Source organism: Sphingomonas astragali (assembly GCF_051400615.1).
Taxonomy (GTDB): Bacteria; Pseudomonadota; Alphaproteobacteria; order Sphingomonadales; family Sphingomonadaceae; genus Sphingomonas.
On the sequence record NZ_JBLFFH010000002.1, the window covers coordinates 677650 to 732949 of the forward strand.

Sequence of the window (55300 nt, forward strand, 5' to 3'; positions counted from 1 at the left end):
TGAAGTCGGTGCGCCGCTGCTGACGGAGCGCCATCTCGCGCTCGACCACCATCTGCGTGGCGATGCCGGCATGGTCGGTGCCGACCACCCACAGCGCGTCCTTGCCGTTGAGGCGCGCGTGGCGGACGAGGATGTCCTGCAGCGTGTTGTCGAGCGCATGGCCGATGTGGAGGCTGCCGGTGACGTTGGGCGGCGGGTTGACGATCGTCCAGGGCTCGGCGCCGGGGCGTTCCGGGCGGAACAGCCCGTTGCTCTCCCAATGCTGGTACCAGCGGGATTCGATCTCGACGGGGTCGAAGGTCTTCGGCAGCTCGGTCATGCCGGCGTCCATAGCCGCCCCGCGCGTCGATACAACCGGGCGGCGCTCAATAGCCGCGGTCGAGGTCGACGACGTTGCGCATCGGCCGGCCGGCGAGGAAGGCGTCGAGGTTGTCGAGGAACAGCTCGGCGGCGCGGACGAACATCCTGGTCTGGCTGCGGCCGGCGAGATGCATGGTCAGGATCACGTTGGGCGCGGACCACAAAGGGTGGTGCGACGGCAGCGGCTCGGGCGTGACCGTATCGAGGAAGGCGCCGGCGATGCGGCGCTTCTCCAGCGCCTCGATCAGCGCGTCCTGGTCGACCATGTCGCCGCGGGCGATGTTGATCAGCCAGGCGGAGGGCTTCATCGCGCGGAGATCGTCGGTGCCGAGCAGCGCCTGGGTCTCGTCCGTCGAAGGCGCGGCGAGGATCACCCAGTCGAACTCGCCGAGGCGCGGCTTCCACTGATCGGGGGTGAGGGTGCCGTCACGGCCCGAGCGGGTGACGCCGGTGATGCCGACGCCGAATGCGGCGAGCCGCTCGCCGATCAGCCGGCCGATCGCGCCATAGCCGACGATCAGCGCGGCGGTCTCGTGGAGCTCGGCCTTGCCGGGTGCGTCGGTCGACCATTCGCGCCGGTCGGCCATGCGCACCACCTCGTCGAAGCGCTTGGCGGCGGCGAGCACGCCCATCACGGCATATTCGGCCACCGCGACCGCGTTGATGCCGACGCCGTTGGTGAGGATGGTGCCGTCCGCGTCGAGCCTGGCGAGATCGAACGGGTCGACGCCGGCGTAGAGGGTGTTGACCCATTTGAGCCGGCGGCCGGCCGCGATCGCCTCGGCGGTATGGACGGAGCGCTGCATGTCGACCCAGGCGATGTCGGCGTCGGCGATCATCGTGCGCGCATCGTCGCGGGTGACGAACCAGGCGACATCGAGACCGGCCGGCAGGCGCGGCTCGAGCAGCGGACGGGCGAGCGCGGGGAGGACGGCTTTCATGTCGGTGGCCTACCAAATCCTCCCCGGCACGGGGAGGGGCTTAGAAGCTCAGCTTCCAGTCCCACTCCAGCGGGTCGCCGTCCATCACCTCGACACCTGCCGCCGCCAGCTCATCACGAATCGCATCAGACCGGGCGAAGTCCTTGGCAGCACGCGCTTCCTTGCGCTCGGCGAGCCGGACCTCGATCGTCGCCTCGTCGATCACGGCATTGACGGGACGCACGCGCAGCTCGGTGCGGTGAAGGGTGGCGAGCCTGAGGCCGAGCACGCGGTCGATCTTGCGCACGGCGGTGAAGCGATCGCCGGCATGACCCTTGCCGGCCACCACGCTCTCGAGCAGCACCAGCGCGCGAGCGGTGTTGAGATCGTCGCTCATCGCTTCCTCGACCTCGCGCACCTCGGCGACATCCAGCGATCCGCGCGGCTCGGCATCGAACCGCGCTGCCAGCCTCTCGGTCCCCTGCACCAGCCGCTTCAGCCGCGTCAGCGCCGCGAACAGATTGTGCCAGGTGAACTCCAGTTCGCTGCGATAATGCGCCTGGAGGCACATCAGGCGATAGGCGAGCGGATGCACGCCCGCATCGACGAGCGTCTGCAAGGTCAGGAAGCCGCCCGCCGACTTCGACATCTTGCCGCCGCGGTCCACGAGGAAATTGTTGTGCATCCAGATGTTTGCACCAGGATGCGGGCACACGCAATGAGCCTGGTTCTGCGCGATCTCGTTGGGGTGGTGGATCTCGCGGTGGTCGATGCCGCCGGTGTGGATGTCGAACGGGTGGCCGAGATGCTTGAGGCTCATCACCGAGCATTCGAGGTGCCAGCCCGGCGCGCCCCGTCCCCACGGAGAATCCCATTCCATCTGGCGGCGCTCGTCCGGCGCCGAGGTGCGCCAGATCGCGAAGTCCTGCGGATGGCGCTTGCCTTCGACCGGATCGATGCGGCTTTCGCCCTCGTCGGCGCCGGCGCGGGCGAGGCTACCATAGTCAGGTACGGTAGTGACATCGAAATAGAGACCGGATTCAATCTGATAGCAGCTCTTCTCGATCTTTCGTGCGAAGTCGATCATCTCCGGGATGTGATCGGTCGCGACCGACCACAGCATCGGCGGGGTGATGTTGAGCCGGGCGATATCGCGCTTGAACGCCTCGGTATAATGCGCGGCGATCTCCCAGATCGACTTGGCCTGGGCGGCGGCCGCCTTCTCCATCTTGTCCTCGCCGGCGTCGGCATCGGAGGTCAGGTGGCCGACGTCGGTGATGTTGATGACGTGGCGGAGGTCATAGCCTTTCCAGCGCAGCGTGCGGCCGAGCGTGTCGGCGAAGATGTACGCGCGCATGTTGCCGATGTGCTGGTAGTTGTAGACCGTGGGCCCGCACGAATAGACGCGCGCCTCGCCGGGGCGGATCGGGCGGAACTCTTCGAGCGAGCGGGTGAGGCTGTTGTAGAGCCTGAGCGGTGCGCCGGTCATGGGGGCGCCTTAGCGCGGCTTCGCAGCCTGAGGCTAGAGCGCGATTCCCTCGGCGCTTTCCTCCTCTTCGATCGCGGCGCGGACCATCGCGCTCCACACTTCGGCGGCGTCGCCGCGCGCGGCATTGCCGGCGGCGACCATCGTGCGGGTCGGCTCGCGCAGGGTGCGCAGGATCGCGCGGGCGCGGTCGACCTCCAGCCGCCAGGCGTCGTCCACCGCGTCGGACACCGGCCGCTCCGAGCCCTGCGGCCCCTCGGCATTGGGGCTGAGCGCCGCGGCGGCGATCACGCGGGCGATGCGCACGGCGGGCGGCGTCTCGGCGATATCGGTCATCGTCACTCTCCTCCCGGCGCCGAACGCGCCGGCGCCCGCGCCGTTCCGGCTCAGCCGCGGCGGCGCCAGCGGCCGAGCAGCGAGCGCTCGCGCAGGATCGCGTGCGCGGCATTGTGCCCCGGCCCGCCGGTGACGCCGCCGCCGGGATGCGTGCCGGCGCCGCACATCCACAGGCCCGGAATGGGCGCGCGGTAGCTGCCGTGGCCCAGCACCGGCCGCGCCGCCCACAGCTGGTCGAGCGACATGCGGCCATGGAAGATGTCCCCGCCGGCGAGGCCGAACTTCCGCTCCAGATCGAGCGGCGAATGGATCTGGCGGGCGATCACCGATGCCTTGAAGCCGGGAGCGTAGCCTTCCACCACATCGAGGATCGCATCGGCCGCCGCCTCGCGTTCGTCGTCCCAGCTCCGGCCGTCGGGGAGCGACGGCGAGAAGCCCTGGCAGAACAGGCTCGCGACATGCGCGCCGGGGGGCGCGAGGCCGTCGTCGAGCGTCGAGGGGATCAGCATCTCCACCACCGGACGACGCGTCCAGCCCCCGGCCCGCGCCCCCTCGAAAGCGGCGTCCATATAGTCGAGCGAGGGTGCGAGGATGATGCCGGCGCCGAGATGGGGCCCGGGCTGCGGCCGGGCGGTGAAGCGCGGCAGCCCGGAGAGCGCGACGTTCATGCGGAAGCTGCCCGAGCCCACCTGATAGGCGGCGATGCGGGCGCGGAAGTCGGCGGGCAGGTCGACGGGATCGACGAGCGTCTCGTAGAGCGGCTTCGGCCCGATATTGGCGACCACGACCGGCGCCGCGATCAGCTCGCCGCTCGCGAGCTGCACGCCGGCCGCCCTGCCCCGTTCGGTCATCACGCGCGCGACCGGCGCCTCGGTGCGGATGGCAACGCCCGCGTCCCGGCACGCCGCCGCCATCGCCTGAGTGATCGCGCCCATGCCGCCGATCGCATGGCCCCAGGCGCCCTTCTCCCCATTCACCTCCCCGAAGACGTGGTGGAGCAGCACATAGGCCGAACCGGGCGTGCTCGGTCCGGCATGGTTGCCGACCACCGAATCGAAGCCGAACACCGCCTTCACCGGATCGCTCTCGAACCAACGATCGAGGAATTCGCGCGCGCTTCGCGTGAAGAGCTCGAGGAGGTCCCGCCGGCCCGCGAGGTCGAGCCGCCCGAGCCGCCGCCCCTGCCGCGCCGCATCGAGCAGCGTCGCGAGCCCTTCGCCGGCATTGGGCGGGATGCGCAGCGCGAGGTCGCGCAGCACGTCGGCAATCCGGTCGAGCGCTGCCTGATAGGCCGGCAGCGCCTCGGCATCGGCGGTGGAGAATTTCGCCACTTCCGCCCGAGTCGACATCATGCCGCCGCCCATCGCCAGCGACCGTCCGTCCGGCAACGGCAGGAAATTGGCGAGGGGGCGCAGGACCACGCGATAGCCGTGATCGTGGAGCCGCATGTCGCGGATCACCCGGGGCTGGAGCAGGCTGACGGTGTAGCTCGCGGCCGAATTGCGGAAACCGGGCGCGAACTCCTCGGTCACCGCGGCGCCGCCGACGACGGCGCGCGCCTCCAGCACGCAGACCTTCAGCCCCGCGCGCGCGAGGTAGAAGGCGCAGACCAGCCCGTTGTGCCCGCCGCCGATGACGATCGCGTCGTAGCGCCGCGTCATCGATGGTCCCGGTTCACGCCGGCGTCAGCTCGACCAGCCCTTCGCGCTCCAGCTCCTCCAGCACCGCCACCACGTCGGGACGCGCCGCATCCGGCGCCACCTCGAACTCCTCGCTCAGCGTCTCGCACAGGCTGCTGACGCTCCTCGGCATCTCGATCAGCGCCCAAATGCGCGTCGCCGTGGGATTGAAGCCGTAGCAATAGCCCTTCTCGACGTGCAGCCCCAGCAGCTCGCCGTCGACCTCCGCCTCGATCAGCCCCGCGCGCCGCGCCGCGATCATCTCGTTCATGGCCCGCTCCTCGCCGGTTGCGGCGGGGATCATCTCGCGGCGGCGCGGGGCGGGTCAATCCGTTGCGTCCGGGCAAGCGCGGGAGTTGCATCCGAGTTCGAGCTTTCCAGCGCGTCGCGGTCCGCCTCGCCTTCCCGGGCCGATAGCCGTATCGCGCCGATCCGCACGAGCAGGATGATCGTCACCGGCCAGAACAGCGTGGCGGCGATGTCCTTCAGCGTCTCCGACGGCATCCAGGAGCCGACACTGAGCCGATCCATGACCTCGTTGGCGCCTTCCAGCAGCATCAGCGGGACCAGCGCGCGCCAATCCGTCAGCGGCCGGCGCGTCACGATCAGCGTGACGAGCCAGATCGCCAGCCCGATGTAGGTATGGGCGAACTTGTCGCTGCCACCGCAGAGCTCGGTGATATGCGCGATGATCCGAGCGTACGCGTTTACCAGTTCCATGCGCCTCCCCCTGCCCGCCTCGGGCGCGGAAAGCCAGCCCGAGGCGACAAACCGTGCCCGTCGCGGAGCCGTTTCCTCGCGGAAAATGGAGGCCCGAGCCGGAGTGCTCTAATTAGGCAAATACAAGCACTTAGGTTGTCTAACTCACCCGAAAACAGTTACGGAAATCTGCGGCGCCCCGCCACATATGTCTAACCTGCTTTCCGCGCGCTTCGCCGTTTATAGGGGTCGATCAGCGGAAGGAGACTCTTTCGCAGGCGCATCCTTGTTTTGCTCATATTCGTCCTCAGATGCTGGTGATGTACTGCTCGATTAAGTCCATTGCCGGATCTCCGTCGGTAAGGATCGTCTGGAGGATTGAGCGATGGCCGATCGGACTGTCAGCTCGCCACCGACGCTTGAGGTACTCGCCGTAGTTGGGCGGTCGCGCGACGAACTGGAGGGCCCTGTGGAATCGAAGCAGGCGCCTAACGCGCGGCCAGGGAACGTCGTGACGTTCATGCACGCGCCATGCGCCGAGCCATCCAGCAGGGACACCTAGCAGCAGTTCGAATTCACTATCCTCCAGATGCCATGCTGCCTGCAGCAAATCGATACATGTCTCTAACATTGGCTCCACAGGTAACTCCATCCATTTCCCGATGTTGAAGAGAGTGCGGGTACCATAGTCAACGGTATCTGCGAGCAGGCAATGGATAAATAAATATCGGTTTTTTATCCTTTGGGAATAAGCCTTCGCGAGATAAATTATCCTCAGTTAGATGGTGCTGAGGTTAAATTGATATGATCGAGATTCTGAATATTCCACCGCGTGAAATCAAGGGCACGAATGCCAACGGCAATTATCACTTCTTCGAGCAGGTGGCTGTCCTCCGCAGCGTCGATCGTGACGGCGTCGAGGAGGTTACCAAGTTCAAGGTGATCTCGAATCCCGGTGAGACGTACGAGCCTGGTGCGGGCTACGCGATCGATGCGTCGGCCGCCTACGTGATGCGCGACGAAAAGGGGCGCGAGGTGCTGCGGCTGCGGCGCAACGTGAAGCTCGTTCGTGTGGGCGCTGCCACGCAGCGCACGTCTCTCAAGGCCGCGTAGTTCCTGGGCCGGTTCGAACAAGCCGGCCTCTCGTCGCCCGCTCAGGGTTGCCCCCCTGTTCCTATGAACTGAAGCCCTGAGCGGGCTTGTCCTTCCGCGAGGCGGGTTCGGGCTATGTACCAGTTTTTCTGCAAGGTCGCTGACACCCCTTGTCCGCTTAATCAGCAGGCGTCGATCAATGACGTCGTTTTCGCTGTTAATCCTGAGAATATCACGCTCGCGTTCGCGTGCGGCTTTATGCTTGTGATGCTTCCCGGGATGATCGCTTTCGCCGCCAGCACTCTGCTCGGCATGATCGATGGGCATCGCCGCTAATGCAGATCTCCGCTTCTAATCCGGGCGTTGGCGACGTGTTCGGCCAGGTAGTCGTGCAGATCGGCGTCGGACCGTTCCTGATCGGACTGGTGGCCGTCTGCGCGGTGCTGGCGTACAACATATTCGCCGCTCGCGCCGCGACGACGCTGCTCCACAGGATCCAGGCTGGAGCTGAGCCGGTGACCGCATCGCGCTCTGGTCGGATGTTCTACCTCGATGCGCGCGGGCGCCGCGTTTATCGGCCCGACCTCTCCGATACTGAGGCTGTAAAGGCCTGGTACGCGAAGATCGCGGACAATCGCGAAGCGTACGCTGAACACCGCTCGGGCAGCGCTTCCCGGGATCACCACGCGCCTGGCCGCGACGAGCGCCGTCGCAATCGAGAAGCCTACGAGGCGCGACGCAACGCGTCTTATCGTGAGGCTTTCCCTGACACCTACAGCGACGTCCATCGGGATCACGATGACTGAGCTTCAACGAATTTTCGGGCGTGGGGCCCGGGAAGGCAGCCGGCGCCGGGCCGGTGTGAACTGGAGGTATTGAGATGGAGCCGTCCGCGCTGACCACTCTTTTCTCGAACATCTCGGGTGCTGTCTCCAGCGCCGAGTTCCTCGTCGGTCTGGGCGCCGTGTGCGCCGTGATCGCAGTGATCAAGTTCAGCAACCGCGCCTCGGGCACGCTGCTCAACAAGATCGGCCGGGGCTAACCCGGTGGGGGCGGGGCAACCCGCCCCCCTTTTCTCTCGAACAACTTAGGCAGGTTTGATGCTGTGGGATTTCGGAGTTTTCTTGGGCGGCATTCTGGCCGGCGCGCTTTGCGCACAGCTGCTCTTTCGGCCGCAGCGTTGATCCTGTGCGCGCCGGCTGACGCGCAGACCAAGGGCGGCAGCACCGCGCTCGTTCCCTATACCAATTCCTACAACGGCCGTACGGCCCAAGTGACGGGCGCAATCATCGAATTGAAGGCCGTTAAGGTTGCCGAAAGTCGTGGCCTAACCGGTGCAGCGAGAGAGGCTTTCATCGCAAGCTCGCTCACCGCCGGTGGAATTGGTCTCGCCGAAGCCTCTAGGTCAAACGCACGTGTACAGAACGCGGCATTCGGCGCGGCCGCTGGTGGGCTCACTGGAGCGATCGCTTGGGGTGGTGGCTGTGTAGCCGTGGCGGTTGCAACCACGGCCGGTTTTGCAAGTCCGCTTTGCGCGATTCCAGCGCTTATCGGAGGGATTGCTTCAGGCGTCGCAGTCGGCGGCGTCATGGGTCTGTTCGCGGGTGGTGATGACACCAGGGTGACAAACCCAGGAAATCTGACGAGTGACGCCAATGTCACCGGCAACAGTGTTCCTAAAACTACGTATCAGACTGAGTATGGGACCGCGCATATCGCGACGTGGACTCCGACCGGTGATGGCGGTGAGCTTGTTTATCAACCGGGCTTTTCTCGATCGAATTTCGTCGTCAATCGGTGTGCAATCGTTAAAGAAGTCAGCGTCTATAAAGAGGCCTGTGCCCTCAATGCTCTCTCAAATCTTTCAACGCCATCTCATACTCTTTTAGATTTTGGCGTAGTTGGTTTTCGTGACTTTTACGTCGATTTTGCTGGCGGTAATCCCAGGAAGGTGCCGCAGTGCTCGTCGACCGCGCCGCAGTGCTATAGGATTTATGCTCCGAATGGCTGGACGGTCAACAATGGTCAGGGCACTGTGCTGGCTGTTTCCGCCGTCTCTTATCCAGCTGCGACGCAGGTGCCGATGCGCATCTACCAGCCTGTGTCACAGGTCGGCTATCCGTTGGGCGCGCTCGCAGACAATCCGGCACTTGCTGGCAAGCTCGAGGTGGGGCTGTCGAACGAGTCCCTCGCCGCGCTGGGCAACGAGATCGCGCGCCATATGCCGAAGGGCCAAGGCGGGTACGAGTACGATCCGACCGATCCGATCACGGCTCAAGACGTCGCCGATGCGCTGGCGAAGTCACCCGGTCTCAAGCTCACGCTCGGGGATTTGCTGCGGCCGATCAATCCGCCAGGTCAGGGGGTCCAGCTTGGATCGAGCACCAAGGACGTCACGACCAACCCGGCTTACGTGAACCCCGTCTACAATACGGGCTCCAATCCCAATCCCGGCACCGGTCAGCAGACCGGCACTAGCCCGGATAACCCGACCTACACCAAGGAGGTCGCCCCCACGGCTTCGGAAAAAGACGGCGCCGTAGCCGCCATCATGGCGCCGCTGCAGGGCCTGCTGGACAGCATTCCGAAGCCTGAGTGGATTCTCCGCGACGTGCAGTGTCCGGCATTGTCGATCGATATGCGCGGACCGAACATGCAGATGATCGGCCTCGATTTCAGAGTTGATACCGATTTTCACTGCGTTCTCGCTGAGCAATTTCGGGCGGCAATTCAGGCGTTCATTTTGTTTGCAGCTGGTCTCGCCGCGTGGCGGCGAGCGATCTCGGCCTAACGTGGGCGCACCGCAGCAAGCTTGCGAGGATGCGAACACGTTAGGACGGATCGATTAGAGGAAGATATCGATGGGTGGCATTATTTACTGGACGATCAGGGCGACTGTTATTGTTGCATGGATCGCATTCCTTGTTGCGCTGATCCCGAGTACTGGTTTTGTCGATTATCTCAATCAGCTGCCGGACTTTGTTGTCTATTGGCTCGGCTATTTCCTTTTCGTCACTTATCACACCATCGTCATGACGGGCGATCTCGCGCGTTTTGTCATTCGTAGGTTCAACCCGTAATGCAGACCTTCACCGGATATTTCGGCGTCCAAGGCTCCGGAAAGAGCTTCGAGATCGTCAAGAACGTGATCGTTCCGGCTTTGCGCGACACCAATCGGCGCGTTGTTGCCAACATTGACGGTCTCAATGCTGACGCGATCTCCGAATTCCTCGGCAAAGACGTTCGCGATCGTATCGTGCTCTATGACGATGAGGACATTGTCAAACCTGGCTTCATTCCGACCGCGAGGGAGGTGGATGACGCTTTTTCGGAAGCGACCGTGCAGCCGGGCGACCTGCTGATCGTCGACGAGGCGGCCCGCTATTTCGGAACGACCAAGAAGCCGCCCGAGCACGTCATCGACTTCATCCGCATGGCGCGGCACTACACCGACGATAACGGTATGCCGTGCAATATCGTCATCGCCGCTCAGGCACTGACGATGATCCACAAGGATCTGCGGTCGATGCTGTCGACTGTCACCAAGTGTCGCAAGCACATCGATGTCGGCAAGCCGGATCGATATGTGGTGCATGTATACGCGGGTGACCGGCCTATCCGTGACGCGCTCTCGAGTGTGCATCAGGAAAAGTACGATCCGGAGATCTTCCCGCTCTACAAGAGCCATGCCGGTGGCGCAGGTCAGGAAGTGATGGTCGATGATCGCGTCAACTTCATGAAGGGCGGCCAGTTCAAGCGGTTGAAGATGGGAATCGCGATCTCAGCGATTATCGCGCTCACGTGCTGCTTTATGGCGTGGCGCTGGTTTTCGCGCATTCAGGAGGAGGCCAAGGCTCCTGGCAAGGCTCAGTTCGCTGCTACCGCGTCGAGTGGAGTCGGCCAACCCCCTGTGACTAAGTCGAGTTCGAGTACCAAGCGTCGGATCCTCGGCACTGTGCTTGGCCGCGACGGCCGCGAATATCTCATGCTCGATACGCCGGAAGGCGTGGTTGTACGCCTCGCCGATTCAGCAATTCATACGGAAATGGGTGTTTTTCTCGATGCGGATGGTATCTCTTACAGCTCTCTTGCTCCTGTCGAGCCCGATGCCGGCGGTAAGCGCGCCGGTGCAAGCATCCTCGGGAATTGATGTTCGCGCGGCCCGGCTGGCCGATGTCATCGACACATATTACCGGGTGATGTCGAACTCTCCCTATGTGATCTGTCCGAGCGTTACAGGCGCGCTTGGCAAGGTTTCTGTCCGCGCGCCGTCCAGCATGACGCGCCAGGCGCTGCAGACGTTGCTTCGGGTCAATGGCTTCTCGCTCCGCCGCGAGAAGGGTATCGACGTGGTCTGCGATCTCGAGCAGCCGAAGGTTGCCAGTGTTACGCCTGGCACGATCGAGCCCTATGGTCCGCCTGAGGGTTTTGTGCCGCAGGGCAACCCGCTTTCTCCTCCTGCGTCTGGGGTTTCGCCACTGATTGTGGAGGGCCCCACGCCAGCTTCCTCGGCGCCCACCGAGGCCGCGCCGGCGGATCGTGCTCGTCTGGTTTATCGTGTTCGCCACAGGGCTTCAGAGGAGCTCCTTGCGGTGCTACAGTCGGCCGGGATTGGCACGTTCACTTCGGTGGGCGTCGGGACTGCTCGAGTTGATGGTGCGTCCAGCTCAACTCTCGGCGGCCAATCTGGCGATCTCATCCTTTGGACTGGAAACAAGGACGATCGCGATGCCGCGCGTGAGATTCTAGAGCAGGTCGATCAGCCGCTCGCTCGCGCATATGTCGAGATCGCAGCCGTTGCTGTCGGTGATGTCCAGACCAGCTCGCGTTCGCTGTCAATCGTCGGCGACGCACTCGGCATCGGTGCTTCGCTCGGATCCGCCGGTGGCGGTTTGTCGATTGATGTTGGAGGGCTTAGCGTAAATTTTGACGCGCTCGAAACCTCGCGCCAGCTCAGGGTTGTTAAGCGCTGGTCCGGGTATATCACCAGCGGGCGTGACATCGAGTCTAAGAATGGTGGTTCGGTGCCCGTGATCTCGGCTCTCACCGAGAGCTCGACCGGTCGTGTGACTCAGGCGGTTAGCTATCAGCCGACCGGTCTTACGATGCGCGTGCGTCCGACTGTGCTCGATAATGTTGTGCGTCTCGCCGTCGATCTGCAGGACCAATCAGTTGCCGGCGGAACCTCGACCGCACCCGTTTTCGAAACGCGTTCGCTGACCGGTGAGATGGAGGTCTGTTTCGGCTGCGTGAGCGTAATCTCGAATCTCGACGATCAGGCGACTGATAGGACGAAGGATACGTTCTTGGGTTTCATTCCGCTCGGCTCGAGCAAGCACCGTCATAGGATCAAGTTGATCTACATTGCTTACGTGCGTGCGAAGCATGAGGCGCCGCATTCGCCGAGCTGGGGTCACGTACGTTACGCCGTGTACCCGAGGCTCTGATTGCGCCCGACAGTTGCAGGTCTGCAACTCGCACGCCTCGCCTTCCAGAGGTCTGGAGTTGCGGACGAGCAGGCTATAGACTGGCGGGAGCGTAGTCGGACTATGAACAGCGTGACGACAAAGGTGCTGTCGACCGTCAACGCCCCATATGGGGTGAACCTTTCAGCGCACCAGCTTGCCGCGAAAATCGCTGATCCGGAGAGCGCGAGTTCATTTGACGCATCTGTCTTCGCCTTCTTCTCCGAGGTGAAACCGGCGCTGCAGATCGAATTCATCGAAGCGATGGGAGTCAACGAGAGTAAGGCCCGCTGTGTCGCTAGGCAGTTCGCGGCCAAGTCAGGTTTGGCGCTACCGCTCGCTGATTAAACCGCCATCCCTAGGCGGGGCGCGGAGCTGGGCTGCAACGCTATGCTGCGTGACCGTTTAGCGCGGGCTTCATCGAATTCCGCTTGCCATCGCGTCGCTCGAAATTGACAAGTGATGTTCTTGGGGGAGGATAGCGATGCAACTTGAACGCGCGCGCATCAAGAATTTCCGGTCACTTCGTGATGTCGAAGTTACGTTCGGTGCACATACCGCGCTCATCGGCGGCAACGGCGCAGGCAAATCGTCGATCCTGAAAGCCATCGAGAAGTTCTACTCCACCTCAAAGAGTTGTGACATCGATGACTTCTTCGGGCGTGATCAAGGACAACCAATCGAAATCGAGCTGACATTTCATCAGCTCAGTGAACAGGAAGCCGCAGCGTTCGAGGATCGAGTGCGAGATGGGAAGCTGGTCGTTACCCGCATTTTCGATGGAAGCTCTTCAAGCGGCCGCTATCATGGCGTCGTTCCACAAATTCCCGACTTCGTCGCGATTCGCACGCATACCACTGCAACGCCGAAGCGCGCAGCTTACAACGCTCTGCGCGAGAACAATCCTGCATATGCCGGACTCCCGGCTGCCGCTAGCCAAGCGGCCGTGGATCAAGCGTTGTTGGATTGGGAAGCAAATCATCCCGATCAACTGGTATTGCTCCCCGACGATGGTCAGTTTTTCGGTTTCCAAAATAACAGTCGCGGCAAGCTCCAGCGGCACACCAGCTTTGTATTCATCCCTGCGGTACGAGAAGCCTCGGCGGATGCAGCGGACGGCAAAACGAGCGTTATCGGCAAGCTGCTCGAACTATTGGTGCGCAGTCAGATTCTCCAACGGCCTGATGTTCAGGCATTCAAGGCGCAGATGACCGAGGCCTATCAGGCGCTGGTTTCCGCCGAAAACATGCCCGAACTCGGCGCGCTTGCTGGGACGCTCACGGCCGATCTGCGTAGTCTATACCAAGATGCCGAAGTTTCGTTGAACTGGCGCGAAATCGGCGAGATGCCGGTTCCGCTGCCGATGGCGGACGTGTTTCTCAAGGATGATGGTTTCGGCGGTCCGGTGGACAGGCAAGGTCATGGCCTCCAGCGCGCGTTTATCTTCACGCTTCTCCAACATCTCGCGCGAACGGCGGTCCCGGAAAATGACCAGCTAACGGGTGAGGGGGGCGCTGAAAACGGCGATGTTCCGCCAGTTGCCGCCCCAGTTGCGGCGCAGGCCCCGACCCTGATCCTGGCGATTGAAGAACCCGAGCTTTACCAGCATCCCACCAAACAGCGGCACTTTGCCGAGGTGTTGAGGGGCCTGAGCGGTGGCACACTCCCCGGCGTCCAAGGTCATACGCAGATTATCTTCGGCTCGCACTCACCAATGTTTATTTCGATGGGCAAAGCCGATGAGATCAGGCTGACGCGGCGTTCTGCTTGCGCAGATAGCGAGTTCAAGCAGTGCACCGTGCAGGCGCTCGACCTCTCGAGCGTTGCTCAGAAGCTGAGAACTGGGTGGGACAAGCCGCCGGACCAGTACACCGCACAGACGCTCATTCCGCGGCTGCACATCCTCGGCGCTGAACTTTCCGAAGGTTTCTTTGCTAGCGGCGTGATCCTGGTTGAGGGCCGGAGCGACAAAGCCGCAATAACTGCGACAGCACGAATGATGGGCGTGAGCTTCGAGGCGGCCGGGATCGCGATCCTATCGGCCGAAGGAAAAGCGAACCTTGATCGTCCTTACGTGATCTATCGCGAGCTGGGCATTCCAACGTTTATGGTCTGGGATTGTGATCAGCAACTGGCGGAAGAGAAGCGATCGCCGGCGACTGATCTCGCCCTTAGTAAGCTTGCTAAACCAGATCAGCATTTCGACGCCGCGCCCGCAGCCGACCTTATCGCCGATTGCTATGCTCATTTTGAGAAAACGCTGGAGCTCAGGCTTAAGGAAGATCTTACGCCGGCTATTCATACCGCGTGTCTTGCTGCCGCCTGCGAACCCTTCGGAGTCCATCCAAGTAAAGACAGCCAGAAAATTCCCGACGTGATGTATGAAACGCTGTTGCGTGCCAAGGAGCAGGGGCACGAGAGCGAAACGCTCAAGAATCTTGTCCGTGCAATGTGGCGCTTCTTCCGTGATGAGGAAATCGCTGACCTTCCCCACGCGCAAGCTCCGATACCGGCCGCGTGAGTTGCAGGTCTGCAACGGGCTCGTGGGCACCCTGCCCACCCACAGGTATCTTTCTGAATCCAAACGTTAAAACGACGGTTTTCCATTCACGTTAGAGTGCCGTTGCAGATCTGCAACTCGCACGAAATCACCTTCAGATGCGATCAATTGACCTGGAACAAGATGGGAACATAAGGCATAATGCATGTCGTCGATTCGCGACGCCGATCGCAAACCCTTGAAGGAATGTGCGGGCCGTGTAATCGACGCGTTGCGATTATCGGATCGTCGCCTTGGTTCGATCGAAAGGGAGGGATCGTGCGAAGCGTCGAATTGTTCACGGGTTGCGGCGGCCTTGGGCTCGGCCTCTCCTGCTCGGGTTTTGACCATGACCTCCTCGTCGAGTGGGACGAGGACGCGGTTGAGACTGTGCTTCACAACAAGTCGCTCGGCATCAAGCATATCGAGCACTGGCCGATCGTCCGCAGCGATGTGCGCGAGATCGATTGGAAGCGGTACGCTGGCGCCGAGCTCGTTGCCGGCGGCCCTCCCTGTCAACCATTCAGCATCGGCGGCAAGCACAAGGGCGACGACGATCACCGTGACATGTGGCCGCAGGCGATCCGCGCCGTGCGGGAGATTCAACCTTCGGGATTCCTGTTCGAGAACGTTCGCGGCTTGGCTCGCCCCAAGTTTCAGCCCTATCTCGATTCCATCGTTCAACGTCTCCGTCGCCCGGGTGGCGCTCGCTATGTTGTTCGCGTTTTCCAAGTGAACGCGGCCGATTTTGGCGCTCCGCAGAAGCGTCATCGTGTCGTAATCGCTGGCGTTCGATCCGACATTGCGTCCGAGCTGCCCGCGCTCGAGCAGACGCATTCGCGCGATCGTCTCCTCTGGGAGCAGTTCGTCACTGGGGACTATTGGCGCGAGCATGGTCTCGAGCGCAGCCTCGACTCCTACGATGCGATCGACGCCGGGGCTGTGCGTCGGCTGCGGAAGCTCGACGTCGAGCCGACCGGCAAGAGGTGGGTCACGGTTCGTGACGCGCTGAAGGGGCTTGGCGAGCCCAATGGCAAGAAGAACCACGTCTTCCAGCCCGGTGCGCGCGTCTACAAGGGACACACGGGGAGTCCGCTGGATCAGCCGGCAAAAGCGCTGAAGGCTGGCGATCATGGCGTCCCTGGGGGCGAAAACATGATGGTGATGTCAGACGGCAGCGTTCGCTACTTCACGATCCGCGAAGCCGCTCGTCTGCAGGGCCTGCCGGACGATTACACATTTCCGAGGAGCTGGACCGAAAGCATGCGGCAGCTCGGCAACGCCGTTCCGGTGCAGCTTTCCCAAGCCGTTGGCGGGTGGATGGCAGCCATTCTGTCGACGGATGGGGGGAGAGTTTCTATAGCGGCTTAATGCCGGGGGAAGCTCACGAGTCGCACACTGCGGCTGCCAACATCATCGACGTCGCTCCTAGGGGCTACGTTGAATATGAAATCGACATCGAGCGCGTGCTGCGTACCGATTTGCCTGGCGTGCTCGATCAGATGGCGATCGCGCCGCTAACTGAAGAAGCGGTGATGGCGATCCCACCGGGAGCCAAGGGCGCCTATGTGTTGTTCGAGAACGGGCACCCGGTATACGCTGGCAAGACCGATACTCGGCATGGCTTTCGCGATCGTCTGACGCGACACGCCGGCACGATCCAGCATCGCCACAACCTTGATCCGGCGACCATCGGTTTCAAAGCGATCCGGATCCTCGTTTTCAGCAACTTCGATGTGGAAGCGATCCTGATCGGCGCCCTTCGCAAGGCCGACGCCACAGCGCTTCGCTGGAATGACACTGGTTTCGGATCGAACGACCCGGGGCACCGCCGCGAAACCCAGGAGCCAGCGGATTTCGACAAACAGCGGCCGGTGGATATCGATCGGCCGCTTGGCGTGACGCCAGGCAATTACGCGCCGCTTGAGCTGCTCATCGCATTGAAAGACGGGCTGCCCTATACCTTTCGCTATCAAACGGATGCCGTTGCGCCCGCTCCGGGGAAGAAGAGGACGTCGGCTCACTATCGGACTGGTCATGCTGATCAGCGGGACGCAGCGCCGGTAACGGTAAATGAAGGCGACAGCCTTCGTGCGATTTTGAAGAAGATTCTTGCGGTCCTACCCGCCGGTTGGCGTGTTACGGTCTTCCCCGATCGGGTGATTTTGTATGCCGAGCCGACCGAATACGAATTCGCCATCGAGGCCTTCGAAAAATAGGGGCCGTCGCGAGCCGCTCACCCGCTCGGAGGTCATGTCTCGGGTCCGAGGCAAAGACACGAAGCCGGAAATGCGCGTTAGGCTCGCTCTGTATTCGGCTGGACTTCGATACCGGCTCCAAGCGCGTGAACTGGCCGGTCGGCCCGACATCGTGTTTCGATCGGCCCGCTTGGCGATCTTCGTTCATGGATGCTTCTGGCACCGCCATCCTGGCTGCGGGCATGCGCGAATGCCAAAGTCCCGATTGGACTTCTGGGAAGCGAAGCTCGCCGGCAACGTTGAGCGCGATCACCGCCATGAAGAACAGCTTCGTTCTGCCGGGTGGAACGTGCTGACCATATGGGAGTGCGAGACTCGCGATCCGGCTCGAATGAGCGAGATTGTATCGGAGGTGAAGCGCCTAGTTCGAGCTCGTCTGGGCCTGAACGGAACCGTCGGCAGCTGATCACAGACCGGCGAAAACTTCCTCCATCTGCTGCTTTTGTAACTCAGCAGTAGCAACGGCGCTGGCTCGAGCTACGTGAGCCTGGCGATGCATCGCTGCTGCCGCGCCAAGACTCGCCAGCGCGATCAGTACCGTAGCGCCGGCGATAATCCTCATTGCGATAATTGAATTTGAAGCGCTGACCCACATCATTTCGACTTCCGCTTCTCAGAGTCTTGCTTCGATCTGACGGGCAAAACTTCAACCTCGACGGAAGGCGTCGGCTTCAACGGGAGCTGTTTCGGATCACCGAAATGTTGGATGCGGCGCTTGGGCCGCTCTCGCTTGGTGATCTCATTTTCCACGGCCACGCGGACGAAGTCCGTCCGGTCCTCGCCCTCGCTCAGCACGGCTGCGATGCGCTCGAAGGTACCTTCGGCGAATCTCGCCTGCATGTCTTCAGCCCAACGCTTTTTCCTGCCCACGCGTAGGGGCGTAGCGCATATGACTTTCGAGTCGCAAGGCGGATTATTTCTCATATGACCTATTGCCTCTTTTCTCATACGTGATATTTTTATATCGCATATGAGATAAAGGGGGAAGAGATGTCCGCCAAATTGCGCTTTTCCGACGTTATCGAGCCGTTTGCGCAGCACCGCGACGTTGTGTGCCTGTACTACGTAAGGGGTGCGAAGTCCGTAATCGTCACCGGCATCAGCCCCACTCATTCGGGCGCCGTGGTCCTCGACGATTTTGGGGAATGCTTGGGCTCTCGCGCCTCGAAAAGCGCGGCCTTGGCCTCGCTCCGCAGCAACTAAAAAGACGGGCAGCTGGTCGGCCGCCCGTCTCTCAGATCAGCTCGCGCTCATCGCTTAGCGGCCACTTTCTATAGCGAGCTCGTCCACGAGACAAGGTTGCCAGGCTGCCCCTGCCAAGGGGATAGTCCATGTCGTTCAATCGATTTCTGGAGCATCTAGCTCCCCTCGCTAGTAGTTCTGAGTTCCGACTTGCGACGTTCGTGAATGTTGGAGCCGCCGGCATCATCGTCGGCATCATCGTCGGCCTGTACGTTTCGTTCCAGGTCGACTTCGGCGAGGCCGTGTTTGCTGCGACGGCGGTTGTGAACGTCGTCTGCGCCGTTCAGCTTATAACCGTCGGTGCCTTTCTGATGGTGTCCGCGCTGCGTGGACGTTTGTGATGAGCGCCCGCGCTGGTTTCACGGCAGTGCTCGAGTCCACCATCAGCGGAGCCGAAGGCTCCGCCTTGGTAGATAGAAGTAACAGTGTTGCCAGTCGACGTCCCTCTGTCCTCCGCCGCGCAGCGGCGAAACTGCTCAAGGGTCATGCGCCTCGGACAGAAGAAGAGCGTTTTGAAGCCGGTGACGAGGCGGGCAGCTGGTATCCAGTGACCGCATGCTGCCAAAGTGCGCATCGGAACGCGACCTCCATTACTGCATTGCAGCGCCAGTCGGGCTCGACAACCTGGGCGGGCATCATGCGCTGCGGGTCCGTGTGGCTCTGCGGCGAATGCGCGCAGAAAATCGAGAAGGTGCGCGGCGACGAAGTTAAGCGCTTGATCGAGACCGCTCGGGCACGCGGCATGGTGGTCGTGATGCTAACCCACACCTTCCCGCATAAGATCGCTGATACCTGCCGCGAGAGCATGGACGGCCTGGCTGACGCGCTTCGTAAAATGCGTCAGCGCGGTGGTTATCAGCGCTTCCGGAAAACGCTCGGTTTTGTCGGGCTTGTCCGCTCTACCGAAGTGACGCACGGGCGCAACGGCTGGCATCCTCACGTGCATGAAATCTGGATCCTCGACCCGATTGAAGCCACGATCGGCATTGATAAAATGGAAACGAAAGAGCTCGAGCAGCTGGTCGCGGACAAGGTCTTTCCGCAGTGGGAAGCGGCCGCTGTGAGTGTGTTCGGCGAGGATCGTGCTCCTACCCGCGCGCATGGTATCGACGTTTCGCACGTTTGGTCATCGAACGATTACCTAGCGAAGTGCCCGGATCGAGCCGCACAGCTCGAAGCTTCTGGCAAGAGTCGCTGGGCCGCCGATGCCGAGATGACAAAAACGACGGTGAAGAAGGGCCGTCACTCTTCGCGCACATTCTGGGAAATCCTCGAGTCCGCTGTCGAAGGCAAAGAGAGGGATCGCGAGCTCGTCCGCGATTACGCTCGCGGCACCTGGCGGAAGCGTCGTATGTATTGGACCCCGGGCCGCGAAACGAAGGATGGCTATGTCGAAGGCCTTCGCGAGCGCTTTGATATCGGCGAGGAACTCTCGGACGAGCAGATTGCCGAGGGCGAACTCCCCATGACCGGCGAACAGTCGAGAGCCGAGCTCGAGAAGAAGGATCCGATCAGCGTATCCGTGGAATTCGAACTGCACAGCATTGCAGCGCTGGGGCGCCATTACCTTGCCGATCTTCTCGATCGCGCTGGCCAGGATAAATCGATCCTCCAGATTGCGAAGTTGGACGGTTGGCAGCTTGAACGGCTGACCGATCATGTTGAGGGTTACCCTCGATATTCTGCTGTTCATCACGACGCGCGGCGCGGCGCCATGCGCAGCGGAGCATTCGAAGTGCTCAAGTTTGAGGGTGACGGCCGGAGCGAGGGGCCGAAGGATTACAAATGGACTGCTCCAGCTTCTGCAGTGCGCAGGGAGCACTCGAAATGACCGCGCCCGCTCACTTCAAAGAGTCCGATATCGTACGTGCCTTCAAGGGTGCAAAGAAGGCTGGCTTCGAACGTGTGCGTGTGACGGTGGACAGGTTCGGCAATCTCGTGATCGATGTCGGTGGTGAGGCCGCTATGAACGATGTCAGGGGGAACGAATGGGACGTCGTGCTGCCGGTAGCGTAGAGAAGCTGCCGAAATACACCTCGAGTTATCTCGATCGGCACGGCAAGCGCCGTTACCGCTTTCGCAAGGGCGAGACGGATGTGACCATGAAGGCGCATCCCGGTACGCGGGCTCATCCGAGCGCTGAATACAAGATGCTGCTGGCGGGTCATGTTCCGGCGAACTTAAATCAGCGTGTTGTGGCTGGGACGATCGAGGATCTGATCATTCGCTATTATTCCAGCGCCGACTTCAATAGCGCCGGTGCCACCACGCAGGCAAAAAATAGGTCGATCCTCGAGGCATTTCGTGTCGAGCATGGATCAAAGCGGGCGGACACGATCAAGTTCTATCACGTCGAAGCTATGCTGGTTGCGAAAGCGGCCATCGGTGTGGATGATCGCGGCCGAAAGATCGGCGGGCCCTTCGCCGCCGAACGGTTCCGCAAGTTGCTGCGCCGTCTCTTCGCACACGCGCTGAAACTGCAGGGAGCCGGCGTGGTTGGCTACGCCTGCATCAGCGGCAATCCTGTTGAGCTCGCTGACGCGCCCGCAACACCGAAAACGACGGGCTTCCACACCTGGACTGACGGCGAGATCGATCAGTTTCGGGCTCATCACCGCGTTGGGACGAAGGCGCGCTTGGCGCTCGAAATTCTTCGCTGGACGATGCAGCGGGGAGGCGATGCTCGTACCTTCAGCCCCACGCAGCGGCGCAATGGTCAAATCGAGGTCTGGAACGAGAAGAACCAGAAGTTCACCTGGGTGCCGGAGCCTGTACAGCTCACAGAAGCGATTCAAGCGATGAGCGCGATCGGAGCGCATACGATCCTCGTCACCGACTGGGGTAAGCCATTTTCTGAGAAGGGCTTCAGTCAGTGGTTTAAAAAGCAATGTGTCGCTGCGGGTCTTCCGCACTGCACGGCCCACGGTGTACGCAAATCGACAGCACGGCAGCTAGCCGAACATGTGGATGCGACTCAGCAGCAGCTGAAAGCGGCGGGGGGCTGGAGTGGTGATCGCGAGGTTTCCACCTATGTTGCCGAGGCAAATCAAAAGAAGTTGGCCCGGACAGCTCTCACCCGGCTTGCTCATTGGGATCTGGCCAACCAACAAACTTCGCAGAAGAAGGGCGAAACTGATGGCTGATCGGGTGATGATGATCGATCCACCGGATGGTCATGCATACGGTTTCCCCAAAGTTTATGATGGCGATCCAGAGCAGCACCTCGACGATTGGCTTCGCGAGAATGGGTATCCTGAAGAGCTGATCGACCGCTTCCCGGCGGGCGTTCCGTGTCGAGTCTACTGGCGAAGGAGAAGTGGGGCCGATGAACGATCCGCTGGTTGAGATGCAGATCATCGACCGGTTGACGCCGCATTTCCCAGCGCCGGCGCTCGCATGGACTTGGTACCGAACTGAGCCAATCGCAGGCTTCGGCGGCCTCACTGCGGAGCAGCTGGTCGCGCTTGGACGAGGCCTTGAAGTGCTCGAATACATCGATGCCGTCGACGCTGGAATTTTCGCCTAGTGTCTAACCTCATTACTGGGTTAGACACAAAACCGGCGTAAGTTACTGAAATTACGCGCGATTTTGTAGGGGGTGGAGGCCCGAGCCGGAATCGAACCGGCGTGCACGGATTTGCAGTCCGCTGCGTCACCACTCCGCCATCGGGCCCCGATCAGGTGGTGGTCGGCGCCAATGCCCGCGCCCGGGGCGGCGTGTCAACCGGATAGCGCCGAATCCACACTCGTGCAGGAAGTTCTTACACCGGCTTGGCTGGGCTCCGCGAGCACGATATGCAGCCTCGCGACAACAACTGTATTGCATGACTAAAACAGTTGTGCGACATCGAGGACGATGATGACGACGACCTTCCCCGACACCGACATCGCGCGCCACGCGATGGTGGCCAGCCAGCTCCGGACGAGTGGAGTCAGCGACGCACGCGTGGTCGAGGCGATGGCGGCGGTGCCGCGCGAGAAGTTCGTGCCGGGCCATGACGCGCTCGCCTATCGCGACACGCCGCTGCCGCTGCCCGGCGGCCGCAAGCAGAACCCGCCGCTCGCCACCGGGCGGCTGCTGACCGAGGTCGGGATCGGCGCCGGCGACAAGGTGCTGCTGATCGGCGCGACCGCCGGCTATACCGCCGCTGTGCTGGCGAGGCTCGCGCGGGAGGTGGTCGCGGTCGAAAGCGATTCGGTGCTTGCCGGTATGGCGCGCGAGGCGCTGGCGGGAACCGACAACGTCACCGTCATCGAGGGCGATCTCGCCGCCGGCCATCCGGACGGCGCGCCCTATGACGTGCTGCTGATCGACGGCGCGGTCGAGGTGTTGCCGGCGAAGCTGGTCGAGCAGCTCCATCCCGGCGGGCGGATCGGCACCGGGATCGTCGACCGCGGGGTGACGCGCCTCGCGACCGGCGTCCGCACCGGGGGCGGTCACGGCCTCGCCGATTTCGCCGACATCGACTGCGCGCTGCTGCCCGGCTTCGCCCGGCCGCGCGGGTTCCAATTTCCGGGATGATGATGCGACGCTTTCTTCTGACGGCCGCCGGGGGGGTGGCGATCTCAGCCCTGCTCGCGACGCCCGCGTCCGCGGACACGCTGCGCGAGGCGCTGGTGCGCGCCTACAACACCAACCCGACGCTCAGCGCGGCGCGGGCTGACCTGCGCGCGCAGGACGAGAATGTGCCGATCGCCCGCGCGGACGGCCTGCCCTCGGTGCAGTCGCAAGCCGACTTCACCGAGACGATGAAGAACGCGCAGAACAATTTCCTGGCGCCGGAGCGGGCGCTCAACGCCAGCGCGAGCGTCAGCTATCCGATCCTCAGCTTCGGCGCGGTGCGCAATTCGGTGAACGCCGCCCGCACCCGCGTCGAGGCCGGTCGCGCCAGCCTGCGCGGCACCGAGGCGGACCTCTTCACCGCGGTGGTCGCCGCCTACATGGACGTGATCCGCGACGAGGCGATCGTCGCGCTCAACCGGCAGAACGTCCGCGCGCTGCAGGTCAACCTCCAGGCGACGCGCGACCGGTTCGAGGTCGGCGACCTCACCCGCACCGACGTCGCCCAGTCGGAGGCGCGGCTCGCGGTGGCGGAGGGCCAGCTCCGCTCGGCCGAGGCGCAGCTGATCGCCAGCCGCGAAGGTTATGTGCGCATCATCGGCACGCCCCCGGGCGCGCTGGAGGAGCCGCCGGCGCTGCCGAACCTGCCGAGCAATCCCGACGGGGCGGTCGGCGTCGCGCTCGACAACAATCCGCTGCTGCTCGCCGCGGCGAAGGCGCGCGACGCCACGCGCTACGACGTCAGCGTCGCCAAGACGGCCCGGCTGCCGCGCGTCAACGTGATCGTCGGCGGGACCTATTACAATTATCTGGGCACCCTCTCCAGCGCGAGCGGGACACCCGGCAACGGCATCGGCGCCACCGCCGGCCTGTCGATGACCTTGCCGCTGTTCCAGGGCGGCCGCCCCTCCGCGCAGGTCCGCCAGGCGCAGGCGCGGCGATCGCAAGCGATCGAGCAGGTGACCGAGACCGAACGCGGCGTCATCGCCCAGACGCGCTCCGCCTATGCGAGCTGGCAGTCGGCGCAGCAGGTGATCCACAGCAGCGAGATCGCGGTCCAGGCCAACAAGCTCTCGCTGGAGGGCGTCCGCGCCGAGAACAGCGTCGGCACCCGCACCATCCTCGACATCCTCAACGCCGAGCAGGAGCTGCTCAATTCACAGGTGACGCTGGTGACCGCGCGGCGCGACGCCTATGTCGCCGGCTTCGCGCTGCTCGCGGCGATGGGCCAGGCGGAGGCCAAGGACCTCGGCCTCGACGGCGGGCCGCTCTATGATCCGGTCGCCAACTATAACCGGGTCAAGGGCAACATCAACGATTGGGACGATGATCCCGACCCGCAGCCGATCGCGACCCGCACCGTTGATACGCCCGCGCAGACGCCGGTGATCGGCCCAAACGCCGAGCTCAACGACCCCGCGCTGCAGCGCCCCGTTGACAGCACCCCGGCCAATCCCGCAGTTACACCGCGTTAACGACGCGTTGTTCTTGCGATGAGGAGACGGCTGATGGGAGACGTCAGCTCGGAGCCGACGATGGAGGAAATCCTCTCCTCGATCAAAAGGGTGATCGAGGAGAGCGAGGCCGCGCCCGCCGCCCGCAAGCCCCGGCCGGTACGCCCGATGGCGCCGCCGCCCGCGGTGGAACGCGACGAGGTGCTGGAGCTGTCGGACCGCGCTTCCGTCTCCAAGGCGCCGGAGGACGAGCAGGCCGCGCCGGCTGGACCCGAGCCGATCATCTCCCCCGACGTCGCCGAGGCGAGCCGCGGCCCGCTGGAGACGCTGTCGCGCATGGTGGTGAAGCCCGGTGTTGCGGGCAGCGACACGCTGGAGGGCCTGGTGCGCGAGATGCTGCGGCCGATGCTCCGCGAATGGCTCGACACCCACCTGCCCGAGATCGTCGAGGCGATGGTCGCGCGGGAGATCGCGCGCATCTCGGGACGCGAGCCCTAGCCTATCCGGCATCGCCGCCGATCGCATGGAGCGGATGCAGGCGCGCGGGTGGTCGCGTCGTGACCGAATCGGACCGTTGACGCCCAATCCCCCTCGTGAGACATGATATCTATCACAGGGGAGACCGGGCGATGCGCAAGATCCTCGCGGCGGCGGCTATCCTGACGCTCGCCGGCTGCGGCAGCATCCAGAAGGCGCAGCCCTCCCAGGACGAGGCCCTGGCGACAGCGGAGGCGCCCACGGAAGCGCCTCGCCTCAAGGAAGCCGGGACTGCGCCGGAACCGCTCAAGGTCGTCGTCCCGCAGATGGCGTACAGCTACGGCTATGTCTTCCGCTTGCCGGAACGGGCCATCGCCAAGGTCCAGGGCCGCCATGTCGCGCTGTGCGACGCGCTCGGGCCGACGCGCTGCCAGCTCCTCTCGATGGAAAGCGCGGGCGGCGACGAGGACGCTGCCTCGGCGAAGCTCAAGCTCCGCGTCGCCAGCGGCGTCGCACGGAAATTCGGCGCGGAGCTGACGAGCGTGGTCACCGGCGCCGGCGGCCGCGCGGTTTCCAGCACCATCACCGCCGAGGACGTCTCGAAGGACATCGTCGACACCGAGGCCCGGCTGAAGCAACGCGAACTGCTCGTCGCCCGACTCACCGAGGTCCTCCGCACCCGCCAGGGCAAGGTCGCCGAGCTGGTCGAAGCCGAACGCAGCGTCGCCGCCGCGCAGGAGGAGATCGATCAGGCCAAGGGCTGGCTCGCCGAGCTGCGCGGCCGGGTCGCGATGTCGACGGTCGAAATCCGGTATCAGGCGATCGCGCCGGGGCCCGCCGCGGCGCGCGGCGGTCTGGCCGATGCGGTGGTGCAGTCGGCGAGCCTGTTCGTCGGCGGTCTGAGCGCGATCCTCCAGCTCGCGATCATCCTCGCGCCCTGGGCGCTGCTGATCGGCGTCATCGTCTTCGCCGCGCGCCGGCTGCTTCCGCGCTGGCGGCCGAGGCGGAGCGAACGGATCGAACCGGAGGCGTCCGCGGCTGATTGATTGACGGCGCCCCATACCGTATAGGCGGCGCCCTTCCCGCCCCGGCGCGAGCACGTTCCGTGCCGCCGGGGCTGCTCTTTTTCCAAGGGGACCGTCGCCGATGGCTCGCCGCCGCCAGATCTACGAGGGCAAGGCCAAGATCCTGTACGAGGGTCCGGAGCCGGGCACGCTGATCCAGTATTTCAAGGACGACGCGACCGCGTTCAACGCGCAGAAGAAGGGCACGATCAGCGGCAAGGGCGTCCTCAACAATCGCATTTCCGAGCATATCTTCACACTGCTCGCCAACATCGGCGTGCCGACGCATTTCATCCGCCGGCTCAACATGCGCGAGCAGCTCATCCGCCAGGTCGAGATCGTGCCGATCGAGGTGGTGGTGCGCAACGTCGCCGCCGGATCGCTGTCGAAGCGGCTCGGGATCGAGGAGGGCACGCAGCTGCCCCGCACGATCATCGAATATTGCCTGAAGGACGATGCGCTCGGCGATCCGATGGTCAGCGACGAGCATATCCTCTGCTTCGGCTGGGCGAGCCAGGACGAGCTCCACGACATCGCCGACCTCGCGATCCGGGTGAACGACTTCCTCTCCGGCCTGTTCGCGGGGATCGGCATCCGCCTGGTCGACTTCAAGCTCGAGTTCGGGCGGATCTGGGACAACGACTACAGCCGCATCATCCTGGCCGACGAGATCAGTCCGGACAATTGCCGCCTGTGGGACATGGTCACCAACGAGAAGCTCGACAAGGATCGCTTCCGCCGCGACCTCGGCGGCGAGGTCGAGGCCTATCAGGAGGTCGCCCGCCGGCTCGGCCTGCTGCCCGAAGGCGCCGATTCGGCGGTGCTCGACCTCGAATCGCACCGCAAGCGCCGCGGCAAGTAAGCCCGGCTTCGGCGCCGTTCCGGAGGCAATCTTCAACGGGCCTTAGCGCCGTCCACCTACTCCTGCGCTCGACCTCGACGGGCGGACGGGAGATGTTCGGACATGCGGTGCCCGGTCCTGATCGCGGCGATGCCGTTGGTCCTGTCCACGCTCCCTGCCTCGGCGCAGGAGACGCTCGGCACGCCGGCATCGCAGCAGCTCCTCGCCCAGGCCGAAGCGCTCGTCCAGGCGAAGCGTTTCGCCGATGCGGAGCCGCTGATCGCGGCGCTGTCGCGCTCGCCGGAGATGCGGCTGCAAGGCCGCTTCCTCGCCGGCTACGCCGCTGCCGAACAAGGCGACTACAAGCGCGCGGCCGAGCTGTTCAGGGCGATCCTGGCCGACAATCCCGGCCAGACCCGCGTCCGGCTCGAGCTGGCGCGTGCGCTGATCGGGCTCGGCAAGACCGCGAGCGCCGACCGCCAGCTCAGGATCGCGCAGCAGGACGACGAGCTGCCGCCCGACCTCGCCCGCATCATCCGCGGCGTGCGCGAGGTGATCCGGTCGCAGCGGCCGTGGCGGCTCGACATGGACTTCGGCATCGCGCCGGACAGCAACATCAACGGCGCCACCTCCGCCGACCGGATCAACATCCAACTCGGCGACATCACCTTGCCCGTTGCGCTCGACGATACCATCAGGGCGCGCTCGGGCACCGGGCAAGTCGCGAGCCTCAACGCCGGCCTGCGCCTGCCGGTGTCGGGCAGAACGGCGTTGCTGGTCGACCTCAACGGCAGCGGCAGCAACTATCGAGGCCGTGAGTTTGACGATTATCTGGTCCAGCTCGCCGCCGGCCCGCAGCTCAATCTGTCGGACGACGCCAGCCTGTTCGGCCAGCTCGTCGGCGCGCAGCGCTGGTACGGCGGACGGAGCGTCAGCCGTCAGCTCGGTACCCGTCTCGGCGGCCAGCTCGCGGTCGCCGACAAGACCCGCCTCGGCATCCAGTTCGACGCGCGTCGCACCACGGCGCTGTTCGACCGCGCCTACAGCGGCTGGCAGCTGGGACTTTACGCCAATGCCGAGCGCTCGGTCTCGTCGTCGCTCGTCGTTACCGGCGGCCTGTTCGCACGCCGCGACCTGCTGCGGACGCCGATCTACTCCAATGCCGAGCTCGGCGGCTCGCTCGGCCTTGGCGGCACGCTGCCGCTGGGGATCAGCTTCGTGCTGAACGGCGTTGTATCGCACGCGAGCTACAACGCACCGTTGACGATCTTCTCGCCCCATCCGCGCAGGGACTGGCGGCTCAGCGGCGGCCTGTCGCTCGGCGCTCGCAAGTTCGGCTACATGGGCTTCTCGCCCTCGGCGCAGCTCAGCTATTCGCGGACCGATTCCACCCTCCCCTTCTTCGCCAACGATCGGCTGCGCCTCCGCCTCGCCCTCACGCGCTATTTCTGACGCCGTTCCCACCTTGCCCTCGCCGCGCCGAGACGCCATAGGCGCGGCCATGAAACTCCGCATCGTGGTGACGCTCAAGAACGGCGTGCTCGACCCGCAGGGCAAGGCGATCGAGCACGCGCTCGCCGGCCTCGGCTTCTCCGGCGTGGATCAGGTCCGTGCCGGCAAGGTGTTCGAGCTCGACGTCGCCGACGGCACGTCGGACGCCCAGATCGACGAGATGTGCCGCAAGCTGCTCGCCAACACGGTGATCGAGAATTATCGCGTGGAGAAGGCGGCATGAAGACGGCGGTGATCGTCTTCCCGGGCTCCAACTGCGACCGGGACCTGGCGGTCGCGCTGGAGGAGGTGACGGGCAAGCGGCCGGACATGGTCTGGCACGGCGAGGCCGAGCTTCCCGACCGTCTCGGCCTGGTCGCGCTGCCGGGCGGCTTCTCCTACGGCGATTACCTGCGCAGCGGCGCGATGGCGGCGCGCTCGCCGGTGATGCGCGCGGTGGTCGAGGCGGCCGGGCGCGGCGTGCCGGTGCTGGGCGTGTGCAACGGCTTCCAGGTGCTGACCGAGGCGGGACTGCTGCCCGGCGCGCTGATGCGCAATGCCGGCCTCGACTTCGTCTGCCGCGACGTGGCGCTGAGCGTCGAGAACAGCCAGAGCCTGTTCACCAGCCGCTATCGCTCCGGCGAGACGCTGAGCGTGCCCGTGGCGCATCACGACGGCAATTACGTCGCCGACGACGAGACGCTCGACCGCCTCGAGGGCGAAGGGCGTGTCGCCTTTCGTTACGCCGAACCCGTCAACGGATCGGCGCGGTCGATCGCGGGCATCCTCAATGCCGAGGGCAATGTGCTCGGCATGATGCCCCACCCCGAGCGCAAGATCGAGGCCGCGCACGGCGGCACCGACGGGCGGCGGCTGTTCGAGGGGCTGCTCGAAGCGGTCGCCTGACGGCGCTAGCCGCGGAACTTCTTGCCGAATACGCTCGTCCAGCGGGCCAGCAGCGTGATCGCGGCCGGCCAGAACAGCGTGTTCCAGATGTCGTGCCAGTTGCCCCAGACATCCATTCGGGTGCGGAACACGACGCTGTCGCGCAGGTCCCAGACCTCTCCCGCAAGCGCGACGACCGCCACCGCGATCAGCGGCTTCCAGCTTCCGATCCGCCAGCGCAGCACCAGCAGCGTCGCGAAGAACACCGCCAGCCCGACATAGATGTGCAGCGCGTCCTTGGCGAGATGGACGTGGCTGATCAGCCAGATCTTGGCCGTCTGAAGATCGCTCATACCCTGGCCGAGAAAGGGGTGAAATCGGTGCCGCGATCGAACACGTCGACGCCCTCGCGGCGCTTGAGGAAGCCGACCACCGCATAGGTGACGGGGGTGAGGACGATCTCCCATCCCACTTTCAGCGCCCAATTGGTGACGAGCACCGCCACCACCTGCGAGTTCGGCCAGACGCCGAGGAAGGCAAGCGGATAGAAGATCAGGCTGTCGGCCGCCTGGCCGAACACGGTCGAGCCGATCGTCCGCGTCCACAGCATCCGGCCGCCGGTCAGCAGCTTCATCTTGGCAAGCACGAAGCTGTTGACGAACTCGCCGACCCAGAAGGCAACGACCGAAGCGAATACGATCCTGGGCACCTGCCCGAACACGGTCTCATAGGCGGCCTGGCCGGTCCAGCCGGCCGCAGGCGGCAGGCTGACCACCACCCAGCTCATCAGCGCCATGAACACCACCGCGACAAAACCTGCCCAGATGCACCGCCGCGCGCGGGCGTAGCCGTAGACCTCCGTCATCACATCTCCGATCACATAGGAGATCGGGAAGAAGAGGATACCGGCACCGAATATGAAGCCGCCTAGGCTCGCGACCTTGCCGGCGCCGATCACGTTCGACAAGAGAAGGATCGCGACGAACGCCGCCATCACCCAATCAAAATAGCGGAAATGCCCGCCCGAAACCTCGCGCGCGTCGACCGCGGCCGGTGCTGCCCCTTCGCTCATGCGAAACATCTATGAAGACGGTATCGCGGCGGCGCAATCCACGCTAATCGGCGCGGCAGGCGCCCGTAGCTCAGCTGGATAGAGCACGTGCCTTCTAAGCTCGTGGTCGCAGGTTCGAATCCTGCCGGGCGCGCCAGTTCATCAACGCGATCCGCGGTCATCTGGCGAGCGTGGCTGGCGGCGCAGCGGTTCGGGCGCCTAGCTCCTCGTCCGGTCGCTTTCGGAACCTTCCCGCTCCGCCGAGATCCGCTGAACGAGGCGCTCGGCAAGCGACCGGCGGAGCGCGGCCCCCCGCTCGATCTGCCGCCACGTATTGTAGCTGATCCCGAATCTGGGCTGCAGCGCTTCGTCGGTGCGGCCCGGGCAATTGGCGATCATGTGCCTCACGATATCGGGCGGAAGCGTGACCATGGACTGAGGCATCGTTTTTCCTTGCTGCGAGATGAGAGCGAACGCGCGAGGGCGCTGGAACGGCCCGCGGGTCGCCGCGGGCCGAACAATCACTTGGTCTGGGGATAAGCGATGCCGAGCTGATCCAGATACGTCGGGTGCTTCGCCGGGTCGTAGTAGGTCTTCTCCATCTCCGGCCGCAGCCGCCGCATGATCTCGGTATTCAGATGGATCGCCGGCTTGTCCTCGGCGGTCAGCACCGGATCATATTTCTGGTCCTTGAGCTGGACGTCGTTGAAATAGGCCTTGGCGTCCGCGACCAGCTTGGGCGTCGTCATCAGGTCGAGGATGGTCGCCGACAGCGCCTTGGCGCCCACCACCACGCCCTTGTGCGCGATCGGGGTCGCCATCGCCATCGCCGCGGTCACGTTGTGGCCGATCGCGTTGGGGACGTTCGACGGGAAGCGGATCGTGATGGTCGGCACGGTCCACATGATATCGCCGATATCGTCCGAGCCCCCGCCCATCGACGGGCCGCGCTTCTCGGGGGTGGAGAGCGGCGTCACCTCGGTCGCGAGCGGCTCGAGCTCGAAGCCGTTGGCCTGCTGCACCGCCTTGGCGAAGGCCTGGTCGGCGGCGGTCCATTTGGGCATACCGACGCGCTCGATGTTCCTGAACGCCGCCTCCGCGAGCGGCCGGTTGCCGTAGTTGGGCGCGGCATAGCCGAGGATGCGATGCGAGACGGTCGTGCCCGTCGCCTTGGCGGCGGCTTCCGAGATCTCGTTGCCCGTCTGGAACAGCTCGCGGATCGACTTGAAGCTCTGCTCACGGAAATAATACCAGACCGACGCCTCGCCGGGCACGACGTTGGGCTGGCCGCCGCCGTTGGTGATCACGTAATGCGAGCGCTGGGTGAGCGGCAGATGCTCGCGCCGCATGTTCCAGGCGATGTCCATGAGCTCGACGCCGTCGAGCGCGCTGCGGCCGGACCAGGGCTGGCCGGCGGCATGGGCGGTCTTCCCCTTGAAGGTATATTCGACGGAGACCATGCCGTTGCTGGGCAGCGGCCCCCAGGCGGTGCTGAAGTCGCGGCTGACATGGGTGAAGATGCACGCGTCGACGCCGTTGAACAGCCCGTCGCGGACGTAGAAGGCCTTGGTGGCGAGCAGCTCCTCGGCGACGCCCGGCCAGATCATCAGCCGACCCTTGATGCCGTGCTTCTCCATCACGTCCTTCGCCGCCAGCGCGGCCACCACGACCAGCGGCATACCCGAATTATGGCCCTCGCCATGGCCCGGCGCGCCTTCGACCTGCGGCTTGATCGTCGGGATGCCCGGCACCTGCGACAGTCCCAGCAGCGCATCGATGTCGGAGCCGAGCGCGATCAGCGGCCCGCCCTCGCCCCAGGTCGCGGTCCAGGCGGTGGGGATGCCGGCCACGCCCTTCTCGATCCTGAAGCCGTTCTTGGCGAGGATGTCGGTCACGTATTCCGACGTCCTGAACTCCTGGAAACCCGGCTCGGCGAAGCTGAAGATGGAATCGACCATCTCCTGCGCGAGCTTCGCCCGCGCCTCCACGCCGGCCTCGGCCTCGGTCTTGAGCTTCGGGCTCGCATCGGCGAATGCCGGCGCGGACAGAGTCGTGCCCGAGAGAAGAAGCGCGGCGGCAAGCGAAAACGTCCTCATTGTCTCTTTCCCCTGGATTCTGAAGATCAGAGCGCGATGCGCGCCACCACGCGGAAGGTGCGGCCCAGCGTGTCGTAGAAGTTGCGGTTGGTCTGCGGATAGGCGGTGGTGTTGTCCTGGCTCGGACCGTTGCCGATGATTACCGGGTCCTTGTCGAACAGGTTGCGGATCGCGAGCTGCAGCGATCCCTGCCCCGCCCAGGCGGGGAACTTCACGGTGATCGAGGTGTCGACGAACAGCGCGCCGTCGATGTGGTTGTCGTTGATCGTGCGGTTGTCCGCCGTCGAGGCGGGGCAAGCGCTCGCGCACTCGATGTAATTGTTGTTGTAGACGCCGTCGCTGACGCCGCGCCCGGTCAGGCTGAAGGTCACGTCGGCGACGCTGTAGGTGGCGCTGACGTTGTAGACCCAGCTCGGCGGGCCGCTGCCGGTGTTGGCGCCGGCGCTGTCGACCGGCAGGTTGATGCCGTTGTCGGTCGTGTTCTCGATATTGTAGGTGACGAGGCCGCGCAGCATGAGGTCGCCGGGCAGGCTCGACGCGATCTCGTCCAGCCGCAGGCGATAGCTGGTCTCGATGTCGAGACCTCGCGCCTTCTGCGACGAGAAGTTGATCGGCTTGAGGTTGATCTGCTGGGTGAGGCCGGTCGCCGGATCCACGATGATGTTGTCGCAGAACGACTGGACGGTCTGCACATAGCAGAGGATCGCGGTGTTGTCGGCGGTGATCACGCCGATCGCGTCCTTGATCGAGATGTCGAAATAGTCCGCCGAGAGCGCGAAGCCGGGCAGGAAGGTCGGCGTCAGCACCGCGCCGACGCTCCAGCTGTCGGCCTTCTCCGGCTGAAGGTCGAGATTGCCGGTGGTGTTCTCGAGGAAGGTGTCGGGCCGGAAGCTGCCGTCGGGCAGCGGGATCTGCACGGTGTTGGTGCGGCGCGTGCCGCTGGCGAACAGCTCGTTGAGGTTGGGCGCGCGGATGTCGCGGCTGACGGTGCCGCGCAGCTTGACGTCCTTGATCGGCTGCCAGGTCGCGCCGACCTTCCAGGTCTGGACATCGCCGGACGTGCTGTAATGGGTGAAGCGGCCCGCCGCGTTGACGTCGAAGCCGGCGAAGACCGGCACCGCCAGCTCGACGAAACCCTCGGTCACGTCATAGGAGCCGCGGTTGACCTGATAGTTCCCATACTGCCAGCCCGACTGGTAGAGCGGATCGACCGAGCCGTTGACCTGCTCGCGCCGCCATTCGCCGCCGAAGGCGACCGCGACCGGGCCGGCGGGCAGGCGGAACAAGGTGCCGTTGAAGCTGGCCGCCGCCACGTCCTGCTTGATCGTCTGGAGCCGCTCGGGCTGGCCGGGGCCGAAGATATAGTCGAGCGCTTCCTGGGTGATGCCGCCGACGCCGATGCGGTTGATCGGCACGCAGCCGTTGGCCGGATCGGCGAGCGTCGAGCGGCAGACGACCGTGCCGGCGGCAACGCCCGCGGCATTGCCCGCCGGCGCGAACACCGCATCGGTGGCGAGCGCGAGCCGGGCGGTGTTCCAAGTGTTCACCAGCAGCTCCTGCGCCTTCATGACGCCCTTCTGGTAATAGGCGTCCCACTTCCACTCGCCGCCGCCGATCATGAAGCGGCCGTTGGCGCCGGCGACATAGCGGAACACCTCGCGCGTGTTGTTGCTGCCCGCCGCCGGGATGCCGGCGTTGGTGGTGCCGATGACCAGCGAGCTGTATCCGCCCGCCGCGAGCGCGGCGCGGATGGCCTCGGGCAGGAAAGCATTGTCGGCGGCGATCGTCACCGACGGCGTGCGCGAGGCCTGGTAATAGGACAGGCCTTCGTAGCGGTTGTAGCTGAACTGGCCGAAGACCTGGAGGCTGTCGGTGACGTCGAAGCTGACGCGACCGAAGCCGGTGATCCGCTCCTCGTCGGGCGACAGCGTGTTGGTGCCGAGGTGGGAGCTCAACGTATAGGCCGCGTCGCCGCCGACCATATAGGGCGCGCTCTGCGCCCCGAAGTCGAGGATGCCGGTCGCGGCGACGCCGGTCGCGGGATCGACCAGGCCGAAATAGGTGCCTTCGAGCGGCCCGCTATAGGCGCCCGCCGTCGCGCCGATCTGGCGGATCAGGCCGCCCGGGGTCATCTGGTTGAGGCCGACGTCCGACGCGACGACATACTGCGGCTGGCCGTTGGCCGGTGCATAGGCGGGATTGGTGATCAGGAACGTGCGGCTCTTGTTCCAGTCGCGGTCGATGCTGTGCTGGCCGTCCTGCTTGAAATATTCGCCGCTGACGATCACGCGCAGCCGATCGTCGAGGAATCGTTTCCCGGCGGTCGCGGTGAACTTGTAGGTGGGCGTGTCGCCGTAGGTGGTGATGCCCGACTCCGCCGAGGCCTTGAAGCCCTGGTAGTTCTTGTTGAGGATGAAGTTGACGACGCCGCCGACCGCGTCCGACCCGTAGGCGGAGGAGGCGCCGCCGGTCACCACCTCGACCCGCTCGACCAGCTCCTGCGGAAAGGTGTTGATGTCGACCGTGCCGCTGACGCTGCTCGCGACCGAGCGCTGCCCGTCGAGCAGCACCAGCGTGCGGTTGGTGCCGAGCGAGCGCAGGTTGAGCGCATTGATGCCGGCATTGCCGTTCGACAGCGAGCCCGAGCTGTTGGCCGGAGTCGAGCTGCCCGCGATCGCCGGCAGCGTGTTGACGAAATCGGCGAGGTTGGCGGGGGCATTGGCCTGGATGTCGGCGGTGCTGATCACGCTGACCGGCGTCGGCGCATTGTAGCCATCGCGGACGATGCGGCTGCCGGTGACGACGATCTCGCCTTCCCGGCCGCTCTCCCCGGCCGCGTCGGCCAGCGATTCGCCGGTTTCCGCATCGACCGGGCGTCCCCCCGCCTCGTTCACCGTCTGCGTATCCGTGTTGGAGGAGCGGATCGGTCCGCCTTGCGGCAGGACCTCCTGCGTCGGCGGAGCCTCGGCCGCCTGTGCGTCGGCGCTCTGCGCGGCGGCCGTGCCGGCGAGCAACAATGGCATCGTGCCGGCAGTGGCGAGGATGGCGCGCCGGAACGCCCGGGTCTTCGAACAGCGTGCAACGGTATTGCCGAGATACGTCATGACAGCCCCTTTTGTTGGCCTTGTCCGTCTCGGCACCCCCTCCCTGGCTCGTCGTCCTCCTCTTCTGCTGAACCATGGCCCGTTTGTTCACGCCTCGCTGGCATTCCAGTCCGATAGCGATCCGGCTCGTTTTCGAAACAAAGTTACCGGAAACGCCACGCAGCTTCTCAGGAAATATTACCCGGAAAGTGGTATACGGAGCAGGATTTCAAACCTAGGGAGGCAGATTAGAACGCTTTTCCGCCATCGTTGTCGCAACGTTGAAAAATATCTACGACGATTCGCTCTTAGACGACGAATCCCGTCTCCTGTCCTGAAACAGGATCGGCGGCGCGGTCCGCTGGGCCACTTGGCGCATCACGAAGCTGCTGCGGATGCGCGCGACGTGCGGCAGCGTCGACAATTCGCTGCGATAGACCCGGTCGTAATCCTCGAACGAGCGGACATGCACGATCATGATGAAGTCGGTATCACCCGACACGAAGCTGCAGAAGGACATCGAGGGACAGCGCACCACCGCCGTCTCGAACTCGTTCAGCACCTGCTCGGCCTGCGAGCTCAGCTCGATCGCGACCAGCACGACGATGTGAAGGCCGAGCCGCCCCAGGTCGAGATCGGCGTTGTATCCGCGGATCGCTCCTCGTTCCTCCAGGATCTTGCGCCGCCGCGCCGCCGCCGTGCTCGACAGATGGACGCGTTCCCCCAGCGCGACATCGGATACGCGCCCGTCGGCCGACAGCTCCTGGAGAATGCGGTAATCGGTGGCGTCCAGCGGCTCCGTGATCGATTCGATCATGATCCTCGTCCTTCTTGCAGCAATCGGTGATCCTGTTTCCGAAAACTGTTGCAAAATGACGGGAAGTGCAACGCCGTTGCTGATACCCTTCGAAAAGAGCCGGCAGCACGCCGAAACGGGGGAAGAACATGGGGTCGATACGGAACTTCAAGCTGGCGGCAGCCGCTTCGCTTCTCGCGGCGACGGCGGGTCCGTTGGCCCCCGCCGCGGCGGCACAGAGGAGCGACGCCGCGCTGCTGCCGGTCAAGGTCGAGGCGGCGACCGGCCGCATCCTCGTCACGCTGCCGCCGCCCGGCCCGGACGGAAGCTCCGGCCGCTTCCTTTACGCGAGCGCATTGCGGACCGGGCTCGGCTCGGCGCCGATCCGGCTCGATCATGCCATGAACGGGCCGACCGAGGTGCTGGCCTTCCGCCGCTACGGCAGGAAGATGGCGGTGCTCTTCGAGAACCCGCGGTTCCGCGCCACCGGCGGCGCCGAGGTCCAGCGCGGTGCGCGGGAAAGCTTCCCGGCCAGCGCCGTGTGGATGACCGACGTCATCTCCACGGCGCCCGACGGCAGCGTCGTCATCGACCTCGCCTCCTTCCTGACGCGCGACGCTGTCGGCATCGCCAAGGCGCTCAACAGCCCGGCAGGCGGCGGCAAGGGCTTCAAGCTGGCCGAGGCGCTGAGCGCGGCCGATCCCGCGTCGGTCAAGGTCTTCCCCGACAACATCGAGATGGAGGCGATCCAGACCTATCAGTCGGACACGCCGGGCGAGGAGGTGAGCGAGATCGCGCCCGATCCCCGCCAGGTGAGCCTCGTCGTCCACCACTCGCTGATCCGCCTTCCGGCTCCCGGCTATCGCCCGCGCCGCTTCGACATCCGCTCGAGCGCCAACGGCACGCAGGTCTTCGATTTCGGGACGCCGCTCGGCCAGGATGTCGTCTATGCGCTCGCCAATCGCTTCCGCCTGGAGAAGGTCGATCCCGCCGCGCCGCGCTCGCGCGTCAAGAAGCCGATCGTCTTCTACATCGACACCGCCGCACCCGAGCCGGTGCGCACCGCGCTGGCCGAGGGCGTCGGCTGGTGGTCGCAGGCATTCGACGCGGCGGGGCTGATCGACGCCTTCCAGGTCCGGATGCTGCCGCCCGAGGTCGATCCGCTCGACGTGCGCTACAATGTCGTCAACTGGGGCAACCGGCTGACGCGCAGCTGGTCCTACGGCCAGGCGATCATCGACCCGCGCACCGGCGAGATCGTGAAGAGCTCGGTCGTGCTCGGCTCGCTGCGCGTGCGGCAGGACATGGTGATCTTCGAGAGCCTGGTCGGCGCCGGCGAAACCAACGGCGGCAGCCCCAGCGATCCGGTGCAGGTCTCGCTCGCGCGCCTCCGCCAGCTCGGCGCGCACGAGGTCGGCCACGCGCTCGGCTTCATGCACAATTTCGCCGGCAGCACGCAGGGGCGCACCTCGGTGATGGATTATCCCGGTCCCAACATCCTGCTCAAGGACGGCCGCATCGACCTGTCGGACGCCTATGCCAGCGGCATCGGCACCTGGGACAAGTTCGCGGTCGACTGGCTCTACGCCGACCCGGCGCCCGGCATCGATCCCGACCAGGCGGCCGATGCCAAGGCCCGCGCCGCCGAGCAGGCGGGGATGCGCTTCGTCACCGATATCGACGGCCGCTCGGTCGATGGGCCGAGCCCGTGGGGCAGCATGTGGGACAATGGCCCTGATCCCGCCGCCGAGCTGGTGCGGATGATGGAGGTGCGGCGCGTCGCCATTGCCGGCTTCGGCCCGCATGTGCTGCGCCAGGGCGAGCCGCTGTCCAATCTCAGACGCAAGTTCGTGCCGGTGTGGCTGCTTCACCGCTATCAGGTCGATGCCGCGGCCAAGCTGGTCGGCGGCGTCGACCTCTCCTACGCGGTGGCCGGAGACGGCCGCCCCCCGGCCTCGCCGGTGCCGGCGGCGGCGCAGAATGCCGCGATCGACGCGCTGACGCGGACGCTGGGCGCGTCGGAGCTGCACGTGCCGGACCCGCTGGTGGGGATGCTGTCGTCCGGCATCAACGGCAGGCCGGACGTGCAATTCGATCGGGAGGTGTTCCGCAACGCCGGCTCCGCCGCCTTCGATCCGCTGGTCGCGACCGACGTGGCGGCGCAGGTGACGCTCGACGCGCTGCTGGCGCCGAACCGGCTGGCGCGGCTCTACATCCAGCACATCCGCGATCCGGAGCTTCCGGGCCTCGAGACGATGCTCGACCGGCTCACCGCCGCCACCCTGCCGGCGCACATGGACGAGACCCAACGCCGCATCGCCTATCGCACGCTGCTGACGATGGCGCGTACGGCGCGCGAGGCGCAGACCGCACCGGAGGTGGCAGCGATTTTATCGGACCGCGTGCAGCAGGCCGCCGATCGCTTCCGCGCGGCGCGTGGCACGGATGGCGCTGCAGCCTGGGCACGTGGCATGGGCACGATGCTCGACGACCCGGACTTGCTGAAGCGCGAGCTCGACAGGATCCCGCGCGTACCGGAGATTCCGCCGGGTATGCCGATTGGCGGAGCGGAGACGGACTGGTTCTCGGAATTCCCGCTGATCGCATCCAAGCCATAGACCGCGAGCGCCGCCGGCGGCGACATCGACCCGCTGCACACCTTTGCGGCAGCGAGTGCCGACAGAGCGCTGTTCATTCCAATAAGGTCGCGCGCTCAATTGCTCCCGGATTTCGCCCCCAAAATCGACTTGACCGGGCTATCCCACGCGATCACAAGCGCCACCCGCGGATTTCCGCGGATCTGGCGTGATTGCCGGTTTAGCTCAGCTGGTAGAGCAGCGGTTTTGTAAACCGAAGGTCGCGGGTTCGAATCCTGCAACCGGCACCACCTCCACCGTCCCTGCCGCGACGGTCACCTCCCCGAGCGAGCTCGGGGAGGACCGATAACCTTCACCACACCTTCACGCGCTTGTCCGGCGCCAGATACAGCTTCTGCCCCGGCTGCACGTTGAACGCCGGGTACCACGCATCGAGGTTGCGTACCGTCTGCACGCGCCATTGCGCCGGCGCGTGGACGTCGGTCGCGATCGCGGCGCGCAGCGCCCTCTCGCGCACCTTGGTTCGCCAGCTCTGCGCGAAGGCGAGGAAGAAGCGCTGGTCGCCGGTCAGGCCATCGATCACCGGCGCCTCCTTGCCGCCGAGCGAAGCGCGATAGGCCTCGTACGCCGCGGTCAGGCCGGCGACGTCGGCGATGTTCTCGCCCAGCTCCTGCTTGCCGTTGAGGTGCAGCCCCGGCAGCGCCTCATAGGCGTCGTACTGCGCCACCAGCGCCGCCCCCGCCTTCTCGAACCGCGCGAGGTCGGCCGGCGTCCACCAATTGTGGAGCTTGCCGCTCGAATCGAAATCGGCGCCCAAATTGTCGAAGCTGTGGCTGATCTCGTGCCCGATCGTCGCGCCGATCGAGCCGTAGTTGGTGGCGGCGTCGAACCTGGGGTCGAAGAACGGCGGCTCCAGGATCGCGGCGGGGAAGTTGAGCGCGTTCTGCAGCGGCAGGTTGATCGCGTTCACCGTCTGCGGCGTCATCCACCATTCCCCGCGATCGACGGGCTTGCCGATCTTGGCGATCTGGTGGCGATATTCGGCGAGCTCGGCGCGGCGGGCGTTGCCGAGCGCATCGTCGGCGCGGATCTCCAGCGCCGAATAGTCGCGCCATTTGTCGGGATAGCCGATGCCGACCTTCAGCACCTGGAGCTTGCGCCGCGCCTCGGCCTTGGTCGTGTCCGCCATCCAGTCGAGCGCCGCCACGCGCTTGTCGAAGGCGGCGACGATGTTCCTGACCATCCCCTCGATCTCGGTCCGCGACGAGGCAGGGAAATATTTGGCGACGTAGAGCTGGCCGACCGCGTCGCCGAGGTCGTTGTTGACCGCCACGATCGCACGCTTGTCGCGCGGGCGCTGCTGCGGCGTGCCGTAGAGCGTCTTGCCATAGAAGTCGAAGCGCGCCTGATCGAACGCCTTGGGCAGCGTCGCGGCGGCGGTGCTGATCGCGTGGAAGGTCAGCCAGTCCTTCCAGGCGTCGAGCGGCTCGCTCTTCACCAGCGCCGACAGCTTGGCGATCGCTGCCGGCTGCCAGGCGATGAAGTCCTGCTGGCCGGGAAGCCCAGCCGCTGCCCAGTAAGCATCCCAGTCGATCCCCGGCGCCTTGCCGGCGAAGTCGGCGCGCTTCCAGGGATTGTTGGCCTTGTGCGCATCCTGGCTGGTCGGGATGTCGGCGTGCGCCGCCGCGATCTTCATCTCCAGCGCGAAGATCGTGTCCGCCTTCGCCGCCGCGTCGGGCACGCCGGCCAGGCCCAGCATCCTGGCGACATAGCCCTTATAGGCAGCGCGGATCTCCGCCATCTCGGGCTTCGGCGACAGGTAATAGTCGCGGTCCGGCAGCCCCAGCCCGCCCTGCATCAGATAGGGCACGGTACGGGTCGGCTCGTTGAGGTCCTGCGTCACGAACAGGCCGAACAGGTTCTCGGTCGCGAAATTGGTCGCGTTGAGCGGATCGGTGTCCGCGCGCATCCGCGAGCCGAGCAGCGACGACAGCGCCTTCACGTCGCCGACCCCCGCGATCGCATCGAGCTCGGGCTTGAGCGGCGCGATGCCGCGCTTCTCGATTCCCGCGGTGTCCATGAAGGCGGCATAATAGTCCGCGATCTTGCGCTCGTTGGTGCCGGCGGCCGGATTGGCGTCGCCGATGCTCTTGATGAGGTCGGCATTGCGCTGCTCGGCGACCTTGATCACGTCGAGGAACGCGCCGGTCGACGAGCGGTCGGCCGGAATCTCCGCCTTCGCGCGCCACGCACCGTTGGCATAGGCGTCGAAATCGTCGCCGGGCTTCACATTCTTGTCGATCGCCGACTGGTCGACGCCGGCGAGCGTTCCGACGGCGGTGACGCTGGCGTTGCTGGTGGTGTCGGACGAGTTGCACGCGGTGCTGGCGAGCAGCAGCGCAGTGACAAGGGCAAGACGCTTCATCTGAGGAATCCCCTCCGCGATCAGGATTGCGCTTGGCTACACCGGCGCGGGACACATCGCCAGCCACCTTCCCTTAACGCTCGGGCGCGGCTAGCACCTCGGCGCATGAGCGCACCCGTTCTCGACACCCGCCTCTCCCCCGACAGCGATCAGTTCCGCACCAATGCCGCGCACAATCGCGCGCTGGTCGAGCGGCTGCGCGCCGACGTTGCCAAGGCCGCGCTCGGCGGCAGCGAGCAGGCCCGCGAGCGCCATACCGCGCGCGGCAAGCTCCTCCCCCGCGACCGCGTCGAGCGGCTGCTCGATCCCGGCTCGCCGTTCCTCGAGATCGGCCAGCTCGCCGCCTGCGACATGTACGAGGGTGAGGTCCCCGGCGCCGGCATGATCGCCGGCATCGGCCGCGTCTCGGGCCGGCAGGTGATGATCGTCTGCAACGACGCCACGGTGAAGGGCGGCACCTATTACCCGATGACGGTCAAGAAGCACCTGCGCGCCCAGGAGATCGCCGAGCAGAACCGCCTTCCCTGCGTCTACCTCGTCGATTCGGGCGGCGCCAACCTGCCCCACCAGGCCGAGGTGTTCCCCGACCGCGATCATTTCGGCCGCATCTTCTTCAACCAGGCCAACATGTCGGCGAAGGGCATCCCGCAGCTCGCCTGCGTGATGGGGAGCTGCACCGCCGGCGGTGCCTATGTCCCCGCCATGTCGGACGAAACGGTGATCGTGCGCGGCCAGGGCACGATCTTCCTCGCCGGCCCGCCGCTGGTGAAGGCCGCCACCGGCGAGGTGATCTCCGCCGAGGAGCTGGGCGGCGCCGAGACCCACGGCCGCAGGTCCGGCGTGGTCGACCATGTCGCGGAGAACGACGAGCACGCGCTCACCATCGTGAGGGACATCGTGAGCCATCTGGGCTTCCCCTGTGCTCCGGCGCAGGCCGGAGCCCTGGCCGCCAACGCTCCGGCCTACGCCGGAGCACTGCGGGAGCCGCGCCCGCCCAAATATCCCGCCGAGGAGCTCTACGGCGTCATTCCAACCGACGTGCGCGCGCCCTATGACGTGCATGAGGTGATCGCGCGACTGGTCGACGCCTCCGAGTTCCACGAGTTCAAGCCGCTCTACGGCAGCAGCCTGGTCTGCGGCTTCGCCCATATCTGGGGCATCCCGGTCGCGATCCTCGCCAACAACGGCGTCCTGTTCAGCGAAAGCGCGGTCAAGGGCGCGCATTTCATCGAGCTCGCCTGCCAGCGCCGCGTGCCGCTGCTGTTCCTCCAGAACATCTCGGGCTTCATGGTCGGCGGAAAGTACGAGGCGGAAGGCATTGCCAAACATGGCGCAAAGCTGGTCACCGCCGTCGCCACCGCGAGCGTGCCGAAGATCACCGTCCTGATCGGCGGCAGCTTCGGCGCCGGCAACTACGGCATGTGCGGCCGCGCCTATTCCCCGCGCTTCCTGTTCACCTGGCCCAACAGCCACATCAGCGTGATGGGCGGCGAGCAGGCCGCGTCGGTTCTCGCGACCGTCCACCGCGACGCCGAGACCTGGACCGAGGAGCAGGCCGAAGCCTTCAAGGCTCCGATCCGCCAGCGCTATGAGGACGAAGGCAACCCCTGGCACGCGACCGCGCGCCTGTGGGACGACGGCATCATCGACCCCGCCCAGACCCGCGACGTGCTGGGCCTGGCCTTCGCCGCGACGCTCAACGCCCCGATCCCCGAGGCACCGCGGTTCGGCGTGTTCCGGATGTGATGGAGGAGGATAGCGCTCCTTCAATCCTCCCCGAGCTTGTCTCGGGGAGGGGGACCATCCGGCACAGCCGGATGGTGGAGGGGCAAGCGCGATCGCGCTGCGGCAATGACGCCGCGCAAGACAGCGTCCAAGTCATCGAGAATATTTGCAGCGGGAACCCGCAATGTCGCGATGCCGTACTCTGCGAGCCAAGCATCGCGGCGCACATCCCGAATCGGCCGATCCCCCCGCGAGTGCGCTTCCCCGTCCACCTCGATCACCAGCCGCGCATCGCTGCAATAGAAATCAAGTGTGTAGGGTCCGCTGGGATGCTGCTTGCGGAACTTGAGTCCATGCGGCCGCGAACGCAGCGCCGTCCAAAGCAGCACCTCCGGCAGCGACATCGTTCGCCGCAGCGTGCGGGCACGTTTCACCCCACCTTGTCTCGCCTTCGGCGCAATATCCTTCAGCATGGCCCAGGCCCTTCCACCATGCTTCGCATGGTCCCCCTCCCCGAGACAAGCTCGGGGAGGATTCGAAAGGAATCTCCATGATCCTCGCCGCCCTCCTCCTCGCCCAGACCACCCCGACCAGGCTCCCGCCGGCCAATCCCCTCCCCCCGCCCGGCGCGGAGGAGTCCGCGGTGCTCGCCCCGATCGAGGCGATGTTCGCCGGCCTCGCCGCGCGCGACGGCGCGAGGATCCTTGCCCAGACCCGTCCCGAGGGCGGCGCCACCGTGGCGGTCGAGAAGCCCGACGGCACCCGCAGCCTCAAGCATCTCAGCTGGGCGGAATTCGCCGGCGGCATCAAGCCCGGCCCCGAGCGCTACGAGGAGCGCAGCGGCACCCCCGCGGTCGACATCGACGGCGACATCGCGATGGTGTGGGCGCCGTATCAATTCCTTATCGACGGCAAGGTCCACCACTGTGGCGTCAACCACTTCGACCTCGTCCGCGAAAGCGGCCAGTGGAAGGTGCTGAACGTCACCTGGTCGCATCGGACCACCGGCTGCGAGGGCCAATGATTCCCCCGATGATTCCGCTGTCCTACATCCCCGCTTTCTGCTTAGGATCGACCGCGATGCAGTCCCGCGCCGATCGCTTCGGGTCCTTCAAGCCGATGCGGACCCCGAGCATCCCCTCCGGCGGCATGTCGTTTTCCCGGAACCTTCGGAACCTTTGCGCCGCATGATCGCCTCGCTCCTCATCGCGAATCGCGGCGAGATCGCCTGCCGCATCATCCGCACCGCGCGGGCGATGGGCATCCGCACCGTCGCCGTCTATTCGGACGCCGATGCGCACGCGCTCCACGTCCGCCAGGCCGACGAGGCGGTCCACATCGGCCCCCCGCCGGCGCGCGAAAGCTACCTCGTCGGCGACAGGATCATCGCCGCCGCCAGGGAAACCGGTGCGGAGGCGATCCACCCGGGCTACGGATTCCTGTCGGAGAACGCCGACTTCGCGCGAGACGTGATCGACGCCGGCCTGATCTGGGTCGGCCCCAGGCCCGACAGCATCCGCGCGATGGGCCTCAAGGACGCCGCCAAGGAACGCATGATCGCCGCCGGCGTACCGGTGACGCCCGGCTATTTCGGCGCCGACCAGTCGCCCGAACGCCTGCGCAAGGAGGCCGATACGATCGGCTACCCCGTGCTGATCAAGGCGGTCGCCGGCGGCGGCGGCAAGGGGATGCGCCGCGTCGACCGCGCGGAGGAGTTCGCCGACGCTCTCGCCTCCTGCCGGCGCGAGGCGGCCTCCTCGTTCGGCGACGACCGCGTGCTGATCGAGAAATACATCCTGTCGCCCCGCCATATCGAAGTGCAGGTGTTCGGCGACACGCACGGCAACGTGGTGCACCTGTTCGAGCGCGACTGCTCGCTCCAGCGCCGCCATCAGAAGGTGATCGAGGAAGCCCCCGCCCCCGGCATGGACGAGGCGACGCGCGAGACGATCTGCGCAGCGGCGGTGCGTGCGGCGAAGGCGGTCGACTATGTCGGCGCCGGCACCATCGAGTTCATCGCCGACGCCGGCGAAGGCCTCCGCGCCGACCGCATCTGGTTCATGGAGATGAACACCCGCCTCCAGGTCGAGCATCCGGTGACCGAGCAGATCACCGGAGTCGACCTGGTGGAGTGGCAGCTGCGGGTGGCCTCGGGCGAGCCGCTGCCGAAGGCGCAGGAAGAGCTGTCGATCAACGGCTGGGCGATCGAGGCGCGGCTCTATGCGGAGGATCCAGTCACCTTCCTGCCATCGATCGGCGTGCTCGAACAATGCCATTTTCCGGAGGATTATGTCCGGATCGAGACCGGTTTCGAGCAAGGATCGACAGTCTCGCCGTTCTACGATCCGATGATCGCGAAGATCATCACCCACGCCGACAGCCGGGAGAATGCCCTCGCCCTGATGGCGCAGAAGCTGGAAGGCGTCGCCGTGTGGCCGGTCAAATCCAACGCCGGCTTCCTCTACAAGGCCGTCACCCATCCTTCTTTCGTGAAGGCGGAGGTCACCACCGCTTTCATCGCGCAGCACGCCGCTGACCTTGCGGTGACCGAGAAACCCGGCCGAGCCGTGCTCCGACAGGCGGCATATGAGCTGGTCAGCCAGTATGACCAAGCGTGGCGGCCTGGACTGACCGGCTTCCGGCTGAATGGGGCGAGCGCCAAGACCGTACGGATGCGCTTCGGGCACGATCGCTACGAGATTGCCGCGCCCGACGATCTTGAAAGCGACCTGTATGTGTCGATGGCAGCACCAGATATCGCGCTCGTCACCGAAGCGGCGCAGAGCTTCGGCATCGCCCTCGATCGGACGGAAGGAAGCACCGCCGGCACCGCAGCCGACGGCGCGATCCTCGCGCCGATGCCGGGACGGATCATTTCCCTGGAGGTCACGGCCGGCGACCGCGTCGCCAAGGGCCAGAAGCTTGTCACGCTCGAAGCGATGAAGATGGAGCACGGCCTCGTCGCTCCCTTCGACGGCATCGTCGCCGAGCTCGATGCCGAGCCGGGCGCGCAGGTGAGCGAGGGCCGGATGCTGGCGCGGATAGAGAAGGCCGAATGAGCTACCTCCCTCTCCCATTCGTGCCGAGCCTGTCGAAGCACCGCTCTTTCCTCTCCGAGTTGAAGAAGGACGGCCCTTCGACAAGCTCAGGGCGAACGGATTGTGGAGAGCCGACATGACCCTCCACTTCCGCCTCGCCACCGCCGCCGACCTCCCCGCCATCGTCGGCCTCCTCGCCGACGACGTGAACGGGGCGCAGCGCGAGGACGCCTCGCTCCCGCTCGACCCCGGCTACACCGCCGCCTTCGCCGCGATCGAAGCCGACCCGAACCAGGAGCTCATCGTCGCCGAGCAGGACGGCCGCATCGTCGGCACGCTCCAGCTGAGCTTCCTCCCCGGCCTCTCCTTCAAGGGCGCCTGGCGCGGCCAGATCGAGGCGGTCCGCATCGCCGGCGACCTGCGCGGCCAGGGTCTCGGCGGCGAGATGATCCGCTGGGCGGTCGAGCGCTGCCGCCAGCGCGGCTGCCGCATGGTCCAGCTCACCTCGCAGAACAACCGCCCGGAAGCGCACCGCTTCTACGAGAAACTCGGCTGGCAAAGGACCCACGCCGGCTTCAAGCTGAACCTGACGGAGGATCGCTGATGGCCGGCCGCTTCTTCGACGAATGGCAGGTGGGCGATGCCATTGCCCACGAACTCCGCCGCACGGTCACCGAGACCGACAATCTCCTGTTCTCGACGATGACCCACAACACCCAGCCGCTCCACCTCGACGCCGAGGCGGCGCGGGCGAGCGAGTTCGGCCGGATCCTCGTCAACGGCACCTTCACCTTCGCGCTGATGGTCGGCATCACCGTCGGCGACACTACCGCCGGCACGCTGGTCGCCAACCTCGGCTACGACAAGCTGGTGATGCCCAGGCCCGTGTTCATCGGCGACACGCTCCGCGCCGAGAGCGAGGTGGTCGAGACCCGCCCGTCGAAGTCACGCCGCGGTCAGGGCATCGTCACCTGGCGCCACCGGATGCTCAACCAGCGCGACGAGCTGGTGTGCGAATGTCTGCGGAGCGCGCTGCTCAAGTCGCGCGTCCAGATCGTGTGAGCGCGGTCGACATCGCCATCGTCGGCGCGGGCGCGGCCGGGATCGGCGCCGCCCGGCGCGCGGCGGCGAGCGGCCGGTCGGCGCTGCTCGTCGAGGCCGGCAGCCGCGTCGGCGGCCGCGCCTGGACCTTGCCGACGGAAGGGATGCCGCTCGATCTCGGCTGCGGCTGGCTCCATTCGGCCGACCGCAATCCCTGGGTAGCGATCGCCGAGGATGCGGGCTTCACCGTCACCCGCGGCCCCACCGCCTGGGGCAAGCAGTACCGCGACCTCGGCTTCACCCAGGCCGAACGCGACGCCGCCGGCGCGGCCTATGAGGCGTTCGCGCAGCGCCTGCGCGACGACCCGCCGGCCAGCGACCGTGCCTTCGACGCGCTGCCGCCGGACGGTGCTTGGAACGACTTCATCGAGGCGCTGTCCGGCTACATCAACGGCGCCGGGCTCCGCACGCTCTCGATCGCCGACTACCTCGCCTATGACGCCGCCGCGAGCGACCAGAACTGGCGTCTGCCCGCCGGCTACGGCACGCTGGTGGCGGCCAGCCTGCCGCGCGTGCCGCTCGCGATGGCGACGCCGGTCACCCGCATCGACCATGCGGGCAGGCTCCTCCGCCTCGAGACCCCGCGCGGCGCCATCGAGGCGCGGACCGCGATCGTCACGGTCCCCACCAACGTGATCGCCGGCGGCGCCCTCGCCTTCTCGCCCGCACTCGACGACCATGCGGAAGCCGCCACCAGGCTCCCGCTCGGCCTCGCCAATAAGGTCTTCCTCCACCTGGACGGCGCGGAGGAGATCGACCCGGACAGCCATCTCCTCGGCAATCCCCGCAATCCGGAAACCGGTAGCTACTACCTCCGCCCGTTCGGCCGCCCGCTGATCGAGTGCTTCTTCGGCGGCGAAGGCGCGCGCGAGATCGAGGCGAGCGGCCTCGACGGCGCCGCCGCCTTCGCCGCGGCCGAGCTGTCGGCGTTGTTCGGCAGCGGCTTCGCCAGGCGCCTCCGCCTGGTCGCCGGCTCGGCCTGGGGCCAGGCGGACGGGTTCGGCGGCTCCTACAGCCATGCCTGCCCCGGCCATGCCGATGCCCGTGCGGTGCTCGCCAGCCCGGTCGACGGCCGCCTCTTCTTCGCCGGCGAGGCCTGCTCGCCGACCGACTTCTCCACCGCCCACGGCGCGCTGGCGACCGGCATCGCCGCGGCGGAGGCGGCGCTGGCGGCGCTCGACCAGGCCGCGAGCTCGTGAAGCGGACAATGGTGGTCCGTTCTCCCGATCAGGTTCATTCCCGATCAATGCGTTCGATCTACGACCGAAAAAGACTTTCCTACACCACCCTTGTCTGCAATGTTCCTTATTCGTTCTTTTCGAGAAAAGCGGCCGTGGCAGCCAAGCCATCTACCCATGACTTTCGTGACCTTCGACGGATTTCCGCGGGTTTTCAGCGCAATCGGAAAGTGGAGCAAAGTGAACGAACGAAACGCGGCTCCCTTCACTTTGGGATACGTCACGCCCGCATGTTTGAGGCCTAGGGTGTGTACTCAATACCGGCAACGGTCTGGACGGAGCGGATTTTGGCGCAGGGCTAGGAGCGAGGAGGGAGCGATGCCGAAGCATCGTGACCGACGAGCGACGACGCCCTGCGCCAAAAGCCGCCCGCCGCTGCGCGGTCGCGTTCGGGAGCCCGCTGGCTACGTCGCTTGCTTGCGCGTAGCTTCAGCTACGCGTCTGCGCCGCGCTCCTTGCCAGCGGGCTCCCGAACGCGATCCAGACCATTGCCGGTATTGAGTACACACCCTAAGCGGCCTCGCGCTCGCCCTTCGGCACGGGATTGGAGAATTCCATTTGGTCGTCGACCGACCCGAACCGCAGCATCATCAGGTCGTGCGCATAGCTCTGCTTGAGCCGCCACGGCGCCTTCGACCCCTGCTTCGGAAAGCGTTCGAGCGCCCGCTGCACATAGCCCGAGGTGAAGTCGAGGAACGGCATCGCAGCCAGCTCGGGATCGCTCACCCGCGGCGTCGCCTGCCTGAGGCCCCGCGCCCGCATCGTGTTGAGCAGGCGGCAGACATAGGCGCAGGTCAGGTCCGCCTTCAGCGTCCACGACGCGTTGGTGTAGCCGAACGAGGACGCCAGATTCGGGATGTCGGAGAACATCATCCCCTTGTACTGGAACGACTTGGCCGGATCGACCGCGACCCCGTCGACGCTGAGCTGGAGCCCGCTCATCAGCTGGAGCTCCAGCCCCGTCGCGGTGACGATGATGTCCGCGGGCAGCTCCTCGCCGCTTTCGAGGCGGATGCCGCCCTTGGTGAAGCGGTCGATCCGAGCCGTCACCACCGAGGAGGTGCCGGCCTTGATCGAATCGAACAAGTCGGCGTCGGGCACCAGGCACAGCCGCTGGTCCCAGGGATTGTAGCGCGGCGTGAAGTGCTTCGCGACGATCTCATCCCCCAGATGCGCGCGCGCCCAGCCGAGGATGCGCTCCTTGGCCTTCTCGGGATATTTCCGCGCGCGCTTGTAGAAGAACTGGCCGAGCAGCACGTTCTTCCACCGCGTGAGTCCATAGGCCGTCTTGGCGGGCAGTCGCCGCCGCAGCCAGTTGGCGATCCCGTCCTCGCTCGGCCGCGACACGACATAGGTCGGCGAGCGCTGCAGCATGGTGACATGGCCGGCGGTCTTGGCCATCTCCGGCACCAGTGTCACCGCGGTCGCGCCGCTGCCGATCACGACCACGCGCTTGCCGGCATAGTCGAGATCCTCGGGCCAGAACTGCGGGTGGACGATGCGCCCCTTGAAGTCCTCCGATCCCGCGAACTCGGGTGCATGGGCGCGCTGATAATCGTAGTAGCCCGAGCACATGAAGAGGAAGTTGCAGCTGATCTCCACCCGCTCCTTCTCCGGCCCGCGCTCGATCACCACCGTCCAGGCGGCGTCGGAGGTCGACCACGCGGCGCTGACCACGCGGTGCCGATAGCGGATGTGCCGGTCGATACCATAGTCGCGCGCGGCTTCGGTCAGATAGTTGAGGATCGACGGCCCGTCGGCGATCGACTTGGACTCGGTCCAGGGGCGAAAGGAATAGCCGAGCGTGAACATGTCCGAGTCCGAGCGGATGCCCGGATAGCGGAACAGGTCCCAGGTGCCGCCCAGCCGCTCGCGCGCCTCCAGGATCACATAGCTGCGGTCCGGGCAGCGCGACTGTAGGAAGTAACCGGCGCCGATGCCGGAAATCCCCGCGCCGACGACGACCACGTCGAAATGTTCGGCCATTGCATCTCTCTCCTGCGTACCGAATATTCCAAAATCGGTTGCAAGGAAAGACGGATCATCTCTCTCCGTCCTCGAGCTCGTCGACCGCATGTTCGAGCCGGTCGAGCATCGCGTTCAGCGCGGCGATCTCCTCGGCCGAGAAATTGCCGAAGATGCGCGCCTCCATCTCCAACGCCTTGGGCGCGACTTCGGCGTAAAGCTCGCGTCCGGCGGCGGTGAGTGCGAGCAGATGGGATCGCTGGTCGTCCGGATTGGGTGTGCGCGCGACGAGGCCGCGTTCGGCGAGCGCGGCGGCGGCGCGGCTCACCGTCACCTTGTCCATCCGCGTCGCCCGGCCGAGCGTCTGCTGGGTAAGCCCCTCGCTTTCAGCGATCACCGCCACCAGCCGCCACTCCGGGATGCGCAGGCCGAACAGGGCGCGATAGGTCTCTGCGATCGCGTCCGACACGCGGTTCGACGCGATCGACAGGCGGTAGGGAAGGAACGAGTCGAGGCGAAGCTGGCGCGACATATCCGCCGACTGTGCGGAAGCGCGGCGCGGAGAGCAAGGGCGCACTCAACCCTTCATCTGCCGGGCGATCGCCTTGCGCGTGGCGGCGCCATAAGGCGGCTTGAGCCCCGCGAGTTTGGCGATGTCGAGCCTCGACTGGTGGAACACGGCGCGGGCATGGCTGAAGGTCCTGAAGCCGTCATGCCCATGATAGGCGCCTATGCCGGACGGACCGATGCCGCCGAACGGCAGCTCCTCCATCGAGACATGGAAGATCACGTCGTCGATCGTCACACCGCCCGAGATGGTGCGGTCGAGCACCCGCCGGCGCTCCGCGGCGTCCGCGCCGAAATAATAGAGGCCGAGCGGACGATCGCGGCGGTTCACCTCGGCGATGGCGTCGTCGATGCTATCATAGCGGCGGACCGGCAGGATCGGACCGAAGATCTCCTCCTGCATCACCGTCATGTCGTCGGTGGCGCCTCGGACGATGGTCAGCGGCATCTTGCGGCTGTTGCTGGCGGCGAAGTCGTCGTTCGCCGGATTGACCGTCACCAGCTCGGCGCCCTTGGCGCGGGCGTCCTCCAGCCACTCCTGGAGACGCTGGTGGTGCCGGTCATTGATGACCGAGGTATAGTCGGGATTGGCGAGCAGCGTGGGGTACATCGCCGAGGCGGAGGCCGCGAGCGCGTCGACCATCTCCCCCTCCTTCTCGCTCGGCACCAGCATATAGTCGGGAGCGAGGCAGATCTGCCCCGCATTGAGCATCTTGCCCATCGCCACCCGCTCCGCCGCCTTGCGCACGTCGGCGGAGCGGCCGAGGATCACCGGGGACTTGCCGCCGAGCTCCAGCGTCACCGGCGTCAGATTGTCGGCGGCGGCGTGGAGGATGTGGCGGCCGATGCCGGTCGCGCCGGTGAAGATGAGGTGGTCGAACGGCAGCTCGGCGAAGGCCTTGCCGACGTCGGAGCCGCCGGAGACGAATGCCAGCTCCTCGGCCGCGAAGTAGCGGGGCACGACCTCCTCGAACAACGTGGCGACGCGGGGAGTATATTCGCTGGTCTTGACCATCGCGCGGTTGCCGGCGGCCAAGATGCCGGCGAGCGGCGCCATGACCAGGTTGACCGGGAAATTCCACGGGCTGATCACGCCGACCACGCCCTTGGGCTGATACTCGACCCAGGCGCGGGCGCCGAGCAGGCCGAGCGGGAACAGCACCGGCCGCCGCTCCGGCCGCGACCAGCGCTCGACATGCTTCAGCGCATGACGGAGCGGCATCACCGAGGCGGCGATGTCGGTGATCATCGACTGCTCGCGGCTGCGGTGGCCGAAGTCCTCGCTCAGCGCATCGCAGAAGGCGTCGGCATGGTCGGCGATCATCGCAATGGCGCGCTTCAGGCGGTCGCTGCGGGTGGCGACGGCGACCGGCAGCTCGGCGGTGAAGGCGGCGCGCTGGGCCGCGAGGATCGCCTTGAGATCGGTCATCGGCCCTCTTCCGAATATTTACTGACCTCAGTGTAAATAGGCTTCGGGCATTTGGGCAAGGCCGCTCGCGAGCCACAGCCAGGCGAGGAAGGCGCCGGCTGCGAGCAGTGTCCCCAGCGGGAGGCGGTCGGTGGAGCGCATCCGGCGAACCAGCGCTACGGCAAGCCCCAGCAGGCAGGCGATCAGCAGCACCGCCGGCAGCGTCCGCCAGCCGAGCCACAGACCGATCGCGCCGAACAGCTTGGCATCGCCTCCGCCGAGCCCCTCCCGCCCGCGCCAGCGGCGATAGCCGGCGGCGACCAACCACAGCGCCGCGAATCCCGCGACGCCGCCGACCAACCGGCCGGCGAGCGGCGGCTGGCCGAGGATCGCGCCCGACAGCGCTAGGGCGGCGGTCAGCTCGTTGGGCAGCCAGAAGGCTCTGAGATCGATCACGGCGAGCGCGAGCAGCAGCCAGCCGAACAACGCCCCCGCCGCCCCTTCCCAGCCGGGCGCGGCGAAGCCGGCGGCGAGGCCGATCAGCGCACCGAGCGCCTCGATGACGGGATGGCTCGGCGCGATCGGTGCGCCGCAGGTGCGGCAGCGGCCGCGGAGCGCGAGATAACCGGCCAGCGGCACCAGCTCGATCGCGGTCAGCGTCCGCCCGCAGCCGTCGCACTCGGAGCGCCCGCACAGCGCCGACCGCCCCTTCGGCCAGCGGATCGCGACGGTTGCGATGAAGCTGCCGAACACCGAGCCCAAAAGGCCGAGCAGCAGCGGCCAGAGCGGGTCGACGGGCATCGGCTCAACGGGTCAGGAGCGTGAAGAACTCGACCGGCGACGCAGCTTCCGCGAAGGCGGGAACGCCGTCCGGGATCGTCACCCACGGCTGCCTGCGCTTCACCCAGATGTGCAGGATGGGTTCGAGCCGGTCGCTTTCGTCGAACGTGCCGGCTCGGACGATCGCCAATCCCGGCCGCGCCGTGTTTACGTTCCAGAGGCGCGTGTGGCAGGTGCCGCAGACATATTGGGTCGAGGTCGCGCCGCTTGGCGTAATGAAGCTGTAGGGGGCGATCGGTCCCTCGCCCGCCAGCTCGTTCTCCGGCACCACGCTCTGCATGGAAAAGGCGCTGCCAGACCAGGTCTGGCAGTCGCGGCAATGGCAGCAATAGACCGGCGGCAGCGCCTCGCGCGCGAGCGTGTAGCGGCTCGCGCCGCAGCGGCAGCCGCCGGTGACGGTCACGCCGCCTTCTTGAGATGCCGCCGGCCCAGCAGCTCGGCGATCTGGACGGCGTTGAGCGCGGCGCCCTTGCGCAGATTGTCGCTGACGCACCACAGCGCGAGGCCGTTCTCGACGGTCGGATCCTCGCGGACGCGGCTGACGTAGGTCGCATAGTCGCCGACGCACTCGACCGGGGTCACGTATCCGCCGTCCTCGCGCTTGTCGACGAGCATCACCCCCGGCGCCTCGCGCAGGATCGCCTGGGCCTCGGCGGCGGATATCTCGTTCTCGAACTCGATGTGGATCGCCTCCGAATGGCCGACGAACACCGGCACGCGCACGCAGGTGGCGACCACCTTGATCCTGGGATCGAGGATTTTCTTGGTCTCGACCACCATCTTCCACTCTTCCTTCGTCGAGCCGTCGTCGAGGAAGCTGTCGATGTGCGGGATCACGTTGAACGCGATCTGCTTGGTGAACTTCTTCGGCTCGGCGCTGTCGCCGACGAAGATGTTGCGGCTCTGCTCGAACAGCTCGTCCATGCCCGCCTTGCCGGCGCCCGAAACCGACTGATAGGTCGCGACCACCACGCGCCTGATCTTCGCGGCGTCGTGGAGCGGCTTCAGCGCCACCACCATCTGGGCGGTCGAGCAGTTCGGGTTGGCGATGATGTTGCGCTTCACATAGCCGTCGATCGCCTCCGGGTTCACCTCCGGCACGATCAGGGGCACGTCGGGGTCCATGCGGTAGAGCGAGGCGTTGTCGATCACCGTGCAGCCGGCGGCGGCGAAGCGCGGCGCGTGGGCCTTCGACCCTTCCGAGCCGATCGCGAAGATCGCCATGTCCCAGCCCTTGGGGTCGAAAGTCTCGATGTTCTGGACGCGCAGCTTGCGGCCGGTCTCGCCGAAGTCGATCTCGTCGCCCTGGCTGCGCGACGAGGCGAGCACGGCGATGTCGTCGATCGGGAACTCGCGCTCGGCGAGGATCGCCAGCACCTCGCGACCGACGTTGCCGGTCGCGCCGGCGACAACCATCCGATAGCCCATTGTCGTCATCCTGACTTGAATAAGGCTGCCTCTCTAGGCGCCCGTGCGGGTTTTGGAAGCGGTATTTAGGAAGCGACCGGCCAAGTTTGGCTTACCCCTCTCCCGTTGGGAGAGAGGGGCCCGCTCGCCGCCAGCCGAGTGGGAGGGTGAGGGCGCCCTCGTCGGCGGTAGGCACTCACCCTCCCGCCGCTTCGCGGCTCCTTCCCTCTTCCAATGGGAGAGGGACAGTGGGGCTATCTGGGCCCCGCCCCCACCGTCCTATCGAGGAAGTTGAGGATCGTGGTCCACACGTGAATGTCCTTCACCGCCGAGTGGGTCTTGCCCGGATAGAGCATCATCTCGAACGGCGTGTTGGTCGCCTGCATCCTCGCCGCGAAGGCGGTGGTGTGGTCGAGCACGACATTGTCGTCGGACATGCCGTGGATCAGCATCAGCGGATCGGCGATCCTGGGCGCGTTGTCGATCGCGTCGGCGGTCGCATAGGCCTTGGGGTCCTTGCGCGGGTCGCCCATGTAGCGTTCGGTATAGTGGGTATCGTAGAGCTCCCACTTGGTTACCGGCGCGCCGGCGATGCCCGCCGCGTAGACGCCGGGGTTCGCCTCCAGCATCTTGAGAGTCAGGTAGCCGCCATAGGACCAGCCGTAGATCGCGATTCGCTTCGGATCGACGAAATCGAGCGTCTTCAAATAGTTGGCCCCAGCAAGCTGATCCTGGACCTCGACCGAGCCCATTGCGTGCCAGATAGCGTCCTCGAACGCCTTGCCGCGGTTCGCCGAGCCGCGGTTGTCGATCTGGAAGACGATATAGCCCTTGTCGACGAGCAGCTGGTGGAGCGCCCCGCCCCAGCTGCGGCTGACGGTCTGGCTGTGCGGGCCGCCGTAGTGCTCGAAGAACACCGGGTATTTCTTGCCGGGCTCGAGCGGCGGGGTGATCATCTGCCAGCGCAGCATCGCGCCGTCGGCGGTCTTCAGATCGCCGAAACGGGTCTGCTGATGGCTGGCGACATAGGGGAAATAGGGATGCCCCGCGGCCAGCGCGTTCTCGCTGATCCAGGCGGTGCGCTGGCCGGTCGCGTCGGCGAGATAGACCTCGG

The 55300-nt window shown here is 65.5% G+C and carries 58 protein-coding genes and 3 tRNA genes (2 of these 61 running past the window's edge); 36 read left to right on the top strand and 25 right to left on the bottom strand.

All coding sequences use genetic code 11. The annotated features are described in order from the left end of the window. The 7 genes in view from ACMGER_RS11505 to ACMGER_RS11535 are tightly spaced (at most 50 nt apart) and all read right to left on the bottom strand, a layout consistent with a single transcriptional unit that may run on beyond the window. Positions 1-319: the beginning of a valine--tRNA ligase gene (locus tag ACMGER_RS11505; RefSeq protein ID WP_436812279.1), read on the bottom strand. 2534 nt of this gene lie to the left of the window's left edge; only the first 319 of its 2853 coding nucleotides appear in the window; the start codon lies at positions 317-319; the stop codon falls past the left edge of the window. Between the two features lie 46 nt (positions 320-365). Beyond that, the gene (locus tag ACMGER_RS11510; RefSeq protein WP_436812280.1) at positions 366-1301 is read right to left on the bottom strand and encodes a D-2-hydroxyacid dehydrogenase; all 936 of its coding nucleotides are present in this window, start codon (positions 1299-1301) and stop codon (positions 366-368) included. Positions 1302-1341: 40 nt separating this feature from the next. Next, the gene (gene cysS, locus ACMGER_RS11515; protein ID WP_436812281.1) at positions 1342-2769 is read right to left on the bottom strand and encodes a cysteine--tRNA ligase; all 1428 of its coding nucleotides are present in this window, start codon (positions 2767-2769) and stop codon (positions 1342-1344) included. Between the two features lie 33 nt (positions 2770-2802). After that, positions 2803-3102, bottom strand: a complete 300-nt coding sequence (locus ACMGER_RS11520; protein WP_233786398.1) for a hypothetical protein — start codon at positions 3100-3102, stop codon at positions 2803-2805. Positions 3103-3152: 50 nt separating this feature from the next. Beyond that, entirely contained in the window at positions 3153-4763 is a 1611-nt protein-coding gene (locus ACMGER_RS11525) for a phytoene desaturase family protein (protein ID WP_436812282.1), read from the bottom strand. Between the two features lie 13 nt (positions 4764-4776). Next, complete coding sequence (locus tag ACMGER_RS11530) at positions 4777-5052, bottom strand: PqqD family protein (protein ID WP_436812283.1); 276 nt, start codon at positions 5050-5052, stop codon at positions 4777-4779. Between the two features lie 29 nt (positions 5053-5081). Further along, positions 5082-5501, bottom strand: coding sequence for a hypothetical protein (locus ACMGER_RS11535; RefSeq protein ID WP_436812284.1), 420 nt, complete (start codon positions 5499-5501; stop codon positions 5082-5084). A 783-nt stretch (positions 5502-6284) separates the two neighbouring features. On the opposite strand from ACMGER_RS11535, the gene ACMGER_RS11540 reads away from it, so the two are divergent. From ACMGER_RS11540 to ACMGER_RS11600, 13 genes are all read left to right on the top strand, one after another. Next, positions 6285-6593: a hypothetical protein gene (locus ACMGER_RS11540; RefSeq protein WP_436812285.1), complete on the top strand. Its 309-nt coding sequence runs from the start codon at positions 6285-6287 to the stop codon at positions 6591-6593. 114 nt (positions 6594-6707) lie between these two features. Continuing rightward, entirely contained in the window at positions 6708-6908 is a 201-nt protein-coding gene (locus ACMGER_RS11545) for a hypothetical protein (RefSeq protein WP_436812286.1), read from the top strand. Continuing rightward, positions 6908-7378 (top strand): hypothetical protein, encoded by a 471-nt coding sequence (locus tag ACMGER_RS11550; RefSeq protein WP_436812287.1) that lies wholly within the window; start codon positions 6908-6910, stop codon positions 7376-7378. The genes ACMGER_RS11545 and ACMGER_RS11550 overlap by 1 nt, the downstream gene beginning before the upstream one ends. A 74-nt stretch (positions 7379-7452) precedes the next feature. Further along, positions 7453-7614 (top strand): hypothetical protein, encoded by a 162-nt coding sequence (locus ACMGER_RS11555; RefSeq protein WP_436812288.1) that lies wholly within the window; start codon positions 7453-7455, stop codon positions 7612-7614. A gap of 138 nt (positions 7615-7752) precedes the next feature. Beyond that, a complete protein-coding gene (locus tag ACMGER_RS11560; RefSeq protein ID WP_436812289.1) occupies positions 7753-9363 on the top strand; it encodes a hypothetical protein in 1611 nt (536 codons plus the stop codon). A gap of 70 nt (positions 9364-9433) precedes the next feature. After that, the gene (locus ACMGER_RS11565; RefSeq protein ID WP_436812290.1) at positions 9434-9652 is read left to right on the top strand and encodes a hypothetical protein; all 219 of its coding nucleotides are present in this window, start codon (positions 9434-9436) and stop codon (positions 9650-9652) included. Then, entirely contained in the window at positions 9652-10722 is a 1071-nt protein-coding gene (locus tag ACMGER_RS11570) for a zonular occludens toxin domain-containing protein (RefSeq protein ID WP_436812291.1), read from the top strand. The genes ACMGER_RS11565 and ACMGER_RS11570 overlap by 1 nt, the downstream gene beginning before the upstream one ends. After that, positions 10661-12019, top strand: a complete 1359-nt coding sequence (locus tag ACMGER_RS11575) for a secretin GspD/PilQ domain-containing protein (protein WP_436812292.1) — start codon at positions 10661-10663, stop codon at positions 12017-12019. Before ACMGER_RS11570 ends, ACMGER_RS11575 begins: the two co-directional genes overlap by 62 nt. 102 nt (positions 12020-12121) lie before the next feature. After that, positions 12122-12385 carry a hypothetical protein gene (locus ACMGER_RS11580; RefSeq protein ID WP_436812293.1) on the top strand — a complete coding sequence of 88 codons (264 nt, stop codon included), beginning with the start codon at positions 12122-12124 and terminating at the stop codon, positions 12383-12385. 136 nt (positions 12386-12521) lie between these two features. Next, a complete protein-coding gene (locus ACMGER_RS11585; RefSeq protein ID WP_436812294.1) occupies positions 12522-14558 on the top strand; it encodes an ATP-dependent nuclease in 2037 nt (678 codons plus the stop codon). 297 nt (positions 14559-14855) lie between these two features. Beyond that, the gene (locus tag ACMGER_RS11590) at positions 14856-15947 is read left to right on the top strand and encodes a DNA cytosine methyltransferase (RefSeq protein WP_436812295.1); all 1092 of its coding nucleotides are present in this window, start codon (positions 14856-14858) and stop codon (positions 15945-15947) included. Further along, positions 15947-16795 (top strand): GIY-YIG nuclease family protein, encoded by an 849-nt coding sequence (locus tag ACMGER_RS11595; RefSeq protein WP_436812296.1) that lies wholly within the window; start codon positions 15947-15949, stop codon positions 16793-16795. The genes ACMGER_RS11590 and ACMGER_RS11595 overlap by 1 nt, the downstream gene beginning before the upstream one ends. Beyond that, positions 16746-17240 (top strand): very short patch repair endonuclease, encoded by a 495-nt coding sequence (locus ACMGER_RS11600; protein ID WP_436812297.1) that lies wholly within the window; start codon positions 16746-16748, stop codon positions 17238-17240. Before ACMGER_RS11595 ends, ACMGER_RS11600 begins: the two co-directional genes overlap by 50 nt. On the opposite strand, the gene ACMGER_RS11605 is transcribed toward ACMGER_RS11600, so the two are convergent. Further along, positions 17241-17432 carry a hypothetical protein gene (locus tag ACMGER_RS11605; protein WP_436812298.1) on the bottom strand — a complete coding sequence of 64 codons (192 nt, stop codon included), beginning with the start codon at positions 17430-17432 and terminating at the stop codon, positions 17241-17243. Further along, positions 17429-17947, bottom strand: coding sequence for a hypothetical protein (locus ACMGER_RS11610; RefSeq protein WP_436812299.1), 519 nt, complete (start codon positions 17945-17947; stop codon positions 17429-17431). The genes ACMGER_RS11605 and ACMGER_RS11610 overlap by 4 nt, the downstream gene beginning before the upstream one ends. A 218-nt stretch (positions 17948-18165) precedes the next feature. Here ACMGER_RS11610 and ACMGER_RS11615 point away from each other — a divergent pair, with 218 nt between their 5' ends. From ACMGER_RS11615 to ACMGER_RS11640, 6 genes are read left to right on the top strand one after another with little or no spacing between them, the layout of a single operon-like run. Further along, positions 18166-18417 (top strand): hypothetical protein, encoded by a 252-nt coding sequence (locus tag ACMGER_RS11615; RefSeq protein WP_436812300.1) that lies wholly within the window; start codon positions 18166-18168, stop codon positions 18415-18417. Further along, positions 18417-19907, top strand: coding sequence for a rep family protein (locus tag ACMGER_RS11620; protein ID WP_436812301.1), 1491 nt, complete (start codon positions 18417-18419; stop codon positions 19905-19907). Before ACMGER_RS11615 ends, ACMGER_RS11620 begins: the two co-directional genes overlap by 1 nt. Next, positions 19904-20092: a hypothetical protein gene (locus ACMGER_RS11625; RefSeq protein WP_436812302.1), complete on the top strand. Its 189-nt coding sequence runs from the start codon at positions 19904-19906 to the stop codon at positions 20090-20092. The genes ACMGER_RS11620 and ACMGER_RS11625 overlap by 4 nt, the downstream gene beginning before the upstream one ends. Then, on the top strand, positions 20065-21219 hold the full coding sequence (locus tag ACMGER_RS11630) for a tyrosine-type recombinase/integrase (RefSeq protein WP_436812303.1): 1155 nt from the start codon (positions 20065-20067) through the stop codon (positions 21217-21219). Before ACMGER_RS11625 ends, ACMGER_RS11630 begins: the two co-directional genes overlap by 28 nt. Continuing rightward, positions 21212-21421, top strand: a complete 210-nt coding sequence (locus ACMGER_RS11635) for a hypothetical protein (RefSeq protein ID WP_436812304.1) — start codon at positions 21212-21214, stop codon at positions 21419-21421. Before ACMGER_RS11630 ends, ACMGER_RS11635 begins: the two co-directional genes overlap by 8 nt. Continuing rightward, positions 21402-21602 carry a hypothetical protein gene (locus ACMGER_RS11640; RefSeq protein ID WP_436812305.1) on the top strand — a complete coding sequence of 67 codons (201 nt, stop codon included), beginning with the start codon at positions 21402-21404 and terminating at the stop codon, positions 21600-21602. Before ACMGER_RS11635 ends, ACMGER_RS11640 begins: the two co-directional genes overlap by 20 nt. A 73-nt stretch (positions 21603-21675) precedes the next feature. Here ACMGER_RS11640 and ACMGER_RS11645 read toward each other — a convergent pair. Then, positions 21676-21749, bottom strand: a tRNA-Cys gene (locus tag ACMGER_RS11645). A gap of 186 nt (positions 21750-21935) precedes the next feature. On the opposite strand from ACMGER_RS11645, the gene ACMGER_RS11650 reads away from it, so the two are divergent. The 8 genes from ACMGER_RS11650 to purQ all read left to right on the top strand — a co-directional run bounded on the left by ACMGER_RS11650 (position 21936) and on the right by purQ (position 28870). Then, positions 21936-22598 (top strand): protein-L-isoaspartate O-methyltransferase family protein, encoded by a 663-nt coding sequence (locus ACMGER_RS11650; RefSeq protein ID WP_436812306.1) that lies wholly within the window; start codon positions 21936-21938, stop codon positions 22596-22598. Continuing rightward, complete coding sequence (locus ACMGER_RS11655) at positions 22598-24112, top strand: TolC family outer membrane protein (RefSeq protein WP_436812307.1); 1515 nt, start codon at positions 22598-22600, stop codon at positions 24110-24112. Before ACMGER_RS11650 ends, ACMGER_RS11655 begins: the two co-directional genes overlap by 1 nt. A 33-nt stretch (positions 24113-24145) precedes the next feature. Next, positions 24146-24589, top strand: a complete 444-nt coding sequence (locus tag ACMGER_RS11660; RefSeq protein WP_436812308.1) for a DUF2497 domain-containing protein — start codon at positions 24146-24148, stop codon at positions 24587-24589. A 131-nt stretch (positions 24590-24720) separates the two neighbouring features. Continuing rightward, entirely contained in the window at positions 24721-25614 is an 894-nt protein-coding gene (locus ACMGER_RS11665; RefSeq protein WP_436812309.1) for a DUF4349 domain-containing protein, read from the top strand. 100 nt (positions 25615-25714) lie between these two features. Beyond that, the gene (gene purC / locus ACMGER_RS11670; RefSeq protein WP_436812310.1) at positions 25715-26494 is read left to right on the top strand and encodes a phosphoribosylaminoimidazolesuccinocarboxamide synthase; all 780 of its coding nucleotides are present in this window, start codon (positions 25715-25717) and stop codon (positions 26492-26494) included. 102 nt (positions 26495-26596) lie between these two features. Continuing rightward, positions 26597-27925 (top strand): surface lipoprotein assembly modifier, encoded by a 1329-nt coding sequence (locus tag ACMGER_RS11675; protein WP_436812311.1) that lies wholly within the window; start codon positions 26597-26599, stop codon positions 27923-27925. A gap of 49 nt (positions 27926-27974) precedes the next feature. Further along, complete coding sequence (gene purS / locus ACMGER_RS11680) at positions 27975-28208, top strand: phosphoribosylformylglycinamidine synthase subunit PurS (RefSeq protein WP_233786386.1); 234 nt, start codon at positions 27975-27977, stop codon at positions 28206-28208. Then, positions 28205-28870 carry a phosphoribosylformylglycinamidine synthase subunit PurQ gene (gene purQ / locus ACMGER_RS11685; protein WP_436812312.1) on the top strand — a complete coding sequence of 222 codons (666 nt, stop codon included), beginning with the start codon at positions 28205-28207 and terminating at the stop codon, positions 28868-28870. Before purS ends, purQ begins: the two co-directional genes overlap by 4 nt. Before the next feature lie 5 nt (positions 28871-28875). On the opposite strand, the gene ACMGER_RS11690 is transcribed toward purQ, so the two are convergent. Continuing rightward, a complete protein-coding gene (locus ACMGER_RS11690) occupies positions 28876-29202 on the bottom strand; it encodes a hypothetical protein (RefSeq protein WP_436812313.1) in 327 nt (108 codons plus the stop codon). Then, positions 29199-29921 (bottom strand): queuosine precursor transporter, encoded by a 723-nt coding sequence (locus ACMGER_RS11695; RefSeq protein ID WP_436812314.1) that lies wholly within the window; start codon positions 29919-29921, stop codon positions 29199-29201. Before ACMGER_RS11695 ends, ACMGER_RS11690 begins: the two co-directional genes overlap by 4 nt. 59 nt (positions 29922-29980) lie before the next feature. On the opposite strand from ACMGER_RS11695, the gene ACMGER_RS11700 reads away from it, so the two are divergent. Then, a tRNA-Arg gene (locus ACMGER_RS11700) sits at positions 29981-30057 on the top strand. Positions 30058-30119: 62 nt separating this feature from the next. Here the strand turns inward: ACMGER_RS11700 and ACMGER_RS11705 are convergent. From ACMGER_RS11705 to ACMGER_RS11720, 4 genes are all read right to left on the bottom strand, one after another. Next, positions 30120-30344: a hypothetical protein gene (locus tag ACMGER_RS11705; RefSeq protein WP_436812315.1), complete on the bottom strand. Its 225-nt coding sequence runs from the start codon at positions 30342-30344 to the stop codon at positions 30120-30122. 77 nt (positions 30345-30421) lie between these two features. Further along, on the bottom strand, positions 30422-31996 hold the full coding sequence (locus ACMGER_RS11710) for an amidohydrolase (RefSeq protein ID WP_436812316.1): 1575 nt from the start codon (positions 31994-31996) through the stop codon (positions 30422-30424). A 26-nt stretch (positions 31997-32022) separates the two neighbouring features. After that, on the bottom strand, positions 32023-35100 hold the full coding sequence (locus tag ACMGER_RS11715; RefSeq protein WP_436812317.1) for a TonB-dependent receptor plug domain-containing protein: 3078 nt from the start codon (positions 35098-35100) through the stop codon (positions 32023-32025). Positions 35101-35371: 271 nt separating this feature from the next. Beyond that, on the bottom strand, positions 35372-35896 hold the full coding sequence (locus tag ACMGER_RS11720; RefSeq protein ID WP_436812318.1) for an Lrp/AsnC family transcriptional regulator: 525 nt from the start codon (positions 35894-35896) through the stop codon (positions 35372-35374). A gap of 128 nt (positions 35897-36024) precedes the next feature. Here ACMGER_RS11720 and ACMGER_RS11725 point away from each other — a divergent pair, with 128 nt between their 5' ends. Together ACMGER_RS11725 and ACMGER_RS11730 are read left to right on the top strand one after the other, a co-directional pair. Continuing rightward, positions 36025-38493 (top strand): zinc-dependent metalloprotease, encoded by a 2469-nt coding sequence (locus ACMGER_RS11725; protein ID WP_436812319.1) that lies wholly within the window; start codon positions 36025-36027, stop codon positions 38491-38493. Positions 38494-38686: 193 nt separating this feature from the next. Then, positions 38687-38762 (top strand) — tRNA-Thr (locus tag ACMGER_RS11730). Positions 38763-38824: 62 nt separating this feature from the next. Here the strand turns inward: ACMGER_RS11730 and ACMGER_RS11735 are convergent. Continuing rightward, the gene (locus ACMGER_RS11735) at positions 38825-40897 is read right to left on the bottom strand and encodes a M13 family metallopeptidase (protein ID WP_436812320.1); all 2073 of its coding nucleotides are present in this window, start codon (positions 40895-40897) and stop codon (positions 38825-38827) included. A gap of 105 nt (positions 40898-41002) precedes the next feature. Between ACMGER_RS11735 and ACMGER_RS11740 the strand changes: the two genes are divergently transcribed. Next, positions 41003-42643 (top strand): carboxyl transferase domain-containing protein, encoded by a 1641-nt coding sequence (locus tag ACMGER_RS11740; RefSeq protein ID WP_436812321.1) that lies wholly within the window; start codon positions 41003-41005, stop codon positions 42641-42643. 20 nt (positions 42644-42663) lie between these two features. On the opposite strand, the gene ACMGER_RS11745 is transcribed toward ACMGER_RS11740, so the two are convergent. Beyond that, on the bottom strand, positions 42664-43095 hold the full coding sequence (locus tag ACMGER_RS11745; protein WP_436812322.1) for an endonuclease domain-containing protein: 432 nt from the start codon (positions 43093-43095) through the stop codon (positions 42664-42666). A gap of 77 nt (positions 43096-43172) precedes the next feature. On the opposite strand from ACMGER_RS11745, the gene ACMGER_RS11750 reads away from it, so the two are divergent. The 5 genes from ACMGER_RS11750 to ACMGER_RS11770 all read left to right on the top strand — a co-directional run bounded on the left by ACMGER_RS11750 (position 43173) and on the right by ACMGER_RS11770 (position 47960). After that, positions 43173-43646: a nuclear transport factor 2 family protein gene (locus ACMGER_RS11750; protein WP_436812323.1), complete on the top strand. Its 474-nt coding sequence runs from the start codon at positions 43173-43175 to the stop codon at positions 43644-43646. Positions 43647-43809: 163 nt separating this feature from the next. Continuing rightward, positions 43810-45681 (top strand): acetyl/propionyl/methylcrotonyl-CoA carboxylase subunit alpha, encoded by a 1872-nt coding sequence (locus ACMGER_RS11755; RefSeq protein WP_436812324.1) that lies wholly within the window; start codon positions 43810-43812, stop codon positions 45679-45681. Between the two features lie 115 nt (positions 45682-45796). Further along, positions 45797-46264, top strand: a complete 468-nt coding sequence (locus tag ACMGER_RS11760) for a GNAT family N-acetyltransferase (protein WP_436812325.1) — start codon at positions 45797-45799, stop codon at positions 46262-46264. Beyond that, positions 46264-46722 carry a MaoC family dehydratase gene (locus ACMGER_RS11765; RefSeq protein WP_436812326.1) on the top strand — a complete coding sequence of 153 codons (459 nt, stop codon included), beginning with the start codon at positions 46264-46266 and terminating at the stop codon, positions 46720-46722. The genes ACMGER_RS11760 and ACMGER_RS11765 overlap by 1 nt, the downstream gene beginning before the upstream one ends. Next, positions 46719-47960 (top strand): flavin monoamine oxidase family protein, encoded by a 1242-nt coding sequence (locus ACMGER_RS11770; RefSeq protein ID WP_436812327.1) that lies wholly within the window; start codon positions 46719-46721, stop codon positions 47958-47960. The genes ACMGER_RS11765 and ACMGER_RS11770 overlap by 4 nt, the downstream gene beginning before the upstream one ends. Positions 47961-48509: 549 nt before the next feature. On the opposite strand, the gene ACMGER_RS11775 is transcribed toward ACMGER_RS11770, so the two are convergent. From ACMGER_RS11775 to ACMGER_RS11805, 7 genes are all read right to left on the bottom strand, one after another. Continuing rightward, positions 48510-49985, bottom strand: a complete 1476-nt coding sequence (locus ACMGER_RS11775) for a flavin-containing monooxygenase (RefSeq protein ID WP_436812328.1) — start codon at positions 49983-49985, stop codon at positions 48510-48512. Between the two features lie 55 nt (positions 49986-50040). Further along, complete coding sequence (locus ACMGER_RS11780) at positions 50041-50496, bottom strand: MarR family winged helix-turn-helix transcriptional regulator (RefSeq protein ID WP_436812329.1); 456 nt, start codon at positions 50494-50496, stop codon at positions 50041-50043. A 45-nt stretch (positions 50497-50541) separates the two neighbouring features. Then, positions 50542-51960, bottom strand: coding sequence for a coniferyl aldehyde dehydrogenase (locus ACMGER_RS11785; RefSeq protein WP_436812330.1), 1419 nt, complete (start codon positions 51958-51960; stop codon positions 50542-50544). A 27-nt stretch (positions 51961-51987) separates the two neighbouring features. Beyond that, positions 51988-52740: a prepilin peptidase gene (locus ACMGER_RS11790; protein WP_436812331.1), complete on the bottom strand. Its 753-nt coding sequence runs from the start codon at positions 52738-52740 to the stop codon at positions 51988-51990. A gap of 4 nt (positions 52741-52744) precedes the next feature. Beyond that, on the bottom strand, positions 52745-53182 hold the full coding sequence (locus ACMGER_RS11795) for a GFA family protein (protein WP_436812332.1): 438 nt from the start codon (positions 53180-53182) through the stop codon (positions 52745-52747). Further along, a complete protein-coding gene (locus ACMGER_RS11800; RefSeq protein WP_436812333.1) occupies positions 53179-54207 on the bottom strand; it encodes an aspartate-semialdehyde dehydrogenase in 1029 nt (342 codons plus the stop codon). Before ACMGER_RS11800 ends, ACMGER_RS11795 begins: the two co-directional genes overlap by 4 nt. 233 nt (positions 54208-54440) lie before the next feature. After that, positions 54441-55300: the final stretch of a S9 family peptidase gene (locus tag ACMGER_RS11805; RefSeq protein ID WP_436812334.1), read on the bottom strand. 1372 nt of this gene lie beyond the right edge of the window; only the last 860 of its 2232 coding nucleotides appear in the window; its start codon lies off the right edge, out of view — the gene reads right to left on this strand; the stop codon is at positions 54441-54443.

Bases quoted from the DNA above. Each gene is read 5' to 3' on its own strand.
- ACMGER_RS11625 (WP_436812302.1), top strand. From the start codon at position 19,904: ATGACCGCGCCCGCTCACTTCAAAGAGTCCGATATCGTACGTGCCTTC.
- cysS (WP_436812281.1), bottom strand. From the start codon at position 2,769: ATGACCGGCGCACCGCTCAGGCTCTACAACAGCCTCACCCGCTCGCTC.
- ACMGER_RS11660 (WP_436812308.1), top strand. From the start codon at position 24,146: ATGGGAGACGTCAGCTCGGAGCCGACGATGGAGGAAATCCTCTCCTCG.
- ACMGER_RS11715 (WP_436812317.1), bottom strand. From the start codon at position 35,100: ATGACGTATCTCGGCAATACCGTTGCACGCTGTTCGAAGACCCGGGCG.
- ACMGER_RS11750 (WP_436812323.1), top strand. From the start codon at position 43,173: ATGATCCTCGCCGCCCTCCTCCTCGCCCAGACCACCCCGACCAGGCTC.
- ACMGER_RS11545 (WP_436812286.1), top strand. From the start codon at position 6,708: ATGTACCAGTTTTTCTGCAAGGTCGCTGACACCCCTTGTCCGCTTAAT.
- ACMGER_RS11665 (WP_436812309.1), top strand. From the start codon at position 24,721: ATGCGCAAGATCCTCGCGGCGGCGGCTATCCTGACGCTCGCCGGCTGC.
- ACMGER_RS11600 (WP_436812297.1), top strand. From the start codon at position 16,746: ATGCCGAGCCGACCGAATACGAATTCGCCATCGAGGCCTTCGAAAAAT.
- ACMGER_RS11595 (WP_436812296.1), top strand. From the start codon at position 15,947: ATGCCGGGGGAAGCTCACGAGTCGCACACTGCGGCTGCCAACATCATC.
- ACMGER_RS11570 (WP_436812291.1), top strand. From the start codon at position 9,652: ATGCAGACCTTCACCGGATATTTCGGCGTCCAAGGCTCCGGAAAGAGC.
- ACMGER_RS11780 (WP_436812329.1), bottom strand. From the start codon at position 50,496: ATGTCGCGCCAGCTTCGCCTCGACTCGTTCCTTCCCTACCGCCTGTCG.
- ACMGER_RS11675 (WP_436812311.1), top strand. From the start codon at position 26,597: ATGCGGTGCCCGGTCCTGATCGCGGCGATGCCGTTGGTCCTGTCCACG.
- ACMGER_RS11530 (WP_436812283.1), bottom strand. From the start codon at position 5,052: ATGAACGAGATGATCGCGGCGCGGCGCGCGGGGCTGATCGAGGCGGAG.
- ACMGER_RS11520 (WP_233786398.1), bottom strand. From the start codon at position 3,102: ATGACCGATATCGCCGAGACGCCGCCCGCCGTGCGCATCGCCCGCGTG.
- ACMGER_RS11735 (WP_436812320.1), bottom strand. From the start codon at position 40,897: ATGAAGCGTCTTGCCCTTGTCACTGCGCTGCTGCTCGCCAGCACCGCG.
- ACMGER_RS11695 (WP_436812314.1), bottom strand. From the start codon at position 29,921: ATGAGCGAAGGGGCAGCACCGGCCGCGGTCGACGCGCGCGAGGTTTCG.
- ACMGER_RS11635 (WP_436812304.1), top strand. From the start codon at position 21,212: ATGGCTGATCGGGTGATGATGATCGATCCACCGGATGGTCATGCATAC.
- ACMGER_RS11705 (WP_436812315.1), bottom strand. From the start codon at position 30,344: ATGCCTCAGTCCATGGTCACGCTTCCGCCCGATATCGTGAGGCACATG.
- ACMGER_RS11765 (WP_436812326.1), top strand. From the start codon at position 46,264: ATGGCCGGCCGCTTCTTCGACGAATGGCAGGTGGGCGATGCCATTGCC.
- ACMGER_RS11740 (WP_436812321.1), top strand. From the start codon at position 41,003: ATGAGCGCACCCGTTCTCGACACCCGCCTCTCCCCCGACAGCGATCAG.
- ACMGER_RS11725 (WP_436812319.1), top strand. From the start codon at position 36,025: ATGGGGTCGATACGGAACTTCAAGCTGGCGGCAGCCGCTTCGCTTCTC.
- ACMGER_RS11790 (WP_436812331.1), bottom strand. From the start codon at position 52,740: ATGCCCGTCGACCCGCTCTGGCCGCTGCTGCTCGGCCTTTTGGGCTCG.
- ACMGER_RS11585 (WP_436812294.1), top strand. From the start codon at position 12,522: ATGCAACTTGAACGCGCGCGCATCAAGAATTTCCGGTCACTTCGTGAT.
- ACMGER_RS11655 (WP_436812307.1), top strand. From the start codon at position 22,598: ATGATGCGACGCTTTCTTCTGACGGCCGCCGGGGGGGTGGCGATCTCA.
- ACMGER_RS11610 (WP_436812299.1), bottom strand. From the start codon at position 17,947: ATGAGTGGGGCTGATGCCGGTGACGATTACGGACTTCGCACCCCTTAC.
- ACMGER_RS11615 (WP_436812300.1), top strand. From the start codon at position 18,166: ATGTCGTTCAATCGATTTCTGGAGCATCTAGCTCCCCTCGCTAGTAGT.
- ACMGER_RS11565 (WP_436812290.1), top strand. From the start codon at position 9,434: ATGGGTGGCATTATTTACTGGACGATCAGGGCGACTGTTATTGTTGCA.
- ACMGER_RS11580 (WP_436812293.1), top strand. From the start codon at position 12,122: ATGAACAGCGTGACGACAAAGGTGCTGTCGACCGTCAACGCCCCATAT.
- ACMGER_RS11535 (WP_436812284.1), bottom strand. From the start codon at position 5,501: ATGGAACTGGTAAACGCGTACGCTCGGATCATCGCGCATATCACCGAG.
- ACMGER_RS11525 (WP_436812282.1), bottom strand. From the start codon at position 4,763: ATGACGCGGCGCTACGACGCGATCGTCATCGGCGGCGGGCACAACGGG.
- ACMGER_RS11605 (WP_436812298.1), bottom strand. From the start codon at position 17,432: ATGATGTGGGTCAGCGCTTCAAATTCAATTATCGCAATGAGGATTATC.
- ACMGER_RS11620 (WP_436812301.1), top strand. From the start codon at position 18,417: ATGAGCGCCCGCGCTGGTTTCACGGCAGTGCTCGAGTCCACCATCAGC.
- ACMGER_RS11630 (WP_436812303.1), top strand. From the start codon at position 20,065: ATGGGACGTCGTGCTGCCGGTAGCGTAGAGAAGCTGCCGAAATACACC.
- ACMGER_RS11760 (WP_436812325.1), top strand. From the start codon at position 45,797: ATGACCCTCCACTTCCGCCTCGCCACCGCCGCCGACCTCCCCGCCATC.
- purS (WP_233786386.1), top strand. From the start codon at position 27,975: ATGAAACTCCGCATCGTGGTGACGCTCAAGAACGGCGTGCTCGACCCG.
- ACMGER_RS11555 (WP_436812288.1), top strand. From the start codon at position 7,453: ATGGAGCCGTCCGCGCTGACCACTCTTTTCTCGAACATCTCGGGTGCT.
- ACMGER_RS11755 (WP_436812324.1), top strand. From the start codon at position 43,810: ATGATCGCCTCGCTCCTCATCGCGAATCGCGGCGAGATCGCCTGCCGC.
- ACMGER_RS11510 (WP_436812280.1), bottom strand. From the start codon at position 1,301: ATGAAAGCCGTCCTCCCCGCGCTCGCCCGTCCGCTGCTCGAGCCGCGC.
- ACMGER_RS11775 (WP_436812328.1), bottom strand. From the start codon at position 49,985: ATGGCCGAACATTTCGACGTGGTCGTCGTCGGCGCGGGGATTTCCGGC.
- ACMGER_RS11650 (WP_436812306.1), top strand. From the start codon at position 21,936: ATGACGACGACCTTCCCCGACACCGACATCGCGCGCCACGCGATGGTG.
- purC (WP_436812310.1), top strand. From the start codon at position 25,715: ATGGCTCGCCGCCGCCAGATCTACGAGGGCAAGGCCAAGATCCTGTAC.
- ACMGER_RS11745 (WP_436812322.1), bottom strand. From the start codon at position 43,095: ATGCTGAAGGATATTGCGCCGAAGGCGAGACAAGGTGGGGTGAAACGT.
- ACMGER_RS11800 (WP_436812333.1), bottom strand. From the start codon at position 54,207: ATGGGCTATCGGATGGTTGTCGCCGGCGCGACCGGCAACGTCGGTCGC.
- ACMGER_RS11690 (WP_436812313.1), bottom strand. From the start codon at position 29,202: ATGAGCGATCTTCAGACGGCCAAGATCTGGCTGATCAGCCACGTCCAT.
- ACMGER_RS11785 (WP_436812330.1), bottom strand. From the start codon at position 51,960: ATGACCGATCTCAAGGCGATCCTCGCGGCCCAGCGCGCCGCCTTCACC.
- ACMGER_RS11710 (WP_436812316.1), bottom strand. From the start codon at position 31,996: ATGAGGACGTTTTCGCTTGCCGCCGCGCTTCTTCTCTCGGGCACGACT.
- ACMGER_RS11550 (WP_436812287.1), top strand. From the start codon at position 6,908: ATGCAGATCTCCGCTTCTAATCCGGGCGTTGGCGACGTGTTCGGCCAG.
- ACMGER_RS11640 (WP_436812305.1), top strand. From the start codon at position 21,402: ATGAACGATCCGCTGGTTGAGATGCAGATCATCGACCGGTTGACGCCG.
- purQ (WP_436812312.1), top strand. From the start codon at position 28,205: ATGAAGACGGCGGTGATCGTCTTCCCGGGCTCCAACTGCGACCGGGAC.
- ACMGER_RS11720 (WP_436812318.1), bottom strand. From the start codon at position 35,896: ATGATCGAATCGATCACGGAGCCGCTGGACGCCACCGATTACCGCATT.
- ACMGER_RS11540 (WP_436812285.1), top strand. From the start codon at position 6,285: ATGATCGAGATTCTGAATATTCCACCGCGTGAAATCAAGGGCACGAAT.